Annotated in this window: 58 protein-coding genes and 1 pseudogene (2 of these 59 running past the window's edge); 39 read left to right on the top strand and 20 right to left on the bottom strand. The window is 63.7% G+C overall.

Annotated elements, in window-relative coordinates; genetic code table 11:
• Positions 1–635, bottom strand: the 5' portion of a protein-coding gene (locus LZ016_RS02860; RefSeq protein WP_241445726.1) for an alpha/beta fold hydrolase. 2,056 nt of this gene lie to the left of the window's left edge; the window shows 635 of its 2,691 coding nt (coding positions 1–635); it begins with the start codon at positions 633–635; the stop codon falls past the left edge of the window.
• Between the two features lie 310 nt (positions 636–945).
• Here LZ016_RS02860 and LZ016_RS02855 point away from each other — a divergent pair, with 310 nt between their 5' ends.
• The 3 genes from LZ016_RS02855 (at position 946) to LZ016_RS02845 (ending at position 2,913) form a co-directional block, all read left to right on the top strand.
• Positions 946–1,848: a diiron oxygenase gene (locus tag LZ016_RS02855; protein ID WP_241445725.1), complete on the top strand. Its 903-nt coding sequence runs from the start codon at positions 946–948 to the stop codon at positions 1,846–1,848.
• A 26-nt stretch (positions 1,849–1,874) separates the two neighbouring features.
• The gene (locus tag LZ016_RS02850; protein ID WP_241445724.1) at positions 1,875–2,438 is read left to right on the top strand and encodes an OsmC family protein; all 564 of its coding nucleotides are present in this window, start codon (positions 1,875–1,877) and stop codon (positions 2,436–2,438) included.
• Between the two features lie 76 nt (positions 2,439–2,514).
• Positions 2,515–2,913 carry a hypothetical protein gene (locus LZ016_RS02845; protein WP_241445723.1) on the top strand — a complete coding sequence of 133 codons (399 nt, stop codon included), beginning with the start codon at positions 2,515–2,517 and terminating at the stop codon, positions 2,911–2,913.
• A 110-nt stretch (positions 2,914–3,023) separates the two neighbouring features.
• Here LZ016_RS02845 and LZ016_RS02840 read toward each other — a convergent pair whose 3' ends face one another.
• A complete protein-coding gene (locus LZ016_RS02840; RefSeq protein ID WP_241445722.1) occupies positions 3,024–3,506 on the bottom strand; it encodes an Hsp20 family protein in 483 nt (160 codons plus the stop codon).
• 184 nt (positions 3,507–3,690) lie between these two features.
• On the opposite strand from LZ016_RS02840, the gene parE reads away from it, so the two are divergent.
• From parE to LZ016_RS02810, 6 genes are all read left to right on the top strand, one after another.
• Positions 3,691–5,685 carry a DNA topoisomerase IV subunit B gene (gene parE, locus LZ016_RS02835; protein ID WP_241445721.1) on the top strand — a complete coding sequence of 665 codons (1,995 nt, stop codon included), beginning with the start codon at positions 3,691–3,693 and terminating at the stop codon, positions 5,683–5,685.
• Between the two features lie 803 nt (positions 5,686–6,488).
• The gene (locus LZ016_RS02830) at positions 6,489–6,665 is read left to right on the top strand and encodes a hypothetical protein (RefSeq protein ID WP_241445720.1); all 177 of its coding nucleotides are present in this window, start codon (positions 6,489–6,491) and stop codon (positions 6,663–6,665) included.
• A gap of 149 nt (positions 6,666–6,814) precedes the next feature.
• On the top strand, positions 6,815–6,973 hold the full coding sequence (locus LZ016_RS02825) for a hypothetical protein (RefSeq protein ID WP_241445719.1): 159 nt from the start codon (positions 6,815–6,817) through the stop codon (positions 6,971–6,973).
• Positions 6,974–7,486: 513 nt separating this feature from the next.
• The gene (locus LZ016_RS02820) at positions 7,487–7,693 is read left to right on the top strand and encodes a cold-shock protein (protein ID WP_241445718.1); all 207 of its coding nucleotides are present in this window, start codon (positions 7,487–7,489) and stop codon (positions 7,691–7,693) included.
• Between the two features lie 53 nt (positions 7,694–7,746).
• Entirely contained in the window at positions 7,747–7,908 is a 162-nt protein-coding gene (locus LZ016_RS02815) for a hypothetical protein (RefSeq protein ID WP_241445717.1), read from the top strand.
• A gap of 348 nt (positions 7,909–8,256) precedes the next feature.
• Positions 8,257–8,445 (top strand): hypothetical protein, encoded by a 189-nt coding sequence (locus tag LZ016_RS02810; RefSeq protein ID WP_241445716.1) that lies wholly within the window; start codon positions 8,257–8,259, stop codon positions 8,443–8,445.
• 49 nt (positions 8,446–8,494) lie between these two features.
• Here LZ016_RS02810 and LZ016_RS02805 read toward each other — a convergent pair whose 3' ends face one another.
• The gene (locus LZ016_RS02805; RefSeq protein ID WP_241445714.1) at positions 8,495–10,150 is read right to left on the bottom strand and encodes a sulfatase-like hydrolase/transferase; all 1,656 of its coding nucleotides are present in this window, start codon (positions 10,148–10,150) and stop codon (positions 8,495–8,497) included.
• A gap of 147 nt (positions 10,151–10,297) precedes the next feature.
• Between LZ016_RS02805 and LZ016_RS02800 the strand changes: the two genes are divergently transcribed.
• Positions 10,298–10,489, top strand: coding sequence for a hypothetical protein (locus LZ016_RS02800; protein WP_241445712.1), 192 nt, complete (start codon positions 10,298–10,300; stop codon positions 10,487–10,489).
• Positions 10,490–10,650: 161 nt separating this feature from the next.
• On the opposite strand, the gene LZ016_RS02795 is transcribed toward LZ016_RS02800, so the two are convergent.
• Positions 10,651–12,654 (bottom strand): EAL domain-containing protein, encoded by a 2,004-nt coding sequence (locus tag LZ016_RS02795; protein ID WP_241445711.1) that lies wholly within the window; start codon positions 12,652–12,654, stop codon positions 10,651–10,653.
• A gap of 155 nt (positions 12,655–12,809) precedes the next feature.
• Between LZ016_RS02795 and LZ016_RS02790 the strand changes: the two genes are divergently transcribed.
• Together LZ016_RS02790 and LZ016_RS02785 are read left to right on the top strand one after the other, a co-directional pair.
• Entirely contained in the window at positions 12,810–14,111 is a 1,302-nt protein-coding gene (locus tag LZ016_RS02790; RefSeq protein WP_241445710.1) for an MFS transporter, read from the top strand.
• Positions 14,108–14,782 (top strand): HAD family hydrolase, encoded by a 675-nt coding sequence (locus LZ016_RS02785; protein WP_241445709.1) that lies wholly within the window; start codon positions 14,108–14,110, stop codon positions 14,780–14,782. The genes LZ016_RS02790 and LZ016_RS02785 overlap by 4 nt, the downstream gene beginning before the upstream one ends.
• A 91-nt stretch (positions 14,783–14,873) precedes the next feature.
• Here the strand turns inward: LZ016_RS02785 and LZ016_RS02780 are convergent, their stop codons facing one another.
• From LZ016_RS02780 to LZ016_RS02770, 3 genes are all read right to left on the bottom strand, one after another.
• The gene (locus tag LZ016_RS02780; protein ID WP_241445708.1) at positions 14,874–15,527 is read right to left on the bottom strand and encodes a PEPxxWA-CTERM sorting domain-containing protein; all 654 of its coding nucleotides are present in this window, start codon (positions 15,525–15,527) and stop codon (positions 14,874–14,876) included.
• A 287-nt stretch (positions 15,528–15,814) separates the two neighbouring features.
• Positions 15,815–17,068, bottom strand: a complete 1,254-nt coding sequence (locus LZ016_RS02775; protein ID WP_366512907.1) for a nucleotide sugar dehydrogenase — start codon at positions 17,066–17,068, stop codon at positions 15,815–15,817.
• A gap of 5 nt (positions 17,069–17,073) precedes the next feature.
• A complete protein-coding gene (locus tag LZ016_RS02770) occupies positions 17,074–18,447 on the bottom strand; it encodes a UDP-glucose dehydrogenase family protein (protein ID WP_241445706.1) in 1,374 nt (457 codons plus the stop codon).
• A gap of 236 nt (positions 18,448–18,683) precedes the next feature.
• On the opposite strand from LZ016_RS02770, the gene rimO reads away from it, so the two are divergent.
• From rimO to LZ016_RS02725, 9 genes and pseudogenes are all read left to right on the top strand, one after another.
• Positions 18,684–20,018 (top strand): 30S ribosomal protein S12 methylthiotransferase RimO, encoded by a 1,335-nt coding sequence (gene rimO / locus LZ016_RS02765; RefSeq protein ID WP_241445705.1) that lies wholly within the window; start codon positions 18,684–18,686, stop codon positions 20,016–20,018.
• Positions 20,019–20,115: 97 nt separating this feature from the next.
• Complete coding sequence (locus tag LZ016_RS02760; RefSeq protein ID WP_241445703.1) at positions 20,116–20,559, top strand: CHRD domain-containing protein; 444 nt, start codon at positions 20,116–20,118, stop codon at positions 20,557–20,559.
• A gap of 82 nt (positions 20,560–20,641) precedes the next feature.
• A complete protein-coding gene (locus LZ016_RS02755; RefSeq protein WP_241445701.1) occupies positions 20,642–22,270 on the top strand; it encodes a sodium/sugar symporter in 1,629 nt (542 codons plus the stop codon).
• Positions 22,271–22,938: 668 nt separating this feature from the next.
• Positions 22,939–23,055: pseudogene (locus LZ016_RS15800) on the top strand (PEPxxWA-CTERM sorting domain-containing protein); the annotation flags it as partial.
• Between the two features lie 119 nt (positions 23,056–23,174).
• On the top strand, positions 23,175–24,761 hold the full coding sequence (locus LZ016_RS02745; RefSeq protein WP_241445697.1) for a tetratricopeptide repeat-containing sulfotransferase family protein: 1,587 nt from the start codon (positions 23,175–23,177) through the stop codon (positions 24,759–24,761).
• A 43-nt stretch (positions 24,762–24,804) separates the two neighbouring features.
• A complete protein-coding gene (locus LZ016_RS02740; protein WP_241445695.1) occupies positions 24,805–26,193 on the top strand; it encodes a serine hydrolase domain-containing protein in 1,389 nt (462 codons plus the stop codon).
• On the top strand, positions 26,190–27,590 hold the full coding sequence (locus LZ016_RS02735) for a leucyl aminopeptidase family protein (RefSeq protein WP_241445693.1): 1,401 nt from the start codon (positions 26,190–26,192) through the stop codon (positions 27,588–27,590). The genes LZ016_RS02740 and LZ016_RS02735 overlap by 4 nt, the downstream gene beginning before the upstream one ends.
• A 147-nt stretch (positions 27,591–27,737) precedes the next feature.
• Entirely contained in the window at positions 27,738–28,091 is a 354-nt protein-coding gene (locus tag LZ016_RS02730; protein ID WP_241447431.1) for a MarR family winged helix-turn-helix transcriptional regulator, read from the top strand.
• A 73-nt stretch (positions 28,092–28,164) separates the two neighbouring features.
• Complete coding sequence (locus LZ016_RS02725; protein ID WP_241445690.1) at positions 28,165–28,398, top strand: SH3 domain-containing protein; 234 nt, start codon at positions 28,165–28,167, stop codon at positions 28,396–28,398.
• Position 28,399: 1 nt separating this feature from the next.
• On the opposite strand, the gene mltG is transcribed toward LZ016_RS02725, so the two are convergent.
• The 3 genes from mltG to LZ016_RS02710 all read right to left on the bottom strand — a co-directional run bounded on the left by mltG (position 28,400) and on the right by LZ016_RS02710 (position 30,962).
• A complete protein-coding gene (gene mltG, locus LZ016_RS02720) occupies positions 28,400–29,362 on the bottom strand; it encodes an endolytic transglycosylase MltG (RefSeq protein WP_241445689.1) in 963 nt (320 codons plus the stop codon).
• The gene (gene fabF / locus LZ016_RS02715) at positions 29,359–30,618 is read right to left on the bottom strand and encodes a beta-ketoacyl-ACP synthase II (protein WP_241445688.1); all 1,260 of its coding nucleotides are present in this window, start codon (positions 30,616–30,618) and stop codon (positions 29,359–29,361) included. Before fabF ends, mltG begins: the two co-directional genes overlap by 4 nt.
• Before the next feature lie 107 nt (positions 30,619–30,725).
• Complete coding sequence (locus LZ016_RS02710; RefSeq protein ID WP_241445687.1) at positions 30,726–30,962, bottom strand: acyl carrier protein; 237 nt, start codon at positions 30,960–30,962, stop codon at positions 30,726–30,728.
• Positions 30,963–31,083: 121 nt separating this feature from the next.
• Between LZ016_RS02710 and LZ016_RS02705 the strand changes: the two genes are divergently transcribed.
• The 4 genes from LZ016_RS02705 (at position 31,084) to aroG (ending at position 36,782) form a co-directional block, all read left to right on the top strand.
• Positions 31,084–31,569 carry a vgr related protein gene (locus LZ016_RS02705; RefSeq protein ID WP_241445686.1) on the top strand — a complete coding sequence of 162 codons (486 nt, stop codon included), beginning with the start codon at positions 31,084–31,086 and terminating at the stop codon, positions 31,567–31,569.
• A 112-nt stretch (positions 31,570–31,681) separates the two neighbouring features.
• Positions 31,682–34,330 (top strand): TonB-dependent receptor, encoded by a 2,649-nt coding sequence (locus tag LZ016_RS02700; RefSeq protein WP_241445685.1) that lies wholly within the window; start codon positions 31,682–31,684, stop codon positions 34,328–34,330.
• A gap of 2 nt (positions 34,331–34,332) precedes the next feature.
• Positions 34,333–35,607, top strand: a complete 1,275-nt coding sequence (locus LZ016_RS02695; RefSeq protein ID WP_241445684.1) for an FAD-dependent oxidoreductase — start codon at positions 34,333–34,335, stop codon at positions 35,605–35,607.
• Between the two features lie 98 nt (positions 35,608–35,705).
• A complete protein-coding gene (gene aroG / locus LZ016_RS02690) occupies positions 35,706–36,782 on the top strand; it encodes a 3-deoxy-7-phosphoheptulonate synthase AroG (protein ID WP_241445683.1) in 1,077 nt (358 codons plus the stop codon).
• A 1-nt stretch (position 36,783) separates the two neighbouring features.
• On the opposite strand, the gene grpE is transcribed toward aroG, so the two are convergent.
• Positions 36,784–37,335 carry a nucleotide exchange factor GrpE gene (grpE, locus tag LZ016_RS02685; RefSeq protein WP_241445681.1) on the bottom strand — a complete coding sequence of 184 codons (552 nt, stop codon included), beginning with the start codon at positions 37,333–37,335 and terminating at the stop codon, positions 36,784–36,786.
• Positions 37,332–38,369: a heat-inducible transcriptional repressor HrcA gene (hrcA, locus tag LZ016_RS02680; RefSeq protein WP_241447430.1), complete on the bottom strand. Its 1,038-nt coding sequence runs from the start codon at positions 38,367–38,369 to the stop codon at positions 37,332–37,334. Before hrcA ends, grpE begins: the two co-directional genes overlap by 4 nt.
• Positions 38,370–38,494: 125 nt before the next feature.
• On the opposite strand from hrcA, the gene rph reads away from it, so the two are divergent.
• Genes rph through hemW form a run of 3 tightly spaced genes read left to right on the top strand, consistent with a single transcriptional unit; the run spans position 38,495 to position 41,082 of the window.
• Complete coding sequence (gene rph / locus LZ016_RS02675) at positions 38,495–39,211, top strand: ribonuclease PH (protein ID WP_241445679.1); 717 nt, start codon at positions 38,495–38,497, stop codon at positions 39,209–39,211.
• Complete coding sequence (gene rdgB, locus LZ016_RS02670; protein WP_241445677.1) at positions 39,208–39,819, top strand: RdgB/HAM1 family non-canonical purine NTP pyrophosphatase; 612 nt, start codon at positions 39,208–39,210, stop codon at positions 39,817–39,819. Before rph ends, rdgB begins: the two co-directional genes overlap by 4 nt.
• Before the next feature lie 39 nt (positions 39,820–39,858).
• Positions 39,859–41,082, top strand: a complete 1,224-nt coding sequence (gene hemW / locus LZ016_RS02665; RefSeq protein ID WP_241445675.1) for a radical SAM family heme chaperone HemW — start codon at positions 39,859–39,861, stop codon at positions 41,080–41,082.
• 6 nt (positions 41,083–41,088) lie between these two features.
• On the opposite strand, the gene LZ016_RS02660 is transcribed toward hemW, so the two are convergent.
• Positions 41,089–41,409, bottom strand: a complete 321-nt coding sequence (locus LZ016_RS02660) for a hypothetical protein (protein ID WP_241445673.1) — start codon at positions 41,407–41,409, stop codon at positions 41,089–41,091.
• Positions 41,410–41,539: 130 nt separating this feature from the next.
• Between LZ016_RS02660 and rsmI the strand changes: the two genes are divergently transcribed.
• The 4 genes from rsmI to LZ016_RS02640 are packed head-to-tail and all read left to right on the top strand — an operon-like array spanning position 41,540 to position 44,323.
• Positions 41,540–42,376 carry a 16S rRNA (cytidine(1402)-2'-O)-methyltransferase gene (gene rsmI / locus LZ016_RS02655; protein ID WP_241445671.1) on the top strand — a complete coding sequence of 279 codons (837 nt, stop codon included), beginning with the start codon at positions 41,540–41,542 and terminating at the stop codon, positions 42,374–42,376.
• Positions 42,373–42,723 carry a YraN family protein gene (locus LZ016_RS02650; RefSeq protein WP_241445669.1) on the top strand — a complete coding sequence of 117 codons (351 nt, stop codon included), beginning with the start codon at positions 42,373–42,375 and terminating at the stop codon, positions 42,721–42,723. Before rsmI ends, LZ016_RS02650 begins: the two co-directional genes overlap by 4 nt.
• 31 nt (positions 42,724–42,754) lie before the next feature.
• The gene (gene gshB, locus LZ016_RS02645) at positions 42,755–43,717 is read left to right on the top strand and encodes a glutathione synthase (protein WP_241445668.1); all 963 of its coding nucleotides are present in this window, start codon (positions 42,755–42,757) and stop codon (positions 43,715–43,717) included.
• A gap of 3 nt (positions 43,718–43,720) precedes the next feature.
• The gene (locus tag LZ016_RS02640) at positions 43,721–44,323 is read left to right on the top strand and encodes a DedA family protein (RefSeq protein ID WP_241445667.1); all 603 of its coding nucleotides are present in this window, start codon (positions 43,721–43,723) and stop codon (positions 44,321–44,323) included.
• Here LZ016_RS02640 and LZ016_RS02635 read toward each other — a convergent pair whose 3' ends face one another.
• From LZ016_RS02635 to fsa, 3 genes are all read right to left on the bottom strand, one after another.
• Positions 44,324–45,256 (bottom strand): tyrosine recombinase XerC, encoded by a 933-nt coding sequence (locus LZ016_RS02635; protein WP_241445666.1) that lies wholly within the window; start codon positions 45,254–45,256, stop codon positions 44,324–44,326.
• Positions 45,232–45,801, bottom strand: coding sequence for a DUF484 family protein (locus tag LZ016_RS02630; RefSeq protein ID WP_241445665.1), 570 nt, complete (start codon positions 45,799–45,801; stop codon positions 45,232–45,234). Before LZ016_RS02630 ends, LZ016_RS02635 begins: the two co-directional genes overlap by 25 nt.
• Before the next feature lie 138 nt (positions 45,802–45,939).
• Positions 45,940–46,593: a fructose-6-phosphate aldolase gene (gene fsa, locus LZ016_RS02625; protein ID WP_241445664.1), complete on the bottom strand. Its 654-nt coding sequence runs from the start codon at positions 46,591–46,593 to the stop codon at positions 45,940–45,942.
• Positions 46,594–46,676: 83 nt separating this feature from the next.
• Here fsa and LZ016_RS02620 point away from each other — a divergent pair, with 83 nt between their 5' ends.
• Positions 46,677–47,438, top strand: a complete 762-nt coding sequence (locus LZ016_RS02620; RefSeq protein ID WP_241445663.1) for an enoyl-CoA hydratase-related protein — start codon at positions 46,677–46,679, stop codon at positions 47,436–47,438.
• Here LZ016_RS02620 and LZ016_RS02615 read toward each other — a convergent pair.
• Genes LZ016_RS02615 through LZ016_RS02605 form a run of 3 tightly spaced genes read right to left on the bottom strand, consistent with a single transcriptional unit; the run spans position 47,435 to position 49,574 of the window.
• Positions 47,435–47,836: a TadE/TadG family type IV pilus assembly protein gene (locus tag LZ016_RS02615; protein ID WP_241445662.1), complete on the bottom strand. Its 402-nt coding sequence runs from the start codon at positions 47,834–47,836 to the stop codon at positions 47,435–47,437. The genes LZ016_RS02620 and LZ016_RS02615 overlap by 4 nt on opposite strands.
• Positions 47,833–48,297, bottom strand: coding sequence for a TadE/TadG family type IV pilus assembly protein (locus tag LZ016_RS02610; protein ID WP_241445660.1), 465 nt, complete (start codon positions 48,295–48,297; stop codon positions 47,833–47,835). Before LZ016_RS02610 ends, LZ016_RS02615 begins: the two co-directional genes overlap by 4 nt.
• Entirely contained in the window at positions 48,297–49,574 is a 1,278-nt protein-coding gene (locus tag LZ016_RS02605; protein ID WP_241445658.1) for a pilus assembly protein TadG-related protein, read from the bottom strand. The genes LZ016_RS02610 and LZ016_RS02605 overlap by 1 nt, the downstream gene beginning before the upstream one ends.
• A 218-nt stretch (positions 49,575–49,792) precedes the next feature.
• Between LZ016_RS02605 and LZ016_RS02600 the strand changes: the two genes are divergently transcribed.
• The 6 genes from LZ016_RS02600 (at position 49,793) to LZ016_RS02575 (ending at position 55,687) form a co-directional block, all read left to right on the top strand.
• Positions 49,793–50,998, top strand: coding sequence for a toxic anion resistance protein (locus tag LZ016_RS02600; RefSeq protein ID WP_241445656.1), 1,206 nt, complete (start codon positions 49,793–49,795; stop codon positions 50,996–50,998).
• Positions 50,995–51,720: a hypothetical protein gene (locus LZ016_RS02595; protein ID WP_241445654.1), complete on the top strand. Its 726-nt coding sequence runs from the start codon at positions 50,995–50,997 to the stop codon at positions 51,718–51,720. The genes LZ016_RS02600 and LZ016_RS02595 overlap by 4 nt, the downstream gene beginning before the upstream one ends.
• 65 nt (positions 51,721–51,785) lie before the next feature.
• The gene (locus LZ016_RS02590; RefSeq protein WP_241445653.1) at positions 51,786–53,696 is read left to right on the top strand and encodes a PDZ domain-containing protein; all 1,911 of its coding nucleotides are present in this window, start codon (positions 51,786–51,788) and stop codon (positions 53,694–53,696) included.
• Between the two features lie 66 nt (positions 53,697–53,762).
• Positions 53,763–54,266: a hypothetical protein gene (locus LZ016_RS02585; RefSeq protein WP_241445650.1), complete on the top strand. Its 504-nt coding sequence runs from the start codon at positions 53,763–53,765 to the stop codon at positions 54,264–54,266.
• 1 nt (position 54,267) lies between these two features.
• Entirely contained in the window at positions 54,268–54,975 is a 708-nt protein-coding gene (locus LZ016_RS02580) for a COG3904 family protein (RefSeq protein WP_241445648.1), read from the top strand.
• A 37-nt stretch (positions 54,976–55,012) separates the two neighbouring features.
• The gene (locus LZ016_RS02575; protein WP_241445647.1) at positions 55,013–55,687 is read left to right on the top strand and encodes a hypothetical protein; all 675 of its coding nucleotides are present in this window, start codon (positions 55,013–55,015) and stop codon (positions 55,685–55,687) included.
• Between the two features lie 3 nt (positions 55,688–55,690).
• Here the strand turns inward: LZ016_RS02575 and LZ016_RS02570 are convergent, their stop codons facing one another.
• Positions 55,691–55,753, bottom strand: partial view of a CaiB/BaiF CoA transferase family protein gene (locus tag LZ016_RS02570; RefSeq protein WP_241445646.1) — the end only. Its footprint extends 1,137 nt past the window's final position; 63 of the gene's 1,200 nt are visible here — the last part of the coding sequence; the start codon falls outside the window, past its right edge — the gene reads right to left on this strand; the stop codon is at positions 55,691–55,693.

Genomic DNA, 55,753 nt, shown 5'->3' with positions numbered 1-55,753 from the left:
TTGGTCACCGCCGGGTCCGTCAGCCCGCGCAGCCAACCGCTGGCCCCCGCGGGAAGATGCTCGACATATTCCCGGACCGCCTGGGTCAGGAACAGCTCGGCCAGCTTTGCGACGACCTCGGAGGACGGATTCTGCTCGGCCAGGAAGCGCATCGACGTGTCGAGCCACTCAGCCTCCCCACCCACGACCTTCAGCGTCAGCAGAGGAGGAAGCGCGTCGAGGATCGGATGATCGCTGGTGTTCGCCGTTTCGAGGAAGCCGCACCAGACTTCCGCCTTCTCCCCGTCGGTTCCGGTCGTGACCCGGTGAACGCCCTCAGCCGTGACCCGGCTGATGTCGTTGGGATTGGCCGGCGGGATGCCGGAGCGGCTGGCCAGACGGTGCGGGTCGTTCCGCGGCAGGATCGCGATCGAACCCGCTTCCAGGGTCACCGGGGCCATCCCGTCCAGCTCGACGATCAGCTTGCCCGAGCGGACATAGTGATAGCTGACGAGCTTGTCGGGAACCGGGAAGAACGGCGTGAAGTGCCCGGGCGTGAATTCTGCGGCGACGCAGAAATCCCCGCTGAACTCCCCATCGACCACCACGCCTCCGCTGAGGCGCAGCGACCCTAGAATGTCCGACAAAACATCCATGAGCAGCCTCGCTGCGCATACGTATGCGGCGTTTCGATCAAGTTATCCGGCAAGCCGGTCATTTTAGCAATCCGCCCCCTCACGTAGAGAGCTGGCCATCGAGTTAGAGGAAATTCGAAGATTCGGAAAGCACCGCTTCCGAAGTCGGGACCTCATGTGCCTAATACCAAGGGGAATTGAAATGAATAACGACGTACGTTCGCGGACAATAGTTGTTCTATTCTTCGCGGTTGTCTCCGGAATGTCTGCTGTTGCGACAGCGGTTCTTCCTGCGATCCACGCCTAAGACTTCACCCGAAGGGAAATGAAGATGTATCACAACTTCAATTACGAGACGACGCTCGCGTCCTCACTTAAGGCGCAGTGGCAGCTCGACGACGTTCTTCGGACGGACCAGGAACTCGACTTCAGCCGCAACTTCATGCCGGAAAGCCTGGCGCGAACTGCGAATGTCGAAGGCCTGAACCCGTTCGAGCAGCGCCTGCTGAACCAGATTTCGGCGCACCAGTACCTGAGCATTTTCGGCATCGTCGAGGAGTTCCTTCTCCCGTTCGTGCTCGATCATGCCCGGCCGCATCTGATGGATGACGACTGGCTCGTCCGTGCCCTTCTCAACTTCGCCGGCGAGGAGGCCAAGCACATCCACTTGTTCAAGCGCTACCATACGGCGTTTGTTCGGGGTTTCCCTGTCGAGTGCCAGGTGATCGGACCATCCGAAGCAATCGGCAGGGAAATTCTCCGCCACGATCCGCTCGCGGTCGGGCTGGTGATCCTGATGATCGAATGGATGACGCAGGCCCATTACCTGGGCAGCATCCGCGACGATCAGGACCTCGATCCGCTCTTTAAGAGCCTGATGAAGTTCCACTGGATGGAAGAAGCCCAGCACGCGAAGCTCGACACGTTGATCGTGGACGCGCTCGCCGAAGGCCGCACCGCCGACATGGACAGGGTCATCGACGAGTTCTTCGAGATCGGCGCCTTCCTCGACGACGGATTGAAGATGCAGACTAGCTTCAATCTCGACGCGCTCGAGAAGGTCATCGGCCGCAAGCTCGATAGCCGCGAGGCGCTTCAGGAGCAGCAGCACCAGGCCGCACGCTGGACCTACATCGGCTCCGGCATGGTGCACGAGCGCTTCAAGGCAACGCTCGAGAGCATCTCGCCGAAGGCCGCGGCCCGCATCGCGGAAGCCGCTCCGCTCTTCGCCTGAACCTAATCAACCCAAGGAGAATAATGATGTTGGATACCGTCAAGAATGCGCCCGTGAACGGCCTGGACCTGCAGGCGCTCGGCGAAGTCGTCGAAGCGATCGAAGCGGATAAGTCGAAGGCCATCGTCGGCTTCGACGTGACCACCCGATGGCTTGGCCAGACCCGCAGCGAGACCATTGTCGAGGGCTTCACCCTGGCCGGCGAGCGCATACCGCGGAGCCACAAGATTGTCGCCGACGAGCCGCACGAGCTGCTCGGGTCCGATAGCGCGCCGAACCCGCAGGAGCTGCTGATGGCGGCGTTCAACGCCTGCATCACCGTCGGCTACGTGGCCGGCGCGGCGCTCAAGGGCATCACTTTGGACTCGCTGGAGATCAAGACCCGCGGCGAGCTCGACCTTCGCGGCTTCCTGGGCCTCAGCGACTCCGTGCCGCCGGGCTACCAGAACGTCGACTACGAAGTTCGCATCAAGGGTGACGGATCGGCGGAAGACTTCGCCGAGATCCACGAGACCGTGATGAAGACCTCGCCCAACTACTTCAACATGAGCCGCCCCATCAAAATGAACGGCTCACTCCGCGTCGGCTAGCCCCCACGGCCATCGCGGACGGCGTCACGGTCGAAGATCCTTCGCCGTGACGCCGACCCCAGAGGAGACAAGACCAGTGACTTACCTCGGACTGATCGAACGCAAAGAGACCTCTGCCCTGGAGCGCATCCTGCTCCGCCCGAAGTGGCAGCGCCGCGAACAGCCGAAGCCGGCCCATTCCGCGGCTGCCACGCACTTCGCAAGCACCTGCGCAGCCCTTGGCGGAACGACCATGCTCCGTGACCTGATGCCCGACATCGTGACGGTCAGCTTCGGTCCGAGGACTTCGGATATCTACGCGCGCCTCCGCGCTCGCGGCTGGAAGGCCGTCGGCAAGGGCGACTGGGGCGGCGAGCTTGTGCTGGGCGTGACCTTCGGCAGCGACCGTCAGGCGAGCCACAAGGCCGACGAGCTTGTCGACGCCCTGGTCCAGATCATGGGCGAAATGGAAATCGCGGAAACCCGCGTCTGGTGACCCCCCGCGCCGGCCGGCTCTCCCCTCACTCCCCAACGGCTGGCGCAAAACAAAGGCCCCGGAGCTCAAGCGAGCCCCGGGGCCTTCCCTTTGGCGCTCAAGCGCGCCGGTTAGGCGTTCTCAGCCTCCCGCTGCGCCTCGAGCGTCTGCTGCGAAGCAGGCTGCTCGCCGCCGATGCTGATCTTCCGGGGCTTCATCGCCTCGGGGATCTCACGCACCAGTTCGATCGCCAGCAGGCCGTCCTTCAGGTCTGCGCCGCGCACCTGGATGTGATCGGCAAGCGCGAAGCGGCGCTCGAACGAGCGGGTCGCGATGCCGCGGTAGATGTAGTCGGAGCCCTTGTTGTCGGACTCTTCCTTCTTCTTGCCGCTGACGATCAGCACGTTCTGCTGGGCCGTGATGTCGATCTCGTTCGGCTGGAAGCCGGCAACCGCGAGTTCGATCCGATAGTCGTTCTCGCCGAGCCGGATGAGGTCGAACGGCGGATAGTTCTCCTGGGCCTGGCCGGTTCCGCTGTTCTCGAGCATGTCGAAGAGCCGGTCGAAGCCGACGGTGGAGCGCCGGAACGGCGCGAAATCGAATGCACTGCGCATGTTTTATCCTCCTCTTGATGAGCAAGGGCGGAGGAAGCGGCCGAGGCCGCAGCCCCCGTCACCGGACCCGATTGGCGCCCGGCAACAATGATTTGGAATTGCCGTTTGGGATTTCAAGCCTGTGGAAAACAGGTCGCCGCAAGCTTGGCACGGCTGGAATCAGGGCCTTATAGCTGTCGCTCACATGGCCGACCTCTTCGCTTCCTCTTCCGCCACGCCTTCACCCGAAAGCTACGACGCTTCCTCGATCGAGGTTCTCGAAGGTCTGGAGCCCGTCCGCCGTCGTCCGGGCATGTACATCGGCGGCACCGACGCCCGCGCGCTCCACCACCTCGCTGCCGAGGTCATCGACAATGCGATGGACGAGGCGGTCGCCGGCCACGCGAGCCGGATCGAGGTCACGCTCGACAAGGGCAACCGCCTGACCGTGTTCGATAACGGCCGCGGCATCCCCGTCGACCCGCACCCGAAATATCCGGGCAAGTCGGCGCTCGAGGTGATCATGACCACCCTTCACTCGGGCGGTAAGTTCGAGGGCAAGGCCTACAGCACCTCCGGCGGCCTGCACGGCGTCGGCGTCAGCGTCGTCAACGCCCTCTCGACCGAGACGATCATCGAGGTCGCCCGCGACAAGAAGCTCTACCGCCAGGCCTTCTCCAAAGGTGTCGCCATCTCGCCACTGGAAGAGGTCGGCGCTGCTCCGAACAAGCGCGGCACCACCGTCACCTTCACGCCCGATCCGGAGATTTTCGGCGCGGAGAGCATCTTCGATCCGCTCCGCCTGCTCAGGCTCGTCCGTTCCAAGGCCTACCTCTTCGCGGGCGTCGAGATCCGCTGGCGGTGCGACCCGTCGCTCAGCTCAGCGGACGTTCCCGAACAGGCCGTCTTCCAATTCCCCGGCGGCCTCGCCGACAGCCTCGCCGAGCAGCTTGGCGACCGTCCTACCGTCACCAACCAGCCCTTCGCCGGCAAGCAGGACTTCCCCGCCGCCGACGGCGCCTCGCAGGGCAGCGCCGAATGGGCCGTCGCCTGGCCGCTCTATTCGGACGGCTCCGAAAGCTATTACTGCAACACCATCCCAACCCCCGACGGCGGTACGCACGAGGCGGGCCTCCGCGCCGCTCTTACCAAGGGCCTCCGCGCCTTCGGAGAGCTGGTCGGCAACAAGAAGGCGAAGGAGATCACCGCCGACGACGTCTTCAACGGCGTCGAGCTGATGCTCAGCGTGTTCATCCGCAACCCGCACTTCCAGAGTCAGACCAAGGACCGCCTCACCAGCCTCGAGGCCGCGCGCTTCGTCGAGAATGCGGTCCGCGACCATTTCGATCATTACCTCGCCGACAATATGGACCGCGGCCGCGCGCTCCTGGGCTCGATCGTCGAGCGGATGGAGGAGCGCCTCCGCCGCCGCGCGGAGCGCGAGGTCAAGCGCAAGACCCCCACCTCCGCGCGCAAGCTCCGCCTCCCCGGCAAGCTCACCGACTGCGCCAGCGACGACCCCGAAGGCACCGAGCTGTTCATCGTCGAAGGCGACAGCGCCGGCGGCTCCGCCAAGCAGGCCCGCGACCGCAAGACGCAGGCGATCCTCCCCATCCGCGGCAAGATCCTCAACGTCGCCAGCGCCACCGCCGACAAGATCCGCGCCAACCAGGAAATCGCCGACCTCAACCTCGCGTTGGGCTGCGGCACCAAAGACAAGTTCGACGAGGCGAGCCTCCGCTACGAGCGGATCGTCATCATGACGGACGCGGACGTGGACGGCGCCCACATAGCGACGCTCCTCATGACCTTTTTCTTCCAGGAGATGCCGGAGCTGGTCCGCCGCGGCCACCTCTTCCTCGCCCAGCCGCCGCTCTACCGCCTCACCGCCGGAGCCAAGACCCTCTACGCCCGCGACGACGCCCACCGCGCCGAGCTCGAAGCGACCGAGTTCAAGGGCAAGAAGGCCGAAGTCAGCCGCTTCAAGGGCCTCGGTGAGATGAACCCGAACCAGCTCAAGGAAACCACCATGGACCCGAAGACGCGGTCCATGCTGAAGGTGACGCTACCGGCGGCCTACGAGGACCGGCAGCCCGTCAAGGATCTGGTCGAGCGCCTGATGGGCAAGGACCCGGCGGAGCGCTTCAAGTTCATCCAGTCGCGAGCAAGCGCGGTGGATGAAGAGGAAATCGACGCTTAGCTTGAGCGCCTAAGCGGCGCTGCGAGATGCGTCCTGACCTCGAGGTCACGATTAGGTATGCACCTGCTGATGTGGTACAAGCACCGCATCGGGCGCCTTCCATTCGTGAGCCTGCGCCTGCCTGAGAGACAACTCGTCGTGCTCCCGCTAGCTGCGCTTGGAGCACCATCATGTCCTCTGAAGAAACGAATACTTTCGCATGCGCGCCCTTGAGGAACGTCAGCGAGCAGTCAATGCGGCGAGCCCTGTCGTCCGGGCGGCCCACCTGGAGTTCGCCAATAGGTACGAGAAATTCGCCGGTGAGCTGAATACCGCTGGCGAGATGCGCTCGTCTCTGTTGGCGGTCGCACGCTCCATGGACTTGCTCAGGAACACCGACGAGCTGGTGCGGGGCAATCACGACGGGGACCGAAAGATTATTCAGACATCCTAATGTGGGGCAATTTTCTATACGGCCCGCCGCGCTATGGGTCAGGCGAAATGCCTATCATAGAAACTCTCACAGACGTTACCCGCCTCGCTCGCGATCAATCGTACCGAGCAAAAGCGTGCAGCGCAGAGGCTCGCCAATCGGTGAAATTGGCGAAGCGTGAAACCAGAGAAATCGTGACGCGCTCAAGAGAGACGCTTGGTCTGAAGCTCTACCCGTACTGAACGAGAGTCTCAGGCCTGACGTTCTGCGCGCCGCTTTTACGCCTTGCGCCAGCATGCTAATAAAGCCGACCGAGTGAGCTACTTTCGCGAGCCTTCACCCGGCTGAGAGACATTCCGTGTGCTCCCGCTTGCTAAGCTTGGAGTGTGGGATGTCCGACGAAAGCGTGGGCGATTTGCGGCGGCACGCGGAACATTGTCGTAAAATGGCTCACCATTTTGCTGAGGGTCGAACAAGAACGATCCTTCTGACGATGGCAGACGAGCTGGATGGTCAAGCTGAAGAATTGGATATTCGGGCGCGTCCAGGCTGGCTACCGCCCGTCTAGGGTCTGCGCCCATCGCTACAATGCGTTGCTTAGTCGGCGTTAGGTGCGTCGCCACTTCCGTGTTATAAGCTATTCATCGCGCGGAGAATTATTCGTAGGCTCGCGCGGCTGAGAGACCAGTGCTCCCGCTTACAACGAGGAGCGCAATCGTGGATCTCAATTACCTTTATTTTCGTCAGCAGGTTTCGCAATTCAATGCGGACAACGCGGCGTGCGAGTATTCGCGCAGCGCTCACCAGCAAATGGCAGATGCGTACAGCGCACGGATCGCGACTGAGCGGCGACCGATGCTCGAGGTGCGGTCGTGACTCAGATGCCATCCAGAGTCGAGGCCGCTGATGATCTGCGTGAACACGCCGCATCTTGCCGCAGGCTCGCTCGCAGCTCCTCAACTGTCGGTGGATCGGTTGCGCTGAGGACGGTGGCCCATCAATACGAAGCTGACGCCGAGCGAATTGACCCATCGTTCCCGGTCTCCGTAGGCGCCGGGTCGTCTAGCGACTGGGACGCGCTGGTTCGGGTTCGCCTCGCCCTCAAGAGGCAGATGGCTTTTAGATATCCTCACAACGGCGTTAGGGGCTGAGAAGCTCCACGACCCGCGTCCAGGAGCATGGGATCACGGGCTCCGCAGGAACGCAAAGTGAAACTGTAACGTCGCATACGCCCGTATTCGCTAGTTTGCGCTCTTTGTGCTAAGTCATTGACGCTACTAGTCGCAATCGGTTGGTCTCAAGGCGCTTTGCGGCTCCTCCATTCCTTCTCTTCGCCTCTCCTAGCGCGAGAGGACTGGCTTTCGGTCCTCAATGAAAAGGAATGATCATATGCCGATCGGCACAGTAAAGTTTTTCAACGAGCAAAAGGGTTACGGCTTCATCGCGCCGGAGGACGGCGGCAACGATGCTTTCGTGCACATTTCCGCGGTTGAGCGTGCAGGCATGCAGACGCTCCAGAAGGACCAGCGCGTAAGCTTTGAGTTGGAGCAGGATCGCCGCGGCAAGGCCAGCGCCGTCAATCTTCAATCCGCCTAAGTCCCATGGCCTCTCTGACCGGAGGGGCCACATTTCCGCGCGAAGGAGCGTTCATGGAAAAGCACATCATCGAACGAGCGTACGAGCTCGCCCCAGAATGTCTGAACATCGAGGCGATCCGTACGGCCCTGCGGCACGAGGGCTACTCGAATGTCGACGCACATCTCGCCGGCCGAATGATCCGCGCTGACCTCACCAAGTTACTCAACCGCTAGTTCACGTTGGTCTGAAGCCCGCATGGTAGCCTATCGGCTCTACTGCCTAACCGACGAAGGGCACATAGCCTCCGCGGACTGGATCGTCGCGGAGAACGATGAAGTTGCTGTCCACGAGGTGCGACGGCTTCGTAAGCCACACAAGTGCGAGATTTGGTTCGAAGATCGGCTGGTTGCCGAGATCCCGGGACCACCCTGAAAAGCGGCCCAGGGTCACGCTAATGCTGGCTCGCGTCGCGCAGGAGTTCGCACCGATTCAGATGGAATAGTCGCTGCCGCAACGACTGGCTCACTCACCTCAATCAGTAATCGGAACTCCGGCTTTGTTGCACGATTGTGCGCTCTGAAATGGAACCCGATCAGAACTATTTTGCCCGACGTTCTCGCGAAGAGTGGATCGCTGCTCGATTGGCCATCAACCCCATCGCCCAATCGAGGCATGTCGACCTGGCCATCCGGTACGAGGAACTGGCTGTGCGCGAGGACGCGCTGTCGCTGGTGCGCTTGAACGCGGCGAGCGCCACGCCGAACTGGTGAGATACCTGTTCGAGGCGGGCCTGGAACCTGATGCGCGTTAGTCGCGCGCTCAGTTGGGCCAGTAGACATACTCCTGGCCCGGCTTCCACGGTGCGTTGGCGGGGACATCGATCCGGATGGGCTCCTCCAGCAGCGCGGGCCACAGCGGCTTCGCCAGCTCGCGGTCGTGAGCTGCGAGCTCGGAGCGCAACCGGGCAACCATGTCGGGGCGTCGTAATGACAAATCGGTTCGCTCGGTCGGGTCCGCGCGGAGGTCGAACAGCCAGATGCGCGACGGATTGCGGGAGACTTGCAGCTTCCAGTCGCCATCGCGCACCGCTTCGTACGTGCCGGAACGCCAGAACAGTGGACGGCTCACGGGCGTCCCCGCCTGACGCGCGGCGATGAACGGGAGAAGGTCGACGCCGTCGATCCGCCGTCCGCGGGGCAGCGTCGCTCCGGCCGCTGCTGCGAGCGTGGGCAGCACGTCAATGTGCTCGATCGGTATGTTCACTCGCTGTCCCGGCGCGATCCTGCCCGTCCACCGCATGAAGAACGGAACACGGATTCCCCCTTCGAAGAACGTCTGTTTCCAGCCCCGATAGGGTCTGTTGATGTCTGGAAGGCCCGCGTACCAGGCGCCGCCATTGTCGTTCGTGAAGATGACGATCGTATCGCGCTCGAGGCCTTGGGCCTTCAGCTCAGCGGTCACCCTCCGCACTCCGCGATCGAGCGCCCGGATCATCGTAGCGTAGACCCGCGTGCGTTCGTCCCCGATCGCGTCGAGCGCATCGTAGTCGGCCTTGGCGGCCTGGAGCGGCGTGTGCGGCGCGTTGTAGGCGAGATAGAGGAAGAAGGGACGATTGCGATTGGCCTTGATCGCGGCGACCGCCTGATCGCTAAGATAGTCCGTCATATATTTTCCGGCGTGGAATGGCAGACTGCCGTTGAACTGAACGCCATCGCTGAGAGCCAGCCACAGGAAGCGGTCCAGCGGGTCACCGGGCAGCTTGGCGTTGATGGTCGTCTCATCGGGCGCATATTTGGAAGCGGCCGCCATGAAGCCCAGACTCTCGTCGAAGCCTTGGTCTTCGGGTCGCATCCCGGATGCCTCGCCCAAATGCCATTTGCCGATGTGGAGAGTGTGATAGCCGCGCGATTTCAGTAGCTCGGCAATCGTCACCTCGCTTGCCGGCATGCCCATTCGTTCCATCGGTGGCGTCAGCGCCTCCAGGTCCGCATGATAGATCGTCGGATGCGGCCGGTTCTGCGGGGAATAGCGCGGCACATATTTCGCGAGTTGGTCAGGAACGGCCGTGAACTCGAATCCGAACCGCTGCGGATAGCGGCCCGTGAGCAGCGCGGCGCGCGACGGCGAGCAGGTCGCATTGGCCGAATAAGCCGTCGTGAAATCCGCACCCTCGCGGGCAATGGCGTCGATGTTGGGCGTCGGAACCACGCCGCCTGCCACGCCGGTGCCATGGCCTTCCGCGGTGAGGTCGTTGATGCCGAGATCGTCGGCAACAATCAGGACGATATTCGGTGGGCGTTCCCCAGCGGGAGGCTTCGCCGGCCCCTCTTGCCACTGCACCGCGCGGTTCGCGGCCACCGGATGCATGAAGCGATAGGCCAGGACCATGATCTGCACGGGCCAAATCTGCCATGCCGCAGCGGCTGCGATCACGGCAGCAAGAAGAAGCAGGACCAGGGTCTTTAACCGCTTCACCGCCTGGCCGTAGCGAGAGCGCGTTCCCGCTTGAAGTTACAAATTCTGGTGCACTGGCACACGCCACCTTTAACGTAAATCACTGAAATTTAGCGGGAAGGCGCGTGAACCGCGTGGGTCTGCGAACGTTCATCGTATTGAAAGCAAATGGGTCAGTTGCAGGAGGAAGTTTTGCCGAGAGAGCTGATCGATACGGGAACAGACAAGCGCTACGTACGCCGTGACAGCGAGGGCCGTTTCAAGGAATCGGACGATGTCGGGCGCAGCCTTGCCCAGGATCAGAAGCGCGATTCAAAGACCAAGCCGAAACGCGGCGAAGGCGACAAGGGTGATCGATGAATGTTCCGGCAATCCAGGATGACGGCCATGTGGGTTTCGGCCGCAATCATCGCCGTGTTCGTGTTCGCCTATGCCATCAATTTGGAGTTCTGAGCGCTCTTCGAAGCGGACGGCGTGACTATAGGCGACAGCTCGATCGCAGGGCGGCGCCCTAGCGGACGCTACTTCCCGCCGGCTTCCCCGCTCATGAGGTAGTTGGGCGTGACGACCTTGGACTGCTTCGGCGCGGGGTTTGCGGGCTGAAGCAGCTTCAGGTCGAACTTGTCCTTGAACTGCACCCCGAACTGAGTGCCCTTGGCCCAGCGAACGATGGCGGGGATCAGGCCGCCGGCCGCGAAGTCGAGTTGGATATCGGCGCCGACCTCCACCTCCTCGCGGCACTCGACCAGGGCGCCGCCGCTGGAAATGTTGCGGAGACGCGCGCCTTTGACCTGACCCTTGTGGTGAAGGAGCGCCGCGCGGATGATGCGGATCCGCGGCTCCCGCGCGGCATACTGGGCCTCGGGGCGCTCGACGGCGCCCTTCGCCGCAAGCTCGCGCGCTTCTTCGACAGGCATTGGTTTGCCGAAGAAATATCCTTGGACGAGTGAGCAGCCGAGGCTGCGGACGAGCATAAGTTCTTCCTGCGTTTCGACGCCTTCGGCGGTCGTCTGCATCTTCAGGTCCGAGGCCAGGCCGACCATGGCGCGGATTAGCACCGCGTTCCGGCTCGCCGGATCGGACGCGCCGCGGACGAAGCTCTGGTCGATCTTGATCTTGTCGAACGGAACGCGGAGCAGATAGCTAAGGCTCGAATAGCCCGTACCGAAGTCGTCCAGCGCCAGCTTGACGCCGATCGCCTTGAGAGCGTGGATCATGTCGTGGACGTGCTGGTCGTTGTTGAGCAGCACGCCCTCAGTAATCTCCAGCTCCAGCCGCGTCGCGTCCAGGTCGGCCTCGGCCAGTATGGCGCGGACGGTCGATGGCAAGGCGTGCGATTTGAATTGCACCGGCGACAAATTGACCGCGACCGAAATGTTGTGCGGCCATTTCGCTGCCTCGACGCAGGCAGTTCGCAGCACCCACTCGCCGATCTCGTTGATCAGGCCGATTTCCTCGGCCAGCGGAATGAATTGTGCGGGGCTAACCGGGCCGTGTTCCGGATGGTCCCAGCGGATAAGAGCTTCGAACCCCGTGACCGCCTCGGTCGAAGCGTCGACGCACGGCTGGAAGACCACACGCAGCTGCCCCTTCTCGAGCGCTACGCGAAGGTCGGATTCCATCCGCTGCCGTTCGCGTGCCGCCTCGTGCATCTCGGGCGCGAAGAAGCGGAAGCAGCCCTTGCCCGCGGCCTTGGCGGCGTAGAGCGCAAGGTCGGCGTCGCGCATCAGGTCGTCAGAGGTGCGGTCGTCATAGTCGGACGTGACGATACCGACCGAAGCGCCGATCGAGACCGCCGTACCGTTGATCGTGTAGGGCCGCGAAAGATTGTCGATGATCCCCTGCGCGAGCTTCGCGAGATCCTCCTTCGACGAAGTCGACGGAAGGACGACTTGGAATTCGTCGCCGCCGAGACGTCCCACCCGCCCCATCTTGCCGACCTCGTCGCGCAGGCGCAGCGACACCAGGCGCAGCAATGTATCTCCCGCTGGATGGCCGAGCGTATCGTTCACCGCCTTGAAGCGGTCGAGATCGAGCAGGAAGACTGAGCACAGATGCTTTCGCCGCGCGGCCCCCAACAGCGCATCGTCGAGCGCGCGCCGAAGCGCCTCGCGGTTGGCCAGACCCGTCAGGGAGTCCTGCCGAGCGAGACGGTCGAGTTCGACCTCGGACTGGCGGACTTTCGTCAGGTCCGACGCAAAGCCGCGATAGCCGAAAAAACGGCCAACCTCGTCGTGAACCGGGCGGCCGGAGATGGACCACCAGATTTCGTTCTTGGTCTTGGCCCGGACGATGAGGTCCTGAAACGCGACGTGGGACGACAAATAGAAGCCCAAAGTCCTTTCCGAAGTCGCGCTGCCGTCGGCGGTCTCCGTCGAAATCAGGTCGGTGAACGGTCGATCGATCAGGTCGGCTGCGTCTCGGCCGACGGCACGAGCAACGCTGTCGCTGATATAGGCGAGCGTTCCGTCACGGCCGGTCTCCCAGAACCAGCCCTTCTCGCTGTTCTCGAATTCCCGGATCAATCCCTCTGCTCGCGAGGATTGCGGACGCGCCTCTTCCTGCGAAGAGTTGCCTCCCGCCCTCAACAAGCTTCTGATGCTTCCCACTCAGCCTCCCAGTCGAGGAGGCAGACCTAGAACAATATGGTTTAAATTCCGTTAGGCCGCGGAGGTAAACAGTGACGCTAGAAGCAGTAAAAAACGAAGGGCTTGCCGGCGATGCACAGGTCTCTCGGGCTTCACTGGCGATCGCGGCCTTTTCGACCATCGTCGAATGGTACGATTTCACGCTCTACCTCTACTTCGCGACGGTGCTCGCACGTGTTTTTTTCGGGCCGGGGGAAGCATCGCTGCTGGTAACGCTCGGCGGGTTCGCCGTTGCCTATCTGATGCGACCGCTGGGCGCGGTTTTCTTCGGGCATATAGGTGATCGCAGCGGCCGGCGGCACATGCTGCTGGTCTCGGTCGCCCTTATGACCGCCGCAATGTTCGCAACGGCATTGCTGCCAACCTACGCGCAGGTCGGCTCCGCGGCCGGCGTCCTGTTGATCCTGTTGCGGTGCGTAATGGGTTTCTCGGTCGGTGGCGAATATACCGGTGTTGTCGCCTATTTGCTTGAAGGCGCTCCCGAAGGACGGCGGGGACTGATCGCTTCGTCGGCGTCAGCCGCGAGCGAGATCGGCGCTCTTCTGGCGGTCGGCATATCCGCGATCACGGTGGCGTCGATGAGCGAGGCGGACCTAGCGAACTGGGGATGGCGCATACCGTTCCTCGTCGGTGCCGCACTGGCGGGCAGCGTCTGGATCGCTCGCTCGGCGATGGAGGAATCGCCTGAGTTCCAGCGGCAGTTGGCCGAGCGGACGGTCCCCGACAGCCCGCTCCGCCACAGCATCGCCAACCATCGAGGCGGCATCGCCCGCGCCTTCGCGATCTCCTCGCTCGGGTCGATCACCTATTACGTCGGAATAACCTACGTGCCCGCCTTCCTGACGTCCGCAGGCTCGCGGACCGAGACCGCCTCGCTGTGGCTTTCGACCGCCGCGGCGGTGGTCGTCATCCTGGTGACGCCGCTCACGGGTATCCTGTCGGACCGAATAGGACGGAAGCGAATCCTCGTCGTGCTGGCAGTAGGGAGTGCCCTCCTCCCGGCGACGATGTTCGCCTTGATGGCCAGCGGATCACATGCGCAGGCGGCGGCCGGCGCGCTCGTCCTCGCCGCGCTGGCGGGTGGCGTCAGTGCGGTTGGTGCAGTGGCCACGGCGGAGCAATTCCCGGGGGAGGGACGGGTCACCGGCTTGGCTCTCGGGGCGACCATGGCGACGGCGATTTTCGGTGGGCTCACGCCCTATGTCGCCCAACTCCTCGTTCAGCGGACCGGATGGACGATGGCGCCCGGAGCAATGATCGCGCTCGTGAGTCTGTGTGTTTTGCCCATCTTCCTTCTCATGAAGGAAACTGCCCCGCGAAAGACCAGCGCATGACCACGGCCTTTCTGTTCGACCTCGACGGCACGCTTGTCGACAGTGTCTATCAGCACGTCCGGGCGTGGCACCTCGCGCTCCGGGACGAAGGTATCGACCTGTCCGTCTGGCGCATCCACCGCAAGATCGGGATGAGCGGGGGCCTGTTCACCAACCAGCTGCTGCGGGAGCTGGGCCGCGAGGTCGATCTGGAGACCATCGACCGCCTCCGCCTACGTCACGCCGAACATTATCTGTCGCTGTCTCACGAAGTGCGACCGCTGCCGGGCTCGGTCGAACTGCTGCAGACTCTCTCCGCGCTCGACTTGCCATGGGCGATCGGCACAAGCGGCCGGCTTGTGACGGCGGAGCCAAATGTGCGGAGCCTGGGTCTCGAGCCGGACGCCATTGCCCTTGTGACCCGCGACCAGGTGCAGTACGCGAAGCCGGATCCCGACCTTTTTGTGGAGGCCGCTCGTCGCGTCGATGCCACGACCGTCGGCTCCTACGTAATCGGGGACAGCATCTGGGACATGCTGGCGGCCGCTCGCTGCGGAGCGCTCGGAATCGGACTGCTTTCGGGCGGCTATGGTCGCGAGGAGCTTGAGCGCGCGGGCGCTCTCAGGGTCTACGACGATCCGGGGGACATGCTGGGGCACCTCGACGAAATCGCCCCTCGAACTCGAGACTGAATTCTAACGAAAGAGGCCGCATCCATCGCTGGATGCGGCCTCCTCAATCGGCCGGCAGCCCGAGGGACTGCTTCCCGAAACTCAGGCTGGCTTAGGCGAGCTGCGCCAGAGCCGGCTTGCGCGAACGACGCAGCGCGACGCCAGCCGCGCCAAAGCCGAAGAGCATCATCGCCCAGGTGCCCGGTTCCGGAAGAACCGTTGCACGAACGATGAAGTCGTCGTGGTTGTCGTCCTGCTGATTGATCTGGTCGTCATAGCCCAGATAGAAGACGTTGGTATTGAAACCGCTCGCGGCATTCGGACCCAGGAAGATGCCGAAGCCATCGTCGCCGATGGTCGCATCCGCACCCGGACCGGAGCTCGAGAAGTTCAGGAAGCTCCAGAGATTGCCGGCGAACAGTTGATCCGCACCAATCGTGATCGGAGCAGCAAAGTGGTTCTCACCCGGCGGAGCCGACGTTTCCGTGTAGGACAGGTTCGGCATCGCTCCCGTCGTATAGAACGTGTCGTCGAAGCCGCTCTCGGAGCCCAGGAATTCGAACAGAATCTGGGCGTCTTCATTGAGCGTGATCGTCGCCCCCGTGGTCGTAAACTGGGTCAGCCCGAGGCCGGCCAGATTGCCCGCGAAGTCGTTGTTACCCGGAACGGGGTTCGTCGAATTAAAGGTGATCGTAACATCCGCGTACGAGGGCGTCGCCATCGCTAGCGCTGAGATGCCAGCCAATGCGGTCAGCAGTTTCTTCATGTCGCTTCTCCCAACCAAGTCACCCGGCCGAAGCCGGCAACGGAAAGCGACACGCGATCTACGGAACGACGCCCTCCAACGCCCTAGCCCCGTTAATCGCCCGACCCCACCGAACGTAACTGCCCGCCGTCAACGAGCAGTCGGGGTCGCGGAACAAGGTTGATTGTTCCGAGTCGCGATCTGGTTAATATAGGGTAAATTTCGCAAAAATGAAACACGTGTTAATAAGTTTGTTATCCCGAAATGGGACAAACTTCGAGAAAGGGGGTAAATGACCCTTTCCGGGCTCAGAGCGACCAGCGGGTCAACGACGAACTGAATTCGCGATCGCGCCACATCCCCTTGATATCGGCAAGTAGGCCGCAGGGTTTCAGCAGCCTCTCGACCTGATCGGCAGTCAGCTCGCAGAAGGCTTCGTGCGGTACGGCACCGACGACCAGATCGTAGGGGCCGCCGTCGAGGACCTTCAGCTCCAGATCGTGTTCGCGCCGGAGTTCGTCCGGGTCGGCAAGCGGGTCCGACACGTCCACAGAATAACCAAGCTCGACCAAGCGTTCAACGACGTCGAAGCTGCGGCTGTTGCGCAGGTCAGGCACATTCTCCTTGAAGGTGACGCCGAGGACGAGAGCGCTCCCGGCCTGACCCCCGCGCCGCTCGTGCAGCCTGTCCGCGATCCAGGCGCCCATGCCGTCGTTGGTGCCGCGTCCGGCCAGGATCACCTGCGGATCATGGCCCAGCTGCTGAGCGAGATGGCTGAGGTAATAGGGGTCAACGCCGATGCAGTGTCCACCGACGAGTCCGGGCTCGAACGGCAGGAAGTTCCACTTCGTCCTGGACGCCGCGAGCACATCCCAGATGGACACGCCAATCTTCGAAAAGATCTGCGTGACTTCGTTCATGAAGGCGATGTTGATATCGCGCTGGGCGTTCTCAATCGCCTTCGCCGCCTCGGCCGCCTTGATGGACGCTGCGCGGAAGACGCCGCCGCTGGTCACGGAGCCGTAGATCGTCGCGAGCTGGTCGAGAACTTCCTCGTCTTCGCCGGCGATGACCTTGGTGATCTTGTCGATCGAATGGGCGCGGTCGCCGGGATTGATCCGTTCAGGACTGTAGCCGAGCCGGAAATCCCGTCCGCGGGTCAGTCCGGAGAGTCGCTCGATCTCCGGACCGCAGACGTCCTCGGTCACGCCGGGATAAACGGTGCTTTCGTAGACCACTGTCGGCCGAAGCGCAGGATCGATGGACTCCGCGACGACGCGCGTCGCGGCCAGGACGGCGGTGAGGTCGGGCCGGTTCTCCTGGTCGACCGGCGTGGGCACCGTGACGATGTAAACGTCGGCACCGGCGCAATCCCCGGGATTATGCGTCAGCTTGAGACGCGACGCCGCCAGGACGTCCGCACCGATCTCCCGCGTGCGGTCATAATCCTCGCGCAACTCACCGATGCGGTTCGGGTCGATGTCGAAGCCAAGCACCTCGAATTTCCGGGCGAGCGCCACGGCGAGGGGCAGCCCGACATAGCCGAGCCCGACGACGACGATTCGCGTCAGCGAGCCACCTTGACGTCGTCAGATCCGTTTTTGACCAGCTTCAGGTGTGCGCCGTTGCCGCCGATGCGTCCGCGGCCAAGTCCCGAATAGTCGAAGCCAGCCTCTTCGGCCTCGGCCCGGTCGTAGACGTTGCGAAGGTCGACGAGCACGTTGCCCTTCATCGTCCGCGCAATGCGCTCGAGGTCGATCGCACGGAACTCGTCCCACTCGGTGACGACGACCAACGCATCGGCATCCTTGGCCGCCGCGTACGCGTCGTTGGTGAACTCGACTTCCGGCATGAGATCCTTGGCATGGCCCATCGCCGCCGGGTCAAAGGCCGCGACCGTCGCACCCTGATCCTGAAGCCCCTTCACGAGCGGGATCGAAGGCGCATCGCGCATGTCGTCGGTGTTCGGCTTGAAGGCGACGCCGAGCACAGCGACGCGCTTGCCCTTGAGGTCCCCGCCCAACGCGTGGAGCACGCGCTCATGCATGGTGGCCTTGCGCTCGTCGTTGACCTCCACGACCGTCTTGACGATCCGCTGCTCGACGCCGGCGGCGTTCGCGGTCTGCAGGAGCGCGAGCGTGTCCTTCGGAAAGCAGCTTCCGCCATATCCCGGACCGGGGTGAAGAAACTTGGGCCCGATGCGATTGTCGAGACCGATGCCGCGCGCGACTTCCTGCACGTCGGCATCCACCGCCTCGCACAGGTTCGCGATCTCGTTGATGAAGCTGATCTTCACCGCCAGGAAGGCGTTCGCCGCATATTTCGTCAGCTCGGCCGTGCGGCGGCCTGTGAACAGGATCGGCGCCTTGTTGAGGAACAAGGGGCGATAGATCTCGCGGAGCACCTGGCGGGCGCTTTCATCCTCGGCACCGACAACGATGCGGTCGGGATGCTTGAAGTCGGCGATGGCCGCGCCTTCGCGCAGGAATTCCGGGTTCGATGCCACGCTGGTACCAGCGGGTGCGCCTTCCTTCTTAAAAAGCTCGGTGATGCGGTCGCCCGTGCCCACGGGAACGGTCGACTTGGTGACCACGACGGCCGGGCCCTTCAGCGCATGCGCCAGTTCCTTCACCGCGTCGAAGACGAATGTCAGGTCGGCGTGGCCGTCGCCGCGTCGAGCCGGCGTTCCTACCGCGATGAACACCGCTTCCGCACCGTCGACACCTTCGGCCAGGTTGGTGGTGAAGTTCAGGCGCCCGCGCTCGACGTTCGACTTGACCAGAGCTTCGAGCCCCGGCTCCCAGATCGGCATGACCCCCTGCTTCAGGCGATCGATCTTGCCGGCATCCTTGTCGACGCAGACGACCTCGTGACCGAAATCGGCAAAGCAGGCTCCCGAAACGAGGCCCACATATCCGGTGCCGATCATCGCGATGCGCATTCTTTACTCCTGTTGCGAGGGGATGGGCCTCTTAGGCGGCAGTCGAACGCATTGCCAGCGGCGGTGGCGGACTGTCCCTAAGTTGCACTCGAATAATGACTTACGGGGTTTTTATGACAGGTGAGACCGAGATTGGCTAAGTCTTATTCACTCCATCTTTCTGGCGCGCTGCAGCCTAGGTTCATCTGAAAGCCTCGATTTCGCCTGAAAGTTCGGTTAAGGGCGCCGCCTTCCCGATGGAAACGAAAACTCTGCCTCGACCCCCACGCGTGGGCCTGGTGTCGCTTGGCTGTCCCAAGGCGTTGGTGGACAGCGAGCGGATCATCACCAAGCTGCGCGCCGACGGATACCAGATGTCCCCCGATTATGCGGGTGCGGACGTCGTGCTCGTGAACACCTGCGGCTTCCTCGATTCCGCGAAGGAAGAGAGCCTGGAGGCGATCGGCGAGGCCATCGCGGAGAACGGGCGCGTGGTCGTCACCGGCTGCATGGGCAATGAGGCGGAGGTCATCCGCCAGCGCTTTCCCGACGTACTCGCGGTCACGGGCCCGCAGCAGTACGAGGAAGTGGTCTCGGCGGTGCACGATGCGGCGCCGGCCGCGACATCGCCCTATCTCGACCTGGTGCCGGAAGCGGGCCTCAAGCTCACCCCGCGCCACTACAGCTATCTGAAGATCTCGGAGGGCTGCAATCACCGCTGCAGCTTCTGCATCATCCCGAGCATCCGCGGCGACCTCGTCAGCCGCCGTCCCGACGCGATCCTTCGCGAGGCGGAGAAGCTTGTCGAGGCCGGAACGCGCGAGCTCCTAGTCATCAGCCAGGACACGTCGGCCTACGGCGTCGACATCCGCCACCAGCCGCGCATGTGGAAGGGCGAAGACGTCCGCGCTCACATGACGGACCTGTCCCGGGAGCTCGGCAAGCTCGGCGCCTGGGTGCGCCTACATTACGTCTACCCTTACCCGCACGTCGACCATGTCATCCCGCTGATGGCAGAGGGCCTTGTGCTCCCTTACCTCGACATCCCGTTCCAGCATGCGAGCCCGAAGGTTCTGCGCTCGATGAAGCGGCCGGCCAACGAGGCCAAGGTGCTCGAGCGGCTTAAGAACTGGCGTTCGATCGTGCCGGACATGGCCGTGCGCTCCTCCTTCGTCGTCGGCTTTCCCGGCGAGGCGGAGGAAGACTTCCAATACCTGCTCAACTGGCTGGAAGAAGCGCAGCTCGACCGTGTCGGTGCGTTCAAGTTCGAGCCGGTTTCAGGCGCGGCTGCGAACGCTCTCCCCGACCCTGTTCCCGAAGAGGTGAAGCAGGAGCGGTACGAGCGCGTGATGGAATTGTCCGCGCGCATCTCGGCCGAGAAGCTCGCGGCGAAGGTCGGCCGCACGCTCGACGTGCTCATCGACAATGTCGACGCGGAGACGGGCGGAGCGACCGGACGATCCAAGGCGGACGCTCCGGAAATCGACGGCGAAGTCCACCTCCGTGACGCAGGCCATCTCGCGCCAGGCGACATCGTCAGCGTCCGCGTCGAGGAGAGCGACGAGCACGACCTTTTCGGCGTTCCCGCCTGATCGAACCACAATCCGTCGCGCTCACAGGCGAAGGACAGGAACTTGCCAACGATAGAGTCTGTTCGCCTGCCTGAGCCCCGGGGCAGGAGAAACTGCCGTGCGTCCAGACTATCGCGTTGCGTTTGCATTGGCGGGAGCCACGCTGCTCGCCGCCTCCACATCTAATGAAGAGACGCTGACCGTCCCGCTGAGCGGTCAGGCCGAGTTGAACTTCGCACATCCCTTTGGAAGCACCGGAGATCTTGACGGCTCGGGCCTCGTGAAGCTCGCCATTGCGCCGGCGCAGCGGAAGGTCTGCTACGACTTCAGCCTGTCTGACGTGGGGACGCCGATGATGGTGCACATCCGGCAGGCGAAGGCTTTGCAGAACGGCCCGCCGATCGTCTCGCTGTTCACCGGTCCGGGCGGCGAACTCGATGGCTGCGCTCCAGCAAACACCCGTCAGCTGGAGGACATGATCGCCCATCCCGACGACTATTATGTGAGCATCGCGACGACCGAATATCCGGACGGAGCGCTGCGCGGCCAACTCGCGAGCTAGAGCGCGAATTCCTCGTCATGGACAGCGGCGCGCCAGCGGCTAATCTGCCGCTGCGCTTCGTCGCGCGGGGGGAGAGACGGCTTTGAGCCTTTCAACGATCGATGTCATTGTCGTGATCGCCTACGCGATCGGTATTTTCACTCTCGCCCAATGGGTTAGCCGCGAGAAGGCCGGACACAGCAAGGACACGAGCGACTATTTCCTCGCGTCGAAGAACCTTCCCTGGTGGGCGATCGGCGCGTCCCTCATCGCCGCCAATATCTCCGCGGAGCAGATCGTCGGAATGTCGGGCTCCGGCTATGCCATCGGCCTCGCGATCGCGAGCTACGAGTGGATGGCAGCCCTGACCTTGCTGATCGTCGGCAAGTTCTTCCTGCCGATCTTCCTCCAGAACCACATCTACACGATGCCGCAGTTCCTGGCGCGGCGGTACGGGCGCCTGCTGCCAATCATCATGGCCATCTTCTGGCTGGCTCTCTACGTCTTCGTGAACCTGACTTCGATCATTTGGCTCGGCTCGATCGCGGTCACCAAGGTTGCCGGCATCAACCAGGACGTCGCGCTGGTGATACTCGGGGCCTTCGCGTTGCTCTACCAGCTCAAGGGCGGCCTGAAGGCCGTGGCGCTAACTGATATCGTTCAGGTGACGCTTCTTGTGCTCGGCGGCCTCGTCGTAGCCTTCCTGACCTTGAGCCAGATCGGCGGCGACGCCGGCTTTATCGGCGGGTTCCAGAAGCTGACCGCCGCCGCCCCAGATCACTTCCACATGATCCTCGAAAAGGGCGATCCGCATTACATCGACCTACCCGGGCTTTCGGTGCTGATCGGCGGCATGTGGATCGCGAACCTGAGCTATTGGGGCTTTAACCAGTACATCATCCAGCGCGCCCTTGCGGCGAAGAGTCTGGACGAGGCGCAGCGCGGCGTCCTGTTCGCGGCCTTCCTGAAGCTGCTGATGCCGCTGATCATCGTGCTTCCAGGCATCGCCGCAGTGATGCTGGCGCCCGGCTTGCCGAAGCCCGACGAAGCCTATCCGACGATGATGCGGCTGCTGCCGCCGGGCCTGCTCGGGCTCGTCTTCGCGGCGCTGGTCGCGGCGATCATCGCGTCGACGGCCTCCAAGATCAATTCGATCGCGACCATCTTCACCCTTGACCTCTACGCCAAGTTCCGCGGCGACCGGACGAAGGCGGAAGACGACCAGGGCGACCGCGGTGAGGAAGAGCGCCTCGTTCTCGTCGGACGCGTCACCGCCGTCGTCGCCATCCTCATCGCCGTCATCGCCGCACGACCGCTCGTCGGCGCGTCAGAGCAGGCCTTCCAGTTCATCCAGGAATTCACCGGCTTCTTCACGCCGGGCATCACGGTCATCTTCCTGCTGGGCCTGTTTTGGAAGCGAGCGACCGAGGCCGGCGCGATCGTCGCGGCAGTAACGTCGGTCCTGCTGTCGACGGTCATGAAATATGCCCTGCCCTCGCCCGCCCTCTCGCAGGCCGCAAACGACTATCTGACGCCGTTCATGAACCGCATGGGCGTCGTCTTCATCGTCTCGCTGCTGCTAGCGGTAATCGTCTCGCTGGTGACCAAGCAGCGCGCCGGGACGGACACGATCGACATGAGCGATGTGAGGTACAGCACGCGCGCCGGATTCAACGTTGGCGCGCTGGCGGTGATCCTCATCCTGATCGCGCTGTACGCGACTTGGTGGTGAGCGCGCTCCTGGCGAACGCCGGTCTAACCGAGCTCGCTGATCCATGTCCCAGTATGGGACATATAATCTCAATTGTTATTATATTGAGTGCGACGGGCTTTTAGTTAACAATACGTTAATGTCTCGGCCGAGTCGCTACGGCCTTCGTCGCGTCCCTGCCCAGGCATGCTCCTTTCGGGGAAAGAAGGAGAAGCCCTATGTCGCGTGTACGTAAATCGAGGGCGCTGGCGTGGTGTGCAGCCTCAGCGCTCGCCATGGCATCTGTCACCTCAGTAGCGAATGCACACTTGGTACAATTCGGTTGGCAAGAAACAGCCTCAGGGACGGTTCTCTGGGGTGAGCACTGGCACGGCGATCTTTCGTCTCCCTACACGGCGAACGGCGGCATCCACATCACCGATGTGAACACGATGCAGTCGATAACCGCCCAGTGGTCGGGCGTATTGAACAACACTCCGGTTGGCAGTCTTGGCCTTACGGGATCGCAATGTGATCCGGTGAATGCGGGCTGCAATACTTACAACGACTGGATGTTCACGGTTCCGGTCCCCCTTGGAAACGGCACCTATGATTTTTTCACAGGTCCGGAATGCTGCATCGACACGATGGGCGACGCGGTAAGGGTCGTCATCACCGGCATCACGACACAGCCGCCGGGAATCGGCGACGGAGCCGTACCGGAACCGTCGACTTGGGCGATGATGCTGATCGGCTTCGGCGCGATCGGTTACGCGATGCGACGCAGGCGTTTCCTGCACGCAAAGCCCATTCCGCAACTGACCTGACTCTACCCCCGAAGTCAGTCATGAACTGCCGCCGGCGAACGCTGGCGGCATTTCATTTCGGCGCTTGACTTCGCCTGCCCTTGGTCGAGCCTGCTATCGATCGAACGCGAGCCAGGACCATGCCAGATCCGCTGTTCAGCCTCTCCGGTGCATTCGGGACCGGTCCCAACCGTGAACTCGAACTCAGAGCGCAGCTTGCACAGGATCCGGCAGACATTGCAGCAGCACGGGAACTCGCGGATTTGCTGGCTCAGCAAGGACGCGCCGCCGAAGCAATCGACCTTCTCGAGCGAGCTCTCGATCGTTGCCCGGACGACCAGAAGGCGCGTGCCACGTTGGCCGCATTACTCCTGCACAGCGGCAACTTCGAACGGGCGCTCAAGCAGTTCAAACAGCTTCGCCCTCCTCTTCGAACCTCATTTGAGACCCAGACCAGCGAGGCCGGTGCGCTCGGAATGCTCGGGCGCCATGCCGAGCAGGTCGAGATTTACAGGAAGCTTTTGCGGCAACATCCGAACGACCCGCGTCTGTGGGAGCGGCTCGGAAATGCGCTCAAATATCTCGGACGGACTGCGGAGGCCGTTCGAGCTTTCCAACGCTCCGTAAAGATCGACGCGTCGTACGGCGAAGGCTGGTGGGCGCTCGCAAACGTGAAGACGTTCCGCTTCGGCGCTGATGATGTGACTGCGATGCGCAAGGCCCTCGCCGGCACTGCACATCCCCTTCATACGGCGCAGCTGAACTACGCGCTGGGCAAGGCCCTGGAGGATCAGGGCGAGTTCGAGGAGTCCTTTCGGCATTACGCGGAAGGAAATCGGATCAAGGCGACCGAGTTCTCCCCCGAACAAATGACCACGGCGCGCTTGACTGACTATGTGGACAGCGCAATCGCAACGTTCGACGCGGCCCTCCTGAGCAGAGCGTCACGCACCGGCGACGATGGAAACCATCCCATTTTCGTGGTTGGCCTTCAGCGCTCGGGCTCCACCTTGGTCGAGCAAATTCTTGCCAGCCATTCGAGCATCGAGGGGCTCGCAGAACCGGACGCCATGTTGCACGTGTGGACTGACCTTGAGTCCGCTGCAGCCAAGTCGGGAAAGACGGTGTGGAAGACAATCGGCGACCTGACGCCGGCTGGTCTTGATGCGATCGCGGCGGAGTATCTCCAGCGCATCGCCCCGTTCCGCAAGGAACGCTGTCCGTTCTTCGTCGACAAGCGGCCGGCGAACTGGATGTATGTCGGCCTCATCCGTCTGGTCCTGCCGAATGCGAAGATCGTCGATGCGCGCCGGCACCCGATGGCATCCGGCTTCTCGAACTTCAAACAATGCTATGCGGGAAACGCGTTTCCGTTCTCGTACAATCTGTCGAGCATCGGTCGATACTACGCCGAATATGTTCGACTGATGCGGCATTTCGACGCGCTTCAGCCGGGCGCGATCCATCATGTTCTCAACGAAGAACTGATCGAAGATCCAGAAGGGCAGATCCGAAGACTGCTGGATTATGTGGGTGTGCCGTTCGAGCCGGCATGCCTGGAATTTCACCGGACGAAGCGCGCGGTAACCACGGCGAGCGCAGAGCAGGTTCGAACGCCGCTGAACCGGCAAGGAGTCGACCAATGGCGCAACTTCGATCCCTGGTTGGGAGAACTGCGCGACGCATTGGGACCGACGCTCAGCGATTGGGACGAGATCCCGCGATAGGCGGCTCTCTCGACAGCAGCGGGAGCGGCGTTACGGTAGAGGCATGCTTCGCCACGTAACCGCGCTATTCGCGCTCGTCGCCGCTCCCGCGTTCGCCCAACCCCTCAGCCAGTCCGACGTTGCCCAGATCGACAAGGCGGTCGCCAAGGCGCTCGCGGAAACGTCCGTACCGTCCGCGTCGATCGCAGTCGTCCGTGACGGGAAGATCGTGCTGACAAAGGCCTATGGGAAGGCGTCGGAGATGCTGAGCGCGCGGCCCGATCTGCCCTACCAAATCGCGTCCAATTCCAAGCAGTTCACGGCGATGGCGATCCTGCTGCTCGAGGACGAGGGCAAGCTGAAGCTCGACGATCCGGTGTCTAAGTGGATCCCGGGGATCACCGACGGCGACAAGATCACCATCCGCCAGCTGCTGAGCCACACGTCGGGCCTGCAGGACTTCTGGCCGCAGGATTACAGCTTCGCTGCCATGGCCAAGCCGACGAAGCCGAAAGGCATCGTCGATGGCTGGGCCCACAAGCCACTCGACTTCCGGCCCGGTGACCAGTGGCAATATTCGAACACCGGCTACGTCGTTGCCGGTATGATCGCTGAGAAGGCCGCCGGCGAGCCGCTGATGACCTATCTCAAACGCAAGATCTTCGATCCCCTCGGAATGAAAAGCGTTCGCGACCTCGACGAGACGAACGGCCCAGCATTCCCGCACGGCTATGGCCGCTACGCGCTCGGCCCGGTGCGGCAGGTCACTCCGCCCGCCGACGGCTGGTTGTGGGCGGCGGGCGAGCTGTCGATGACCGCCGAGGATCTGGCGAAGTGGGACATCGCCCGGCTCGACCGCACGCTCGTTCCCGCGGAGGATTGGACGACGCAGGAAACGACGATCAAGCTCAACGACGGCAAGGACAGCGGCTACGGTCTCGGCGTGTTCGTCCGCGATGGAGAGCGCAAGGCGATCACGCACGGCGGCGAGGCTGTCGGATTCCTGTCCACGAACAACGTCTATCCGGCGGAGCGTGCGGCCATCGTCGTACTGACCAACAGCTGGTCCGGCGACGCTCATTCGCGCATCGCTCGCGACATTGCCAAGATCGTGCTGCCCCCGGTGCAGTCCGACGCGACCACGCAGGCGCAGGCCGCTCGCGCGCGGTCGGTTTTCGATGCCCTGAGGGCCGGAAGACTCGACCGCTCACAACTGACGGAGAACGCGAACTATTATTTCACCCAGCAGGCGATTGCCGACTATCAGTCGAGCCTTGCGCCGCTCGGCAATCCGATTGCGTTCGAGCCTGCCGGCAAGCCCATCCTGCGCGGCGGCTTCGTCATCCAGGGCTACACGATCAAATTTCCCACCCGGATGCTGGAGCTCTCGACCTTCTACGAGCCGGGGTCCAATGGGCGCATCGAACAATTCCTGGTGACGCCCGGCGAATGACCGACTTCGCTTCGCTACTTGTGCCCGATCGCGGGAAGAAGGCGCACGCCATCCACCTCGTCGACAAGACGAGTTTCGAGACATGGGTGAAGGGGCGGCCAGCCGGCGACCGAGCACTGCTCAAGGCGCATCGCTTCGACGGGAAGACCGGGTTCGCCTTCGTAATCCTTCCGCATGGCTCGGACGAGTTCGAAGTGGTCAGCGCGGTCGCGGATGCCAAGTCGCTTTCGCCCTGGTGCCTGGCGAAGCTTGCCGAGCGCCTGCCCGAAGGCAGCTATCGCCTCGCGGAAGGTGAGCCCGGGCAAGCCGCGCTCGGCTGGCTGCTCGCGCAGCACCGCTTCGATCCCTATCGGTCGAAGAAGGATGAGGCCGAAACGGGGCCGCGCGTGCTCGTCACGGGCGAACCGGCGCGGATCGAACCCACCGTCCGACTGGCCGAGGCCACCGCCCTTGTACGCGACCTCGTCAACACGCCGGCGCTCGATCTTGGGCCTGCTGAACTCGAAAAGGCTGCGCGAGAGCTTGCCGAACGTACCGGCGCGGAAATCCGCATCACCGCGGGCGACGAGCTGGAGACCGGCTATCCGCTGATCACGGCCGTCGGCGGCGCTGCGACCCGCGAGCGCGCTCCTCGCCTCATCGAGCTCGAATGGGGTGACGCGAAGAACCCGCGCATCGCTGTCATCGGCAAGGGCGTCTGCTTCGACAGCGGCGGTCTCGATCTTAAGCCGGCGAGCGGCATGCGGCTGATGAAGAAGGACATGGGCGGCGCTGCGCACGCAATGGCGCTCGCGGGCCTGATCATCGGAGAGAGGCTGCCGGTACGCCTGCATTTGCTCATCACGGCCGTGGAAAATGCGGTTTCGGGAAGCGCCGTGCGCCCGGGCGATATCGTCCGGTCGCGCCAGGGCCTGAACGTCGAAATCGACAATACCGACGCGGAAGGTCGCCTCATCCTAGCGGACGCGCTCGCCAAGGCGGGTGAGAGCAAGCCGGAACTGATCGTCGACTTCGCGACCCTGACCGGCGCGGCCCGGGTCGCGCTCGGCCCCGATCTCCCCGCCCTTTTCTCAAACGATGACTGCCTCGCCGAGGACATCCTTTCCGAAGGCAAGACGATCGTCGACCCCGCCTGGCGGATGCCGATCTGGGAAGCCTACGACGAAATGCTCAAGAGCGACATCGCCGACCTCGTCAACGCTTCGAACTCACCTATGGCCGGAGCGGTGGTCGCAGCCATGTTCCTCAAGCGCTTCGTGCCCGCGGACACCGCATGGGCGCACTTCGACACGTACGCATGGCGCGACAGTGCTAAACCGGGACGTCCGAAGGGCGGCGAAGCTCTTGGTTTGAGAGCCGTTTTTGCTGCGCTTGCGAAGAGGTACGACCGGACCTGAAAAGGGGTTCCATCGGAATTAGAAGCATATTTCGCCGATTGTTTCGGCTCCGAACTGCAACATTTCTCGTTCTTGCCGGTTTACTTCCCGGTCACGCGACGGACGGGAGATGGTGCCGCAATGGGCGACGAATCGCTGGCAGGTTGGATGCGGGCTCTTATTGCCTATGTCCGTTCTGGCGAGCCTGACCTCACCAATCGCCAGATGGCGCTCTTGATGATGGTCTATCTCACGCCAGGACCGCACACCGTGCGCGGACTTGCGAAGGTCTTGGGCGTATCGAAGCCCGTGGTAACTCGCGCCTTGAATACACTGGGCGCGCTCGGTTATCTCCGGCGCGAACGCGACCAGGACGACCGTCGGAACGTGTTCGTCGTCCGGACCAGCAACGGGGCTGATTTTCTTGAAGGGTTCAAGCGTAACCTCCGCGAAAGCGACCGAGTCTCAGCGTCGCACCGGCCCGTCATCGGACAGCAGCCCGCCTTCGCCCACGGCCGTTGAGGCTTTCGCCCTCACCGGGCGCTCGTTCCCGCCGGATCCCCAATTCAATGCCTATCGCGCAGACCTTGCGGACGTGTGCCTCGCCGGGCGGGTGATCGCGTCGCACTATGCGGAGCCGCTCCAGCGATCGGTGCAGCAACCTTCACAGCTCCGCGAAGGCCCAAGCGAAGACGCGGATGCCACGGCCGAGCTGGAGCCCGGGACGATCTTCAGCCTGCTCGACGACGCGCTCGGCTGGGCTTGGGGCTATGCCGGCGCCGAGCGTCGCGTCGGCTACGTGCGCTCGGAAGCAGTAGCCCCCGCCTAGCCTACATCTCGCCGCGTTGGCGGCGGATGGCGTACCAACGCTGCACGTTCGCCTGGTGCTGCTGCAAGGTGTCCGCGAATACGTGCCCGCCCGTACCGGCGGCCACGAAGTAGAGGGCCTTGGTCTGCGCCGGGTTGAGCACCGCCGCGATGCTTTCCTTGCCCGGATTCGCGATGGGCCCGATCGGCAGACCGGCCTCGCGGTAGGTGTTGTATCCGGTGATCGCGTTCAGCTCGGACTTCTTGATGCGGCGGCCCAGCGGCTTGCCCTTGGTGATCGGGTAGATGACGGTCGGGTCGGCATCGAGCTTCATGCCGATGCGCAGGCGGTTGCAGTAAACGCCCGCAACCATCCGCCGCTCCGAGGCCTTGCCCGTTTCCTTCTCCACGATCGACGCGAGGGTGACGACCTGCTCGCGCGAGCTGACGGGGCAGCCGCTGCCGCCCTTCTTCAGCAACTGATCGAGGGTCCTGGTCATCGCGGCCTGCATACGCTTCACGACCGAGGCGCGGGTCTCGCCGCGTTCGTAGCCGTAGCTGTCGGGGAGCACCGAACCCTCGCCGATGGCCGGCGTAGGGCCGGTGAGATAGCCGTTCGCCGCCAGCTTCTCCTCGACGATGATCGACGGCATGCCTTCTGTGACGGTGATCAGCCGCTGGACCGGACGTCCATGCTGCAGCAGGTCGAGGATGGCCGAGCCGCCCATCCCCTTCGGGATTTCAAATTCCCCGGCCTGAATCGGGTCGGACGACGCGAAGAGACGCGCCAGTGCCTTGAAGCTGGTCGCATTCCCCGGGATCGCGCCTTCCTTTTCGAGCTGCGCCGCGACCGTCCCGAGGGTCGAACCCTCTTTCACGACGATCGTATGCGGACCCGGCTTCGGACCGGGACTCCACCACAGCAGCCAGAGGACCAGTAAAGCAGCGGCGAGGAGAACCACGCCGCCGAGGATCAAGCGCCTCACACGGCCTTCATGACCAGCGAGGCGTTGGTCCCGCCGAAGCCGAAGCTGTTGTTCAGAACGGCGCGGACGGTCCGCTCCTTCGCCTTGTGCGGCACGAGGTCGACGCCGGCCGTGCCCTCGCTCGGATTGTCGAGGTTGAGCGTCGGCGGGACGATCTGGTCGCGCAGGGCCAAGATGCAGAAGATGCTTTCGACCGCGCCTGCGCCGCCGAGAAGGTGGCCGATCGCCGACTTCGTCGAGCTCATCGACAGCGAGCCGATGGCGTTGCCGAACAGCTTGCGCACCGCGCCCAGCTCGAGCTCGTCGCCAAGCGGCGTCGAGGTGCCGTGCGCGTTGATGTAATCGATGTCCGTCGGCTGGAGGCCCGACTTGCGCAACGCCATTTCCATCGAGCGATAGGCGCCCGAGCCTTCGGGATGTGGTGCCGTCACGTGATAGGCATCGCCAGACAGGCCGTAGCCGACGACTTCGGCATAAATCTTCGCGCCGCGGCGTTTGGCATGCTCATATTCCTCGAGCACGACGACGCCTGAGCCCTCGCCCATAACGAAGCCGTCGCGGTCCTTGTCGTAGGGGCGGCTCGCCTTCTCAGGCTGGTCGTTGAACGCCGTCGAGAGCGCGCGGGCCTGCGCGAAACCGGCAATGCCGATGGGGCAGATGGTCGCCTCGGCGCCGCCCGCAAGCATGATGTCGGCGTCGTCGTCCTTGATCATGCGCGCTGCGTCGCCGATCGAATGCGCGCCCGTCGAGCAGGCCGTGACCACCGCATGGTTCGGACCCATCAGGCCGTACTTGATCGAGACCTGGCCCGAGATGAGGTTGATCAGGCGACCGTGAACGAAGTGCGGGCTGACGCGTCCCGGACCCTTTTCGGCAAGCACGAGGCTTTCGCTCTCGATGCCCGGAAGGCCGCCGATCCCCGAACCGATCGAGCAACCCGCGCGGAGCCGGGTCGCATCGTCGAGATCGGTCAGACCAGCGTCTTCGATCGCCTGGCCGGCCGCATCGAGGCCGTAGACGATGAAGGGATCGACCTGGCGCTGGATCTTGTGATCGACGCGCTTCGACGGATCGAAGCCATATTCGTGGTCGGCCGGCTTCACCTCGCAGGCGATGCGGCACTTCTGATCGCTGGCGTCGAACCTGGTGATCGGCCCCGCGCCGCTCTTGCTTGCGAGGATGTTCTTCCAGGTCGTCTCGACGTCTGCGCCAAGAGGCGTCACGAGCCCGAGACCAGTCACCACGACACGGCGCATCTTTTCACTCCACGTACGTCTTCAAAAACAAACGGCCTCCCGACAGGCTGCGGGAAGCCGTTCGTACCGCCAGTGTATCATCCTGCCGGCGGCAGAATTCGGAACCGTTAGCCCTTGTTCTGCTCGATATAGTCGATCGCGTCCTTCACGGTCGTGATCTTCTCGGCAGCATCGTCAGGGATCTCGACGCCGAACTCTTCTTCGAACGCCATCACCAGCTCAACGATATCGAGGCTGTCGGCCCCCAGATCGTCGATGAAGCTCGCGTCCTCGGTCACCTTGTCCTGTTCGACACCGAGATGTTCGACGACGATCTTCTTCACCCGATCGGCAGTCTCGCTCATGAGAAGCTTCCTCCATTATGAAATTTTGCGCAGCCCTAGCCCCGCAGTCGTTGTCCGGCAAGTGGCGCGGAAGGCCGACCTTCCGCTACGGTTCGCGTGCGCAGATAGGCTGAAGCTCACGATGGTTGAACGCTCGAGTTCCAATCCGGCTTCCAGGCCGCTCACCAGCGGCGAGATCGAGCTCGCAAAATCCGTCTTCGCGGACGCGATCGACTATTCGCGCGTACGCATGGTCCGCCGCAAATGGTGGCCCTTCCAGCCGCGCAATGTGGCGATGGCGCCGACCGGCAACATCCATTTCCACCCGCACTCCGATCTTTGGTCCGAAGATTTCGCCCGCGAGCCACTGCACCGGCAGGGACTGTTCATCCACGAGCTTACGCACGTCTGGCAGACGCAGCATCGCGGACGTTTCTACCTGCCGCTGATGCGCCATCCCTTCTGCCGCTACCGCTACGATCTCGTGCCCGGGCGGCCGTTCGACCGGTACGGCCTTGAGCAACAGGCGGAAATCGTGCGTGACCGCTTTCTGGCGGATCGCGGGCGGGCTCGGCCGGTGTGCCCGCCGGCCGAAATTCTTCCGTTTTCGGCCAAAACCGGTCTGTAGCAGATCAGCAACACAGCAGCGGCAAAGCAGCCACTCGTTACGCCTGCAGCTTCCATCGAAGCCCGTTCCGCTTAAATCTCCGGGCATTAGCGCAATTCAAAGGGGGCTTTACATGCGCAGCTCGGCAATTCTTCTCATCGGCACGGCCGCCGTTGCACTCGCAACTCCGGCTCTCGCTCAGACCGATCAGGCGGCAACCGCTCAGGCGGCCGACCAGACGCTGGCGCAGACTAGCGGCGACGACATCATCGTGACCGCCACGAAGCGCGCGACGAGGGTTCAGGACGTTCCCTTCTCGATCAACGCGCAGACGGCGGAAGACATCGAGCGCGCCAACGCCCAGACGATCGAGGACATCAGCCGCAACGTCGCTGGCCTGACCGTCCAAAACCTGGGACCCGGGCAAAGTCAGGTCTCCGTTCGCGGCGTTTCGGCCGGACAGATCGCTCGCGACCAACCGGGCGTGAAGGAACAGGTCGGTATCTACCTCGACGAGACGATCACTTCGCTCTCGCTGTTCACACCCGACTTCGACCTGTTCGACCTGAACCGCGTGGAGACCCTACGCGGTCCTCAGGGCACGCTGTTCGGCGCTGGCAGCGTCGGCGGCACGATCCGTTACATAACCAATCAGCCGAACCTTGATCGCCTCGAAGGCTCCGTAGAGGCCGATGCCAACATCCTGAAGGGCGGCGACATGGGCTATGGGCTCAAGGGTGCGGTGAACGTGCCCATGGGTGACATCGCTGCGTTGCGTCTGGTTGGATACGGAACGAACTTCGGCGGCTTCATCGATTCCGAAGGTCCGTACAGCAAAAAGCATGTGAACGACGGCGACCGCATCGGCGGTCGCGCCTCGCTGCTCTTCCAGCCGACGGCCGAGATCAAGATCACGCCGCGTATCGCTTACCAGAAAGTCGAAGCCGGCGGTTTCAACCGTGAGGACCATTACATCCTCTTCGACAACCAGTTCACGACGACGGGTGGCGACCTGATCGGCAAGCGCAAGCAGTATCTCAACTTCCGGGAGAAGTTCCGTGACAAGACGCTGCTTGCGGACCTCGTCGCGAGCTGGGACTTCGGTCCTGCGGAGCTGACCTCCGTGACCAGCTACGTCCACCGCGACATCCTGGTGAGCCGCGACGCGTCGGCGCTGACGGACTCGGTCAGCATCAGCCTCGGACTTCCGCCCGAGGGCATCGCATTGCCGTCGAACCTTCGCGACACCACGAAGCTCAAGCAGTTCACTCAGGAAGTGCGCTTGTCTTCCACGGGTGCTGGACCGTTCCAGTGGGTGTTCGGCGGCTTCTACAGCCATGTCGACCGCAAGTATGAACAGCGGCTGCCTACGCCCGGCTATGACGCGGTTGCCGACGAATTCTTCTTCACGCCGGGTTGCTTGAACGCAGGACCGCTGCCGTCTCAGCAGGGCCTTTGCGCTGTGAAGAATGCGGATCCCGCGTTACGCGTCCCGCTAACCTCGGCGGACCTCGCAAACGGCTTCCCGGCGGATTCCCCGTACAACGCCGACCTTCCGTACGTCATCAAGCAGAAGGCTCTATTCGGCGAGGTCAGCTACGATTTCGGGCAATTCAAGCTGACCGGCGGAGCTCGTGTCTACAGCTTCGAAGAGACGCGTGACTTCGTTTCCGGCGGCGTCTTCTCGGACGTGAGCACCTTCATCGGCGACAATACAGAATCGTCTGGTGTTTCGCCGCGTGTCATCGCGACCTGGGAGCCGACCAGCAACCTGAGCGTCAACGTTCAGGCGGCGAAGGGCTTCCGTCTTGGCGGCATCAACGACCCGCTCAACGTGCCGCTTTGCACGCCGGCGGATCTGACCATCTTCGGCGGCCTCGGCGCGTACGACGACGAGACGCTGTGGAACTACGAAGCCGGAGTGAAATATTCGAAGGCTGGCTTCACCTTCAATTCGGCAATCTTCCACAATGAGATTCGCGATCTGCAGGTGACGCTCACGGCGGGTAGCTGCTCGTCGCGCGTCGTGTTCAACGTGCCGAAGGCGCATTCGACCGGTATCGAGGCGGAGTTCGCCGCGCACCCGCTGCCGGGCCTCGATTTCTCGATCAATGCCAACTTCCAGAACGCGGAGTTCGACTCCACGGTCGAATCGGGTGCCGGAGCGGTCATCGGCGGTATCGAAAAGGGCAACCGCCTGCCGACGGTGCCGAAGTTCCAGATCGCGGCGTCCGCGACCTATGGCGCGCCCTTCAACGACCAGATCGACTGGTCGCTCACTGCGAGCGTCCAGCACATCGGAAATCGTTGGGGCGAACCTGGCGATCAGGTGTCAGGCGCCGGCTTTGTCGGAGACGCTCTGTTCTTCGACCCGATTACCAACACGCCGGGAACGGGCATCAACGACATCGGCTCGTTGCAGCTCCCGGCCTACACGCTGGCCAATCTGTCGTTCAACCTGAACTGGGCGAGTGGGCTAGACTTCACGCTCTATGCCAAGAACCTGTTCGACGCGAACCCGAAGCTCTCGATCGATCGTGAGCGCGGCCTGCGGGCTCGGTTCGGCTACCTGATCGGTCAGCCGCGCACCATTGGCCTCACTGCTCGTTACAAGTTCCGGGGGGCGGAACCGCTTCCGCCGGCGCCACCCGCTCCGCCGCCGCCTCCGCCGCCTCCTGCAACGCAGACCTGCGCGGACGGTTCGGTGATCGCCGTGGATGCGACCTGCCCGGCTCCGCCTGCACCGCCGCCTCCGCCGCCGCCGGCTCCGGAGCGTGGCTGACGGTGACTGAGGAAAGCGGTTCGCCTCCGGGCAAGCCGCAGGGTAACGTAACGCGCCGCTCGCTCCTCAAGGGGGCGGGCGGCGCAGCCGTTCTGGCAGGGAGCAGCGCAGTGGCAGGCCAGGCGAAGGGTCAACGCATCGTCGTCGTCGGCGCGGGCGTTTTCGGCGCCTGGACCGCGCATCATCTCCAGAATGCCGGCCATCGCGTAACGCTGGTGGACGGCTGGGGCGCTTCCCACAGCCGCGCCTCGTCCGGCGGTGAGTCCCGCCTGACCCGCGCGGGCTACGGCAAGGACGCGATCTACACGCGCTTCGCTTCCGACAGCCTGCCTCAATGGCAAGCACTGAGCGCGGTGTCGGGCCTGCCGATCCTGATCCCGTGCGGCGTGGTTTTCTTCAGCGCCGTGGAGGACGATTACTTCCGCGGCAGCATCGAGGTTCACAAGCAGCTCGGCCTCCCCATCGAGCAAATGGATCGCGCGGCGATGCAGCGCCGCTTCCCGATGATCGATTTTGAGGGGATCGAGATCGGCCTTTTCGAGCCGAAGTTCGGCGCGCTGATGGCTCGCCGGTCGGTCCAGACCCTGGTCGACCGGTTCGTCCGCGCAAGCGGCGAATACCGGCGCGGTCAGGCGCTGCCGCTCGGTGCATCGAACGGCAAGCTCGATGCGGTGAAGCTGCAGTCGGGCGAGAGCCTTGCCGCCGACCGTTTCGTCTTCGCGCTGGGCCCATGGCTGCCGAAAATCTTCCCCGACATCCTCGGCAAGAAGATTTTCGCAACGCGGCAGGAAGTCTTCTATTTCGCAACGCCGCCGGGCGACCGGCGCTTCCTGCCTGAAGCCATGCCGGGGTGGGCGGACTTCAACGAAGGCGACATTTTCTACGGCTTCCCCGATCTCGAGAACCGAGGCGTCAAGTTCGCGCACGACAAGCATGGCGAGCTGATCGATCCTGACACGCAAGACCGACGGCCGACGCAGGCGGCCCTCGAAGAGATCGTCGCCTTTCGCGACCGGCGCTTTCCGGCGCTGCGCGGCGCTCAACTGACGGGCGCCGAGGTCTGCCAGTACGAGAACAGCTCGAACGGCGACTTCCTCATCGACCTCCACCCTACCCTCGCGAACGTGCTGCTGGTCGGCGGCGGATCGGGGCATGGCTTCAAGCATGGCCCCGAAGTGGGGCGCTACGCCGCCGCACGCCTGTTCGGTGCCGTAAAGGAAGAACCCCGCTTCAGCCTCGCGACCAAGGGCGAAACCCAGCACCGCGAAGTCCACTGACGGGATACAAGCTGGTCTCGATACCTCGCTGACTTGCATTGCCGTTACAACCACTTGTCGCTAGTCGAGACGGCCTTTCGACTGACATTGGATCCCAAGTGCGCCACTCGACCGACGACTTACGCATCCTCGAAATCAAGGAGCTTGCGCCGCCGTCGCATGTGCTGCGCGAGTTTCCTGCGAGCGATCGCGCGAGCGAGACGGTGTTCGGCGCGCGCCACGCAATCCACGACATACTCTCGCGCGACGACGATCGCCTGCTGGTCGTGGTCGGCCCCTGCTCCATCCACGACCCCGCGGCCGCGCGCGAATATGCGGCGCGCCTCGCCGAGCAGCAGAAGCGCCTCGCCGGCTCCCTCGTCATCGTGATGCGGGTCTATTTCGAAAAACCGCGCACGACGGTGGGTTGGAAGGGCTTGATCAACGACCCGGCGCTCGACGGCAGCTTCGAGATCAACAAGGGCCTGAAGATCGCACGCGAGCTGCTGCTGGACATCAATGAGATGGGCCTGCCCGCGGGGACCGAATTCCTCGACATGATCACTCCGCAATATGTCGCGGACCTCGTGTCGTGGGGCGCGATCGGCGCGCGCACCACGGAATCGCAGGTGCACCGCGAGCTGGCGTCGGGCCTCTCCTGCGCCGTGGGTTTCAAGAACGGCACGGACGGCAACACGCGCATCGCCTGCGACGCGATCAAGGCGGCGAGCCGGCCGCACCACTTCCTGTCGGTCACCAAGGGCGGGCATTCGGCCATCGTCGCGACGGCCGGAAACGAGGACTGCCATGTCATCCTGCGCGGAGGCAGCAGGCCCAATTACGACCGCGAGAGCATCGATGCCGCCTGCGCCATCGCTTCAGACGCGGGGGTCGAATGCCGGATCATGGTCGACGCGAGCCACGGCAACAGCAGCAAGGATTTCCGCCGTCAGCGGACGGTCGTGAACGACGTCGCCCGCCAGCTCGCAGACCGCGAGCGACGCATCTTCGGCATGATGATCGAAAGTCATCTCGTCGAAGGCCGGCAGGAGCTCGGCGATGGCACAGACCTCACCTACGGGCAAAGCGTCACCGACGCCTGCCTTGGATGGGACGATACCGTCGAGTTGCTCGATGTGCTGGCAGGCGCCGTTGAAGAGCGCCGCCACATCGCGAAAGCCGCGCAGCCCGCCTAGATCAGGGCTTGCGCGCCACTCCGACGAGTGCGGGCCGCAGCAGGCGGTCCTTCAGCATGTAACCCGGCTGCATTTCCTGGACGATCGTTCCCGGCTCGGCATCGTCCGAGGGGACTTCCATCATCGCCTGGTGCTTGTGCGGGTCGAGCTGCTCGCCCATCGCGTCGATGCGGCTGATGCCGTGGCGGGTGAATACCTGCTCCAGCTCGCGCGCCGTGGACTCGATGCCGGCCAGGAAGTTGCTCGCCACCTTGTCGGCCCGGAGCTCGTCCGAAACGGCGCCGAGCGCACGTTCCAGATGGTCCTTGATCGCTAGCATGTCGCGGGCGAACTGGGTCGTCGCGTAGAGGCCGGCCTGCTGCTTTTCGGTCTCCAGCCGCCGGCGAACGTTCTGGATCTCGGCGGCTGCGTACAGCGCCTTGCTGTTCGCCTCCTCCAGCTGCTTTTCGAGCGCCGCTACGCGGTCGTGCTCGGCAACCTCGGGCGAACCCTCGGCGGTTTCGCGGCGGATGTCTTCCGCTTCTTGTTCAAGTCTGTCTTCGTTCTCGATCATGCCATCAGTCTCGTAAGGGCCTTCGCCGTGAAGTCTACCATTGGGATTACCCGGGCGTAGTTCAACCGCGTGGGCCCGATGACGCCGACAACGCCGACGACCTCGCCCTGGCTCCCACGGTAAGGCGCGGCGATTACGGAAGATCCTGAAAGCGCGAACATCCGGTTCTCCGATCCGATGAAGATTCGGCACCCCGGAGCATCCCGCGCTTCGTCGAGCAGCCGAGCGATTTCCTGCCGGTTCTCGAGCTCTTCCAATAGGCTGCGAACGCGTTCCAGGTCCGCTGCCGCGCTCTCATCGATCAAATTGGCCTGTCCGCGGACGATCAGCACCGGGCGATGCGCATTGTCTTCCGTCCACGCCGCAAGCCCGGACGCGACGAGCTGCGCCGCTGCCCGATCCAGCGCCTCGCGATGATCGCGGATTTCCGTGAGCAGCCGCGCCTGTGCCTCCGCCAGCGTCAAGCCCGACAGGCGTGCATTGATGAAGTTGGCGACCTCATTGAGCGCCGCAGGCGTCGTGCCGGCCTCCAACGACAAAATCCGATTTTCGACCCCGCCGTCGCTTCCGACAAGCACCGCCAACGCCCGCGTCGGGCTGAGCGGCACGAAGCTGAGCTGCCGAAGCCGCATTTCCTGCTTCGGGGCGAGCACCACGCCGGCCGCCTGAGACAGACCCGAAAGCGCCGCCGACGCGGCCGCTAGAGCATCCTCGATCGGCTGGTCGCGAACGATCTGCCGCTCGATCTCTCGCCGCTCGCGAGGGTCTGGCGCGGCGACCTGCATGATGCCGTCCACGAACAGGCGCAGACCTGTCTCGGTCGGGATACGCCCTGCGGACGTGTGCGGATGGGTGAGGAGTCCCCTCTCCTCCAGCTCCTGCATGACGCCGCGGATGGAGGCGGGTGATAGGTTGATTGTGCCGGTAAGCGCCTTCGATCCGACCGGAATCCCGCGCTCCAGATACGATTCCACGACGAGTCCGAAGATCTCGCGCATGCGATTGCTGAGCTGGGCGATCGGCTCGGTCATCATCGCCGATGTATGAAGCGCGCGCTCCGACCTCAATGTTCTTCTTTGGCGGGATGCCGTTCCACCCCGGTTGAATGAATCGGCCCGCAACCATATTGCCGCCGCAAATCTTAGACGAGAGGAATCACATGCGCCCCAGCGGCCGCACCCCCGATCAAATGCGGCAATTGACCTTCGAACCGGGCTTCACTCGTCATGCGGAGGGCTCCTGCCTTGTCTCCTTCGGCGACACCCGCGTGCTGGTGACGGCTTCGGTGGACGAGAAAGTCCCGCCCTTCCTTCGCGGCAAGGGCCAGGGCTGGGTCACCGCCGAATACGGCATGCTCCCCCGTGCGACGCATACGCGCGGAAACCGTGAAGCGGCCAAGGGGAAGCAGTCCGGACGCACCCAGGAAATCCAGCGCCTCATCGGTCGCTCCCTCCGCGCGGTGGTCGACCTCCAGAAGCTTGGGGAGCGCCAGATCATCGTCGACTGCGACGTGATCCAGGCCGACGGCGGCACCCGCACCGCGTCCATTTCCGGCGCGTGGGTCGCCCTGCGCATCGCGGTGAACAAGCTGCTCGAGGCGAAGGCGATCGCGGTCGACCCCATCCGAACGCAGGTTGCTGCCGTCAGCTGCGGCATTCACCAGGGAACTGCGGTGCTCGATCTCGATTACGAGGAGGACAGCTCGGCAGGTTCGGACGGCAATTTCGTCCTGACTGCCGACGGAGCGATCGTGGAGGCGCAGGTGACGGCCGAGGGTGAGACCTACGACGAAGAAGGCCTGCTGCGGCTCCTGCGGCTCGCCCGCATCGGCTGTTCGGAGATTTTCGAGGCGCAGCGCAAGGCTGTCGGTCAGTGAGGCCGATCGGCGACCGCCTGGTCATCGCCACGCACAACCCGGGCAAGCTCCGCGAGATCGCGGAGCTGATCCAGCCGCTGGGCATCTCCTGCGTCGGGGCTGAGGAACTTGGCCTGCCGGAGCCGGAGGAAATCGGGAACACGTTCACCGATAATGCGGACCTGAAGGCACGCGAGGCGGCAGACCTTTCGGGCCTACCCGCGCTCGCCGACGACAGCGGCCTGTGCGTCGACGCGCTTCACGGCGCTCCGGGCATCTTCTCAGCTCGCTGGGCCGAGGACTCGGAAGGCAATCGCGACTGGAACCGCGCGATGGAAAAGCTGTGGCGCGAGGTCGAGGCAACCGAGCCGGACGCGGCACCGGCGGCCCATTTCGTCTGCGCGCTCGCCATCGCCTGGCCGAACGACGGGCAAGCCGAGAATTTCGAGGGTCGCGTTGACGGCACCCTCACCTGGCCTCCACGGGGCGACAAGGGCTTCGGCTACGACCCCATCTTCGTGCCGGCGGGTCGTGAGACCACCTTCGGAGAGATGGACCCGGCGGAAAAGCACCGCATCAGCCATCGCGCCGATGCCTTCCGCAAGCTGGTGGCCGCGCTCCAGGACTAAGCTGTCCTACACGGCGCTTGCACACTAAATAGGTGGGTGATGCTCACCCCCACCATCGAGAATGATCCAACTGCGAGCGATAAAGTCACGGCAAAGGCGCCGCTCTCCGTGACTTTAGCGACCTTAAGCCAAAGATCCGCCGATCTCGCGCTCTACGTCCACTGGCCGTTCTGCGTGAGCAAGTGCCCGTATTGCGACTTCAACAGCCACGTTCGATCCAGCATCGACCAGGACGAGTGGCGTGACGCGCTCCTAGCCGACCTGGCGCATGAAGCTCGACTGCTGCCCGGTCGGCAGCTGACGTCCATCTTCTTCGGCGGTGGGACGCCCTCGCTGATGGAGCCCGCGACGGCTGGGGCCATCATCGAGGCTGCGCGTGAACATTGGAGCACGTCTGACGACGTCGAGATCACCCTCGAAGCCAATCCGAATTCGGTCGAGGCCGCGCGCTTTGCCGACCTCGCCGCCGCAGGCGTGAACCGCCTGTCACTCGGCCTGCAGAGCTTCGAGGATGACCGCCTCGCCTTCCTTGGCCGAGCGCATTCTGCCGACGAAGGTTTCCGCGCTTTGGAGACCGCGCAGAAGCATTTTCCGCGAGTCAGCTTCGACCTGATCTACGCGCTACCCGGCGACAGCGAGGAAGGATGGTCGGCCACCCTAGCCGTGGCCCTCTCACTCGGTACTTCGCACCTCTCGCTCTACCAGCTGACGATCGAACCCGGCACGCGCTTTGCCTCCATGGTCGCGAAGAGCGAGTTCGAGCCTCTCGACGCCGATACGGCGGCGAACCTGTTCGAAATGACGGCGGAAATGACGGAGAGTGCCGGCATTCCCGCCTATGAGATCAGCAACCACGCCCGTGCAGGCCAGGAGAGCCGCCACAACCTCACCTACTGGCGCTACGGCGATTATGCGGGCGTCGGGCCCGGCGCCCACGGCCGCAGGCTCGGCATGCGCACCGTGCGTCACCGCAAGCCGGAAAACTTCCTCTCCGGCCTCCACCGCAACGGCCACGGGATCGTCGAGGAGGAGGCGCTGGACTCACGCGAAGCCGCCGATGAGGCGCTGGTCATGGGTCTCCGGCTTGCCGAAGGCATCGACGCGGGCTCACTCGAGCAGCGATTCCGGACACCGATTGTGAATTGGCACGCAGTGCAGCGGTTGAAGGATACGGGATTGCTGGAGGTCGAAGATCAACGCATCCGCGCAACGCCGCAAGGGCGCCTCGTACTCGACAGCCTTCTCGCCGCGATCGCCGCCTAGCTCAGCCTAGGGAGCGGTCTCGGCCTCGTACCGTGCTTCCGCCGACGTGACGAAGTCGTCGATCTGCACATTGGCGTCGGACTCCGACTGCTTCTTCGACACCTTGTTCTTGGAATCGAACGCCCAGACCGCTGACTTGAACGACGTCGCCTGAGCCGTGCATTTTCCGCGTACAAAATCCGGAAAGGCAGCCGCCGCGATCTTCTGCGCTTTCGCGTCAGTCGCTGCGGTTTTGATGCATGTCCGAAGTTCCGTACGGGCACCGTCCGCAGCTGCACTCTGGAACGCTGCGGCAAAGATGGCCGACGTGACCATCAACTTAATCATGACCCTTCTCCCCGAGAGCCGGAGACGGGAACATGACTCCTTTTGCAGGTCATTGGAAGTAGGGGATTTATTACGCCAGATCAGTACCTTGTTGCAGATTGTGCGATTTCGGTGCGATTGAGCTGCGCACATGAATGACGAGCGCCTCCCTCCGGGTCTTTACGTAGTCGCGACTCCGATCGGGAATCTCGGCGATTTCACACCCCGAGCGGCCGAGACTCTGCGCCGCGCGGAACTTGTTCTGGCGGAGGACAAAAGGGTCAGCGCAAAGCTCCTCGCCCATGCCGGCGCGAAGACGCGCATGGCGACCTATCACGATCACACCAGTGAGGCTGAACGCGACGCAATCGTCGCGCGGCTGGGCGGCGAAGCCATCGCTCTCGTCAGCGACGCGGGAACGCCTTTGATCTCGGATCCGGGCTACAAGCTGGTGCGAGCGGCGCGTGAGGCGGGGCACGCGGTCCACACCGTGCCCGGCCCCTCGGCCGTGATTGCCGCGCTCACGCTCGCCGGACTGCCGACCGATCGCTTCCTCTTCGCCGGCTTCCTGCCGCCCAAAGCCAAGGCGCGAGCCGATGCCGTCGAGGAGCTGAGCGGCCTGCGCGCGACGCTCGTCTTCTACGAGAGTGGTCCGCGCTTGGCCGATAGCCTGGAGGCCCTTCGAGACGGTCTCGGCGAACGTGATGCCGTCGTCGTGCGCGAGATCAGCAAGCTGCACGAAGAGTGCGTGACGGGCACTCTGTCTGAGCTAGCGGAGCGCTACTCGAACAATGCGCCGAAGGGCGAGATCGTGATCGTCGTCGGACCACCCGCCGAGGCCGAGGAAGCGACGGACGATGAGCTGGACACCGCGCTCGATGAAGCGCTGAAAAGCCTGTCGCCCTCGCGCGCCGCAGCGGAGGTCGCAGCGCGCCTCAGTGTGCCGCGCAAGCGCGCCTACGCCCGCGCACTCGAACGCTCCAAGTGAACCGCGAAGCAGCGGAAAAGCGCGGCCGCGGGGCTGAGACGCTCGCCTGCTGGTACTTACGCCTGAAGGGCTGGCGCATTCTCGCCCGCCGTGCGCGCGTGCCAGGGGGCGAGGTAGACATCGTCGCCCGACGCGGCCGCACGCTCGCCTTCGTCGAGGTGAAGGCGCGAGCCACGAAGGAAGCCGCAGCCATGTCGCTGGATGCCTGGCGTCTGCGCCGCGTGGTTGTGGCGGCAGAGCGCCTTTCGGCGCGCTATCTCCGACCCGGTGACGACGTCCGCATTGACGCCATCTTCATCGTGCCTGGACGCCTGCCGCAGCACATGCCGAACGTCTGGCAAGGGTGACAAAGCCCTGATGCTCGCCTAGGCGCCAGCCATGCCGCTACGCGTTGCAGTGCAGATGGACCCGCTGGAGCAGATCAATATCTCCGGCGATTCAACCTTCGCAATCATGCTCGGAGCGCAGGCCCGCGGGCACACGCTGTACCACTACCTCGCCGAGGACCTGACCTATCAGGACGGGCGGCTCTACGCGGGCGCTCACGAGGTCAGTCTGCAGCCCGTTCCCGGCGATCACTTCAAGCTGGGCGAGTTCAAGATCCTCGACCTCGGCAAGGACGTGGACGTCGTCCTGATGCGCCAGGACCCGCCGTTCGACCTCGGCTACATCACCGCGACACACCTGCTCGAGCGCATCCAGCACGAGACGTTGGTCGTGAATGACCCCGGCGCCGTCCGCAATTCGCCCGAGAAAGTGTGGGTGCTCGACTTCGCGCGGTACATGCCGCCAACAATGATCACCCGCTCGATCGGCGCAGCGAAGCATTTCGCGGCGGAGCATGGCGAGGTCGTGATCAAGCCGCTCCACGGCAATGCTGGCAAGGCGGTTTTCAAGATCGGGCGCGACGGCGCGAACCTTGCGCCCCTGATGGAGCTGTTCAACGCCACCTATCGCGAGCCGCACGTGCTCCAGGGCTTCCTTCCCGAGGTATCCGATGGCGACAAGCGCATCGTCCTGATCGACGGCGAGGTAGCCGGCGCGATTAACCGCAGGCCGGCTAAGGGCGATATTCGCTCCAACCTCGCCGCGGGCGGAACGGCAGAAGCGACCGAGCTGACAGAGACCGAGCAGGAAATCTGCGATGCTCTCGGACCCGAACTGAAGCGGCGCGGCCTGCTGTTCGTCGGCATCGACGTGATCGGCGGTAGATGGCTGACGGAAATCAACATTACGTCGCCGACGGGCATCGTCGCGATCGATAAATTTAACGGGACCGATACTTCCGGTCGGATATGGGACGCCATCGAGGCGAAGCTCGAGGACAGGCGGACCGCTTAAACGATGAATGACTGGGTCATCCGCCTGATCGAGCAATCGGGCTACCTCGGCGTCGGCTTCCTGATGTTTCTGGAAACCGTCTTCCCGCCGATCCCGTCCGAAGTGATCATGCCGATCGCCGGCATGGCGGCGGCCGAGGGCAAGCTTCAGTACAGCCTCGTGGTCGCCAGCGGCACGGCGGGCGCGATGCTCGGCAACATCGTCTGGTACCTCGCCGCGCGAGCGCTCGGCGTTGCGCGGCTGGAGCCGATTATCCGCCGCCACGGGCGGTGGGTGACGATGACCTGGGCGGAGGTCGAGCGCGCGCAGACGTGGTTCCGCGAGAATGGCATCTTCTTCGTCTTCCTCGGTCGGCTGATCCCGACCGTCCGCTCGCTGGTCTCGGTGCCCGCAGGACTGCTGAAGATGCGCTTCAAGACCTTCTTCATCGCCTCGACGCTCGGCACGCTGGGCTGGACTGCCCTACTCGCCACCGCAGGCTTCAAGATGCGTGAGCATTATGGCGACATGGCCGAGGTCGTTGGAACGGCGTCGAACGCCGTGCTGGTCGTGCTGGCAGCCGGCTATGTCTGGCGCCTCTGGACGCACCGCCGCGTCGAAGACTGATCAAGCGCGCGGGTGCGCGTGCCGATAGACATCCAATAGCCGTGCGGCGTCGACCGCCGTGTAAATCTGCGTCGACGACAAGCTCGCGTGCCCCAGCAGCTCCTGCAGCGCCCTCAAGTCCGCCCCCCGAGCCAGCAGGTGCGTAGCGAAGCTGTGCCGTAACGCGTGGGGAGTGAGCGTGTCGGGCAAGCCGAGCCGCCTTCGCGCTGCCGCCACGGCCCGGCGAACGAGGTCCGGGTTAAGCGGTCCGCCGCGAACTCCGACGAATAACGGGTCGTCACGCCCAATCGGCCAAGGGCACTGGCGCACATAATCCTCGATCGCCTCGCGAACCGCCGGCATGACCGGCACAATCCGCGTCTTCGACCTTTTGCCGGTAATGCGCAGCGTCTCCCCGATGGGCCTTGCGGCACCCGTGAGCGACATGGCTTCGGCGACCCGCAGGCCGGCACCGTAGAGCAGCAGCAGGATTGCGAGGTCGCGCGCCCCGACCCAGCCTTCCGCCGGAGCATCGCCAGCGTCTTCGGCAAGCGCCATCGCTTCCGAAGCGGCCACGGCACGCGGTAGCGTTCGCTGCTTTCTCGGCGCTCTCGTCCGGGGAAGCTGCGCCAGCTCACCTTGGCTCTCCGCCGCATAGGTTAGAAAGGCGCGCACGGCCGACAGCTCGCGTGCCGCGGAAGATGCGCCGAGCCCCTCCCCCCTCCGCTGGGCGAGAAAGGCACGCAGGTCCGGAGCTCCGAGCGAGGTGAGCAAACCGACGTCAACGGCCTCGCCCCGATACGTCCCGAGAAACCGGATCAGCCGATGCGCCGTGGCCTCATAGGCCCGCGCGGTATGAGCGGAACGCCTGCGATCATGGAGAAGGTGAGCCGCCCAGCGCTCGACGAGAGCGCTAGCGGGATGAACGTTCAGTCCGTCGGATCCACCAGCCACCGGCGGATGATAGCGGCAAGACTCCGGCCAAGGAACATCAGCAATTCAGAGCCGTGATGGCCGTCAAGCGTCTGCTCGGACCGCTGGCCGAGCGCAATGAGCCCAACGGGAAGCGGCGGCTCGCAATCGATGCGGATGATCGCCTCGGCACGGATCAGGTCGCAGGCCGGGCCGAATAGGGTGTGGCCGCGCTCGACTGTCCGCATCGCGACCCCGTTCACTTGCTCGATGGATCTCAGCAGGAGCTGCTTCTCGACATTGTGAACGCCGTTGCAGTCCGCGCGGAAAGCCTTGTCGCCGACGACGAGCGCCAACGCGACGGCGTCGATGCCGAGGATGAGCGGCCATTCCTGAGTCACGACATGAAGAAGGTCGTCAACGCTGTCGGCTTCCATCGCCGCGAGGACCGCTTCATGAATCGCAGCCACTGCGCCGGAATGCCCCCGCGCAAAGGCGATGAGGTCCTGGTTGGCTTCTTCAGCAGCGCCGAGACGCTCGCGCAGGCGCGCAAGCGCGTGGTCCTGGAAGGGGATCACTCGTGCCATGAGCGGGAGCTTACGCCCGCGAGAGTTAATTTCCTACAACATGGGCGAAGTGCGCGAAGCACCCCATCCACGCGGGAGATCAGCCGCGCTCGCCCCGTCGAAGGCTCATGATGAAGCGGTGCGTTCCTGGCGCTGTCTTCAGCCGATTTTCTGGCCGGTCTTGTCCCAGTCGGCGAGGAAGCTCTTGATGCCGTTCTCGGTCAATGGATGCTTGAAGAGCTGGTGGATGATCTTCGGCGGCGCCGTCATGACGTCGGCGCCCAGCTTCGCGGCTTCCAGTACGTGGACCGGATGGCGGACGCTCGCGACCAGGATCTGCGTGTCGAAATCGTAATTGTCGTAGATCAGGCGGATGTCGGCGATCAGCTGCATGCCGTCGAAGCCGATGTCGTCGTGACGCCCGACGAACGGCGAAATGAAGGTCGCGCCAGCCTTCGCCGCCAGCAGCGCCTGCACCGCGGAGAAGCAGAGCGTGACATTGACCATCGTGCCGTCGCTCGTGAGCGCCTTGCAGGTCTTGAGGCCGTCCTCGGTCAGCGGAACCTTGATCGCGATATTGTCCGCGATCTTCCGCAGCACCTCGGCCTCGCGCATCATGCTGCCATGGTCGAGAGCGACCACCTCGGCGGACACGGGGCCGGGAACGATGCCGGCGATCTCACGCACGACCTCGAGGAAGTCGCGGCCCGACTTGTGGATGAGCGACGGATTGGTGGTGACACCATCGAGCAGGCCAGTCGCGGCCAGATCGCGGATTTCGGCGATTTCGGCCGTGTCGGCGAAGAACTTCATGGTTTGCGTAGATCCCGGCTTTGTTGGATTTGGGGCCGCATAGCCGGTGACTGCCTTTCAGTCACCCGATTCGGGAGGGCGGCATGAGCGAGCATGTTCGGATCGAGCGCGACGGTGCCGTGCTCAGGGTCACACTGGCCCGGCCCGAGCGGCGCAATGCCATCACGGTGGCCATGTACGCTGCGTTCGCGGACGCGATAGAATCCGCTGCCGGCGACGATTCTATTCACGTAATCACGCTCGAGGGCGAAGGGCAGGATTTCACCGCGGGGAACGATCTAGCCGACTTCATGGCGGAAATGCCGCGCGACGGTTCGGACATCCCCGTCTGGCGGCTCCTTCGGGTGCTGGCGAAGAACCAGGTGCCGATCGTCGCGGCCGTGCACGGCAATGCCGTCGGCATCGGAACGACGATGCTCTTCCATTGCGACCTCGTCGTCGCGGAGGAAGGAACACGCTTCCTGATGCCATTCGTCGATCTTGGGCTCGTTCCGGAGGCGGCCAGCTCACTGCTGCTGCCGCGCCTTGCTGGGCGAAGGCGCGCCGCACGTCACCTGCTGCTTGGGGAGCCGTTCGGTCCCGAGGACGCCCTCGAGTTCGGCCTGGTCAGTCATATTGCGCCAAGCGGGCAGCTTGCTCAGACGCTCTCGAAGATCGTTGGAGCGCTGATCGCCAAGCCAGCGCAGGCGCTGCGGCTGACGCAAGACCTGCTCCGCCGCGGAGACACGGACGAGGTGCTCGAGCGCATGCAGCTCGAGAATGATCATTTTGCTGAACGGCTGACCTCATCGGAGGTCCGCGACGCCATCACCGCCTTCTTCGCCAGCAGGGCGAAACCGGCTTAGGTCGGCATGTAGACCCTCTTCGACCGGGTCAGCGTCACCGTCGTGACCGGGATGAAGAGGAAGTGCATCTGCTGGTTATAGGTCAGCGTCATGTCCTTGTACTGCACGACGCCACCGCTCGACGTATCGGCAATCTGGAGCGAACCCAGATTGCCGTTGTACGTGCCGAACTTCTTCGCCAGCACGCGATTGCGGATGTCCGTGTCGGTTGGCGTGGGGAAGATCGTCGCGTAGCGCGCACCTTCACCGAGAGCATGCTGCATTCCGGCGTTCGCCTGGAACAGCAGACCGATCTGGAAGATGCCCCAGATGAAAACGACCAGGATCGGCAGCGCGATCGCCATCTCCACGGCGGCGACGCCCTCTTGATCCTGCAGAATGCGGCGGCGGATCATCATTGCACGCGGATCCCTGCTTTGCCCTTCAACGTCCAGGACCCGTCCGAATTGCCGCCGGCGAACCCGGCGTAACGCGTCTTGAACATCGGTGTGTATTTCTTGCGCACCTCGACGGTCAGGTAGCGAGCGTAGGTGTTCCCGTTCGGGCAATTGGTGTTGTAGTTGGTCTGGCGAGTGCCGTTGCACTCCAGCCACCAATCGACGGTCACGTCCGTAGTGGGAACGCCTGCAGCCGTGGCGGCCTCGGTCGTCAGAGCCTGGTACACGGTCGTGTTCTGCGTGCCCTGCATGACCTTCTCGATCGAACGCTGTGCGGCCTGCGTCAGTTGAAGCTTGGCCGAGTAGCCGCGGCTGAGATCGACCATGCCGATCATCAGGACGGCGAGCACCGGGGCTGCCATTCCCAGCTCGATCACGGCGGCACCGCGCTTGTCGCGGCGAAGTGCTGAAAGCCAGGTCATCATGCCACCAACCGGATGTGCCGGCCCTTGAAGCTGCCCGATCCGCTGTTTGCGGGACAGGTGTTGTTGATTGCCGAATTGCCGGTGAAGGTCACTCGGCGCGCCACCAGCTGCATGCAGTTGGTGTTGATCCCGGCGGTGCCGTTGAAGATCACCGGCTGGCTGGGGAAATACATGGCGCCCTGGAAGAAGGACGAGCTGTTGCCGTTGATCTTTGACGTCTGTGAGTCCGTGGCGCGGCGATCCTGGTAGAACAGGATGCCCGAGTACGTGCCGCTGTCCGGCGCCTTGAGCTTCATCGTCGCGCCGCCGTTGATGTCGACGTTGCCGATGCTGGTCGACGCCGCGTTGCTATTGGTCAGGACGAACGTCACGTCAGTGCCTTCGACGTAAGCGCCTGAGTTGACGTTAAAATCGCCGCCATCGATATAGTAGACGCCGGGCTGCAGCTTGACGGTGCCCTTGATGGTGAACCCTCGGTAGCAGCCGGGCTGCAGGGCATCGTCGTTGGTGCTCGACGTAGAGCCTGTCATGTCCGTCAGCGTTTGGCTTGGCGACACGTTCGGATCGTTGCTGCACGTCGACGGTGCCGACGGCGGATAGACGTCCTTGAACGGATCCTGCTGAGCCAGGGTGAACGGCAGAAGCTGCGTTCCGGCCGCCCAGTTATCAGTGGCATCCAGGCCGCCGACCGCGGCGATCGGGCTCGCGTCGACGTATGAGCTACCGAAGGCAACCGCCGCGTCCAGCGACGTCGAGTTGGTGATCATCCCGCAGCCGAGATCGACGTTGGAGTTACCGCCGACGCTAATGCCGGTGGTAGAAGTATTCTCCAGGCTGACGACGCAATAATCGCCTGTTTGGATGGCCGCGGCCGTCGCTTCGGCCGTGATCATGGGCGGTGAACTTAGGAACAGCGAAGAAAAGCTCAGCCGCTTCTGCACCGCAAGGACCACCCGCACAGCATTGTTGTAGCTCGACGTGTTCGCCGGATAGGTGATGCCCGGATAGCCGCTCACCAGAGCGATCTGCGTCTGGTTGTTCTTCGAGAGGTCGGTGCTCACCGCGCTCGGAATGTCCTGGCCCTGGAACTTGGCGTACACGCCGGCAAATGCCGCCGAGTCCGCGGCGCGCTGCAACTGACGCTTCCAGAGAACCCACTGGATGGTGTCGCTTGCAAGGCCCGCAGAACCCATAACGAGCGGGAGTGCCGCTGCCATCACGAGCAGCGCGTTGCCCTTACGGTCGCGGGCAAGTCTTTTCAGGAACGAAATCATCAGACCTGTCTCACCCAATGATGCGCAATGGAGTTCATCTACGGTCAGTAAGGTGTGCGAAACGTTCAAACTTTCGGTTAACGGAAGGTCACTACTGCGCTCTCGCGCCGCTTGAACCCTGCCGTCTTATTCCTATAATACAGTGAAGTTACGCTTGCGCGCTCCAAGTCAGCCGTTCACGCTGACCAGAGCCGAGCGGAGAGAATGAGGAAGCTTTGATGGCGACGGAACCGGAGACCACGACGAAGACGGAAACGAAGCTCAAGCTCGATCCGCCCGAGGCCCTGAACCCCATCGCTCCTGCCGAAGCGGCCGGGCTCGTTCCGCTCAAGACCGAGGAGACGACCGAGCTCGACAAGCGCGTCTCCCAATTCGTCGACGAACTCGCCGCGCTGGACGCCAACAGCCCCGAATTCGGCAAGAAGGTCGATCAGCTGACCGCCATGGGCCGCAAGGAGATTGCGGAGGCCGCAGGCGCCTCGAACCGCTTCCTCGACCGCCCGGTCAAGGCGATCGACAAGGACACCGGCATAGGCGCTGACCTGACCGAGCTTCGCCGCACGGTGGAATCGCTCGATCCGAAGGAAGCGAGCAAGACGCGCAAGCTCCTCGGCATTATCCCGTTCGGCAACAAGGTCGACCGCTACTTCGACAAATACCGCAGCTCGCAGACGCATATTTCGAAGATCCTCGGCAGCCTCGCGAACGGCAAGGACGAGCTGCTGATGGACAATGCCGCCATCGACACCGAGCGCGCGGGCCTGTGGAAGACCATGCACAAGCTCGAGCAGATGGTTCACATATCCAAGAGCCTCGACAAACAGCTTGAGGACAAGGCGAACGAGCTGGATGCGACCGATCCAGCGAAAGCAAAGGCGATCCGCGAGAGCGCCCTCTTCTATACGCGCCAGCGCACAACCGATCTGCTGATGCAGATGGCCGTGACGGTGCAGGGCTATCTCGCCCTCGACCTAGTCAAGAAGAACAATGTCGAGCTGGTGAAAGGCGTCGATCGCGCCTCGACCACCACGGTGTCGGCACTACGCACGGCCGTCACCGTCGCGCAGGCTATGACGAACCAGAAGCTCGTGCTGCAGCAGATCACCGCGCTGAACACGACCACGGCGGGCATGATCGACAGCACAGGCGAGATGTTGCGCACGCAGACGGGCGCCATCCACGAGCAGGCGGCGTCCTCGACGATTCCGCTGGAGACGCTGCAGCGCGCCTTCCAGAATATCTATGAAACCATGGACCAGATCGACCGGTTCAAGCTCCAGGCGCTCGACAACATGAAGCAGACCGTGAACACGCTTTCGTCCGAGGTGGAGAAGTCAAAGGGCTACATCGCCCGCGCGGAAGGCGTGAACCAGGGCAAGCTGGAAGGCGCCACCTCCCCGCTGACCCCTATTGAGAGCAAATGACGACCGAACGCTTCGACAGAGTGATTGCCCGGGCCGACCGCGTGATGCGGCAGCTCGACGAACGTGACGGAGCGGTGCGCGACGCAGCGCGACGGGAACGGCAGAGGCTGAACAACGACCTCGTTCGTCGCTTCGCCAGGGTTGGTGTCGCCATTGGCGTGGTCAGCCTGATTACGATCATTGTCGGCCTGATCGTGCCGATCGGCATGTTCGGCTTCCTCGCCGCCGTCGGCATCGCGATCGGCATCGCGGCTGTGCTGGGCTTCATGCCTTCGCAGTCGAGGGGTCCGGCCGCGCCCCCCGCAGATTTGCCCAACGGGCAGATGGTTCAGCGCTTCGACTCCTACATCTACCGCCAGCGAGCCGCCCTGCCCGCTCCCGCGCAGGCGAAGCTCGACGCCATCAGCTCGATCCTGCCTTCCCTCAGGCAAACGCTGGAGCGCATCGACGATCTAAATCCGGAAGCTCAGGATGCTCGCCGGCTTATGTCGACGCATCTGCCAAGCCTGATCGACCGCTACGTCAATGTGCCGCCGGCCTACCGCTCGCAGAAGGACGGCGAGGACGTGACGGTCGACGAAAGACTCGTCGAGGGTCTGGAAGCAGGCCGTGCCGCGCTCGCCGAAATCTCCGACAAGCTCGCCCGGTCCGACGTCCAGGCGCTCGAAACGCAGGGGCGCTTCATCAAGAGCCGGTACGGCGAAGAACGCATCGACGGCTGAGTTTGCTATTCCTGCCGCGCGCCCATGCTATTGAGGTGCAGGGGTAAACAGGGGCGTAGGCTGGCATGGCGACGGATTCCGCGATGGGCTTCGACCCAGGGCGCTGCTCATGGCTCCGCTTGCCGGAGCGCATTCCCGACCTCAATCGCCGCTGGCTGATCCTCTTCCAGGTCCTCTGGGTCCCGGCGCTTCTGCTCGCCATCGTGGGACCGATCGCGGGTATCTGGTTCCGCTTCGACCAGGCGGCCGACAATTCCGTCCTGATCACCGGCAGCCGCGTCGGTCTCGCTCTCTCCGAAGACGATCTCACCACCGTCCGGTTTCCCGTCGGCCAGGCTGCCAAGGCCGCGGGTGTAAAGCCGGGAGACGATATCGTCGCCATCAATGGCCTTCCGATCGCCAAGGTCGTGCCGATCTCGAAGCGCGGGCTCGAACGGCCGCATGACGCGACCGAGACCGACTATGCGATGTTCACGCCGATCATCGAAGGCGGCGACGATTCCGATTACACGCTGCGCGTGCGCTCGAAGGATGGCAGCGAGCGCGACTTCACGGTCAAGGCGAGCGAGGACCATGTCGCCCAGGCCGCCCGCTCCGCCGGTCTTCCTCCCGTGCTTCTCAGCGTCGTCGATCTGCTTCACGTCCTCACCTACCCGTTCCTGATCTTCGCGGCGTGGATCCTGCACAGGCGCAAGCGCGAGGACCTGATCAGCTCCGTCCTGTCGCTCGCCGTCCTGCTGACGATCATTTCCGAGCAGCCTTCCGCCGCGTTCCTGACGTTCGTCGCCCACGTCCCCGAATGGCTGCACCAGCGCATCTACGATCTCGGCAACATCTGCCTGCTGGCCGGCATCCTTCTCTTCCCCTTCGGCGAGCTACGTCCGCGCGCGACCTTGGCCATACTCGCTTTGCTGCCGGTGCTCTTCTTCCTGTCCGGCGATCTCTACCGCGCGGCCTTCGTCCTCTTCATGATGGCCGGTGTCCTGACCCTGCTATGGCGGCTGCAGAACACGCCGCCGAGCCCAGCACGCCAGCAGATCAAATGGGCCCTGCTCGGCTTTTCCGGGTACGGCCTGTTCCTCGGCATCGCCTTCGCCAGCGACGGCGCAAAGCTCGGCGTTCACTCCTTCGGCGCGCAGCTTTCGCTGGAGCTGATCGCCGGGCTGAGCTTCGGCCTCGCCTTCCTGCTGCTGCAGCTTGGGCTCCTGGTCGCCCTGCTGCGCTTTCGGCTCTACGATGCGGAAGCGGTCATCAGCCGTTCGGCCAACTTCGCGCTGATCACCCTGGGTGTCGCGGCAGTCTTCGCCGCCACGGCCGACGGGCTGAAGCAGCTCATCCTCAACTATTACGGGAATACGGGCAGCACGGCGCCGGTCGTCTTCGCCGCGGCCATCGCGACGGTCGTCATCAGCCCGCTGCAGGAGCGAATCCAGCGCTGGTCCGAGAAACGCTTCCAGCGCAACCTGGTGAAGCTTCGCGACGACTTGCCCGACTGTGTCCGCGAACTGCGCGAGAGTGCGTCGATGGACGAGCTGCTGGACGATACGCTCCGGCGCATCGAAGAAGGAACGCGCACGACGCGCACCACCGTGATTGTCGAAGGCAAGATACTCGCCATTCGCGGGACGTCGCCGGAAAGCGTCGAGAATTGGCTGACCGGCTTCGATCCCGAAGGCTGCAAGGACGAACTCTGCAGCGTCAGCGACAAGCTCTTCCCGATCCGCGTCCCGCTGCAGACGGCGACCGACGATCATCCCATCGGTTGGCTCCTGATCGGCCCGCGTCCCGACGGCTCCCTGCTGAGCAAGGACGAGCAGAAGGCCCTCGTCGAGGTCGCCAGCCCGATTACACGGGCCATTCGCGTCGTCACCCGCCGCGACGAGCGGGAGCGAGTCATTATCGGGCGGATCGAGGCCCTCGAATGCCGTTTGCCGGCTGCGACCTCGTCCGCTGGCCGAGAACGAAACGCAGATTAAACGCGATTTGATTGACCCCCTTATAATGCAAGCATAATTTGAGGTCTGTCTCAGGGGGACGAGTCCATGCTTCGCGTATCGATCATTGCCGCTTTGTTGCTGGCAGTTCCGGCTACTCCAGCGATCCCGGCCGTCCAGGGCGCCGTGCAGGAACAAGGCAAATGCGCCGATACCGCGGAGAAGAAAGCAAAGCGCTCGATGTTCGGAAGCATGCTCGGCGGTTTGGCCAGCGGCGTGCTCGGCCGTGCGGGCGGCGTTGCCAGTTCGCTGGTGCCGGTAAGCTCGATCGTCGCGGACGAATTGCTGAAGCTCCTCGACTGCAAGGAACAGAAGCAGGCCGCGGACGCGACCAACGAAGCCATTCGCGGCGGCGTTGGGACCGAAGTGAAGTGGACCAGCGAGACGCGCCAGAACGTCACGGGTTCTTCGAAAGTGACAGGCCAGGAAGCGCTTGCGGACGGTACGCAGTGCATGACCGTCACCGACGTGGTGATCATCGATGGTGAAGAGACCACCGTTCCGAAGAAGATGTGCCGCGGAAAGGGCGATAGCGGCTACAAGAAAGCGTAGCGTGAGTGCCCTCGCGTTGCTCATGGCGGTGAGCCTCACCGCCACGGAGGTGGAGACTGCCATCGCGGCGATCCCGCCTGACCCGGACAATCCGTCCTGCCCGCGGACGTTAAACTGGTCGACGTATCGCGAGATGCGGTTCACGCTGGAAAAGACCGAGGCGCGGCGCATCCTCAAGGCGGAGGGCCGCATCGACGCCGATGCGGCAACGCGGTTGCAGCAGGCCTTGAAAGACAATAACCCCGTCGACGAAATCTGGCTGCGCTCCCCGGGCGGTGATGCGCGCGTCGGAAACGAAGCCGGCGCGATGATCCGCAAGGCCGGCATTCCGACACGGATCCCGCAAGGCTGGGCCTGCTTCTCCGCCTGCAACTTCATGTTCATGGGCGGCCCCATCCGCTTCGTCGACGACGGCGGCATCTTCGCAGTGCACATGTTCACGCACCTCAGCGACAAGGAGGCGGTGCACGCCGAAGTCGCGCAGAGCGCCGACAAGGCCGCTCAGGTCATCGGCGACGTCGAGCAGGACTCCGCGATGCTGGCCAGCGAGGACAACGACTTCCTCATCAAGATGGGCGTGTCGCGCAAGCTGCTGACGGAGGTCATGTACAAGCAGAAGGCGGTCGCGGCCGGCGACGGGGACAAGTCCACGCGGCGCTGCCTGACGCTGATGGAGGCCGTGAAATATAATGTCGCAAACGCCCAGTAGGGCGAAAGCGAGGGAGGCGCTGACGATGAACTGGCGGATGACGATACTCGCGGCAATGGCCTGCGTGGCGGTCCTCGGCGCGGATGCGGTTTTCGCGAAGGCTCTCGTGGTTCGGTCCGTCGGACCGTCGGCCAAGGCCTATCCGCCCGGCAAGGCGCTTCCGGACACGGCGAAGCTCGCGCTCCAGCCGGGCGATAGCGTCACGCTGGTTGGCGGCAACAGCGCGCGGACGCTTCGCGGACCCGGCACCTTCCCCGCCTCATCGGGCGGAGCGCAGGAGCTGGCTATGGCGGCGTCGAAGCGCGGCCGTTTCGGAGCAATGCGTTCCGGCGACCTCACGCTCAACCCCAGCCCGTGGAACCTCGACGTGACGCAGAGCGGAACGATTTGCGTCGCCGGCAAAGGGCTGAAGATGTGGCGGCCGGACTCCGCCGCAGCGACCAAGCTGACGATCAGCAAGGGTGCGGGCGCGGGAGCGACGGTGGACTGGCCCGCAGGCAAGGCCGTCATCGACTGGCCGGCCGCCGTGCCGATTAGCGATGGCGCGGAATATCAGCTCGCCCTGGCCGACGGCGCAGAGGCGCAGAAGGTGAAGTTCGCGATGATGCCCGCCGTGCCTGCGGAAGCGGTCGATGCAGCGCAGGTGCTCGTCGATCGCGGCTGCCAAAACCAGCTCGACGTGCTGGTCGAAGCGCTGAGCGACGAGAAGTAACGCCTAGCCTGCGACGCCGTCCGCGCGAAGGCGCGCGATCTGCGAAACGTCGAGCGAAAGGGCTCG

The organism is Sphingomonas telluris (genome assembly GCF_022568775.1).
GTDB classification, from domain to species: Bacteria; Pseudomonadota; Alphaproteobacteria; order Sphingomonadales; family Sphingomonadaceae; genus Sphingomicrobium; species Sphingomicrobium telluris.
Note: the sequence above shows the minus strand (reverse complement) of the source record. Positions and strands in the feature narration are given on the sequence as shown.

Excerpts from the sequence above, each read along its gene's own strand:
- LZ016_RS02745 (WP_241445697.1), top strand. The coding sequence starts at position 23,175 with ATGCCAGATCCGCTGTTCAGCCTCTCCGGTGCATTCGGGACCGGTCCC.
- rimO (WP_241445705.1), top strand. The coding sequence starts at position 18,684 with ATGGAAACGAAAACTCTGCCTCGACCCCCACGCGTGGGCCTGGTGTCG.
- LZ016_RS02660 (WP_241445673.1), bottom strand. The coding sequence starts at position 41,409 with ATGATTAAGTTGATGGTCACGTCGGCCATCTTTGCCGCAGCGTTCCAG.
- LZ016_RS02630 (WP_241445665.1), bottom strand. The coding sequence starts at position 45,801 with ATGGCACGAGTGATCCCCTTCCAGGACCACGCGCTTGCGCGCCTGCGC.
- LZ016_RS02575 (WP_241445647.1), top strand. The coding sequence starts at position 55,013 with ATGACGATACTCGCGGCAATGGCCTGCGTGGCGGTCCTCGGCGCGGAT.
- LZ016_RS02770 (WP_241445706.1), bottom strand. The coding sequence starts at position 18,447 with ATGCGCATCGCGATGATCGGCACCGGATATGTGGGCCTCGTTTCGGGA.
- LZ016_RS02830 (WP_241445720.1), top strand. The coding sequence starts at position 6,489 with ATGTCCGACGAAAGCGTGGGCGATTTGCGGCGGCACGCGGAACATTGT.
- LZ016_RS02595 (WP_241445654.1), top strand. The coding sequence starts at position 50,995 with ATGACGACCGAACGCTTCGACAGAGTGATTGCCCGGGCCGACCGCGTG.
- LZ016_RS02820 (WP_241445718.1), top strand. The coding sequence starts at position 7,487 with ATGCCGATCGGCACAGTAAAGTTTTTCAACGAGCAAAAGGGTTACGGC.
- LZ016_RS02730 (WP_241447431.1), top strand. The coding sequence starts at position 27,738 with ATGCGGGCTCTTATTGCCTATGTCCGTTCTGGCGAGCCTGACCTCACC.
- LZ016_RS02710 (WP_241445687.1), bottom strand. The coding sequence starts at position 30,962 with ATGAGCGAGACTGCCGATCGGGTGAAGAAGATCGTCGTCGAACATCTC.
- LZ016_RS02785 (WP_241445709.1), top strand. The coding sequence starts at position 14,108 with ATGACCACGGCCTTTCTGTTCGACCTCGACGGCACGCTTGTCGACAGT.
- fsa (WP_241445664.1), bottom strand. The coding sequence starts at position 46,593 with ATGAAGTTCTTCGCCGACACGGCCGAAATCGCCGAAATCCGCGATCTG.
- rph (WP_241445679.1), top strand. The coding sequence starts at position 38,495 with ATGCGCCCCAGCGGCCGCACCCCCGATCAAATGCGGCAATTGACCTTC.
- LZ016_RS02620 (WP_241445663.1), top strand. The coding sequence starts at position 46,677 with ATGAGCGAGCATGTTCGGATCGAGCGCGACGGTGCCGTGCTCAGGGTC.
- LZ016_RS02585 (WP_241445650.1), top strand. The coding sequence starts at position 53,763 with ATGCTTCGCGTATCGATCATTGCCGCTTTGTTGCTGGCAGTTCCGGCT.
- gshB (WP_241445668.1), top strand. The coding sequence starts at position 42,755 with ATGCCGCTACGCGTTGCAGTGCAGATGGACCCGCTGGAGCAGATCAAT.
- fabF (WP_241445688.1), bottom strand. The coding sequence starts at position 30,618 with ATGCGCCGTGTCGTGGTGACTGGTCTCGGGCTCGTGACGCCTCTTGGC.
- LZ016_RS02735 (WP_241445693.1), top strand. The coding sequence starts at position 26,190 with ATGACCGACTTCGCTTCGCTACTTGTGCCCGATCGCGGGAAGAAGGCG.
- grpE (WP_241445681.1), bottom strand. The coding sequence starts at position 37,335 with ATGATCGAGAACGAAGACAGACTTGAACAAGAAGCGGAAGACATCCGC.
- LZ016_RS02855 (WP_241445725.1), top strand. The coding sequence starts at position 946 with ATGTATCACAACTTCAATTACGAGACGACGCTCGCGTCCTCACTTAAG.
- LZ016_RS02800 (WP_241445712.1), top strand. The coding sequence starts at position 10,298 with ATGGGTCAGTTGCAGGAGGAAGTTTTGCCGAGAGAGCTGATCGATACG.
- parE (WP_241445721.1), top strand. The coding sequence starts at position 3,691 with ATGGCCGACCTCTTCGCTTCCTCTTCCGCCACGCCTTCACCCGAAAGC.
- LZ016_RS02600 (WP_241445656.1), top strand. The coding sequence starts at position 49,793 with ATGGCGACGGAACCGGAGACCACGACGAAGACGGAAACGAAGCTCAAG.
- LZ016_RS02840 (WP_241445722.1), bottom strand. The coding sequence starts at position 3,506 with ATGCGCAGTGCATTCGATTTCGCGCCGTTCCGGCGCTCCACCGTCGGC.
- hrcA (WP_241447430.1), bottom strand. The coding sequence starts at position 38,369 with ATGATGACCGAGCCGATCGCCCAGCTCAGCAATCGCATGCGCGAGATC.
- hemW (WP_241445675.1), top strand. The coding sequence starts at position 39,859 with ATGCTCACCCCCACCATCGAGAATGATCCAACTGCGAGCGATAAAGTC.
- LZ016_RS02610 (WP_241445660.1), bottom strand. The coding sequence starts at position 48,297 with ATGACCTGGCTTTCAGCACTTCGCCGCGACAAGCGCGGTGCCGCCGTG.
- LZ016_RS02615 (WP_241445662.1), bottom strand. The coding sequence starts at position 47,836 with ATGATGATCCGCCGCCGCATTCTGCAGGATCAAGAGGGCGTCGCCGCC.
- LZ016_RS02740 (WP_241445695.1), top strand. The coding sequence starts at position 24,805 with ATGCTTCGCCACGTAACCGCGCTATTCGCGCTCGTCGCCGCTCCCGCG.
- LZ016_RS02810 (WP_241445716.1), top strand. The coding sequence starts at position 8,257 with ATGGAACCCGATCAGAACTATTTTGCCCGACGTTCTCGCGAAGAGTGG.
- LZ016_RS02705 (WP_241445686.1), top strand. The coding sequence starts at position 31,084 with ATGGTTGAACGCTCGAGTTCCAATCCGGCTTCCAGGCCGCTCACCAGC.
- LZ016_RS02815 (WP_241445717.1), top strand. The coding sequence starts at position 7,747 with ATGGAAAAGCACATCATCGAACGAGCGTACGAGCTCGCCCCAGAATGT.
- LZ016_RS02605 (WP_241445658.1), bottom strand. The coding sequence starts at position 49,574 with ATGATTTCGTTCCTGAAAAGACTTGCCCGCGACCGTAAGGGCAACGCG.
- rsmI (WP_241445671.1), top strand. The coding sequence starts at position 41,540 with ATGAATGACGAGCGCCTCCCTCCGGGTCTTTACGTAGTCGCGACTCCG.
- LZ016_RS02850 (WP_241445724.1), top strand. The coding sequence starts at position 1,875 with ATGTTGGATACCGTCAAGAATGCGCCCGTGAACGGCCTGGACCTGCAG.
- LZ016_RS02780 (WP_241445708.1), bottom strand. The coding sequence starts at position 15,527 with ATGAAGAAACTGCTGACCGCATTGGCTGGCATCTCAGCGCTAGCGATG.
- LZ016_RS02700 (WP_241445685.1), top strand. The coding sequence starts at position 31,682 with ATGCGCAGCTCGGCAATTCTTCTCATCGGCACGGCCGCCGTTGCACTC.
- LZ016_RS02640 (WP_241445667.1), top strand. The coding sequence starts at position 43,721 with ATGAATGACTGGGTCATCCGCCTGATCGAGCAATCGGGCTACCTCGGC.
- LZ016_RS02590 (WP_241445653.1), top strand. The coding sequence starts at position 51,786 with ATGGCGACGGATTCCGCGATGGGCTTCGACCCAGGGCGCTGCTCATGG.